The organism is Bacillus sp. 205(2023) (genome assembly GCF_037027485.1).
Lineage (GTDB): Bacteria > Bacillota > Bacilli > Bacillales > Bacillaceae > Bacillus > Bacillus halotolerans.
Genome location: NZ_JAXCHF010000008.1, coordinates 115,343 through 159,363 on the forward strand (window position 1 = coordinate 115,343; position 44,021 = coordinate 159,363).

Consider the following 44,021-nt stretch of genomic DNA (forward strand, 5'->3'; position numbering starts at 1 on the left):
CGTCTTTGGCGCTTGTTTCACTGGACTTGATTCCTCTGAATCTTGTCCAAATGTCGCGGTCTGCATCGTAAATTTGTCCGTTTTTCACCGCTTTTAGATTTTTCCAGAGCGGATTCTTTTTCCACTCATCTACGATTGTTTTACCCTCGTTGGCTGAAATAAACAAAATATCAGGATCGATTTTGCTTAACTGCTCGAGGCTGACCTCTTGATACGCGTTATCTGACTTCACGGCGTGCGTAAAGCCGAGCATGCTGAAGATTTCTCCGTCATAAGAAGATGACGTATGAAGCTGGAAGGAATCGGCTCTTGCCACGCCGAGAACGATGCTGCGGTCTTCATCTTTCGGAAGCTCCGCTTTCAGATCGTCAATGACCTTTGTATGGTCTGCGAGTTTTTCTTTTCCTTCTTTTTCTTTATTTAATGCTTTAGAAATGGTTTTGAAGCTGTCCATTGTTTCATCATAAGTCGCTTCCCGGCTTTTCAATTCAATGGTCGGTGCGATTTGTTTCAGCTGTTTGTAAATGTTTTTATGGCGTTCAGCGTCAGCGATGATTAAATCAGGCTTCAAGGAGCTGATGACCTCAAGATTCGGTTCGCTTCGCGTGCCTACGGATGTATAATCAATCGGGCTGCCGACCAGCTTTTGAATCATGTCTTTTTTGTTGTCATCGGCTATGCCTATCGGCGTGATGCCGAGATTGTAAACAGCATCCAGGAATGATAGCTCAAGCACAACGACTTTTTTAGGCGTGCCGGTCACTGTTGTTTTTCCGTCTTCGTGCTGAATGACTCTTGAATCCTTAGATTTGCTTCCGGCTTTGCTGCCGCTGTTATCCTGACTTGATGAACAGCCGGATATAATGAAACAAGCGATTAATAAAACACTGATGATGGCAATAAACTTGTTAGGATAGGTGCGCATTGTTTTCTTCCTTTTTTCTGAATTTAATAATGAGAATCATTATCACAAATAAACACTATAATAGCATGGCTTCCTATGTCAATATTTTTTAAATAAAGAAATAGAAGTCCGCTGCTTTATGTTTTTTTGATGTATGGGTCATATGGCACAAATAAATCGTACACAGCATCGCCGTGTCTGTGGGATAAAAACGAACTGGCGTTGGCTTTAGAGGCTTCAAGCATATCTCTGCTGACATGGGGAAGAAGAACGCTGAGATAGCCGGACAATTTTCTTTCGATTTCTTCAGAGAGCGCAAATTCAATGTCTCCGATATTCATGACAATAGAGAAAACAAAGTCAATATCGATGTGAAATGTTTCTTCGGCAAAGATGGCAAGCTGGTGAATGCCGGCTGAATAGCCGACACGCTGATGGAAGACCTGTTTTACTAAATCACTCACAACCCACGCATTGTATTGCTGTTCTGGTGAAAAGTATTGCATTGGACATACCTCCTGCTTGTACGGATAAAAATGGCGATTCATGTTCGGACGCTCCGTGCAGCGGTTTTGATTTTGACTATTCTGAAAATACTCTCGTTCTATCACTTTACCATGGTTAGAAATGAAATATCTACTACCATTCTTCCTGTTTTTGTGCCCAATGCTCTGGATGCTGTTTCATAGAAAACGGATCGGGTATGAATATAACATAGACATGATGAAGGAGGAATTGGATATGAAACCAGTTGTAAGAGAGTATACAAACGACGAACAGCTCATGAAGGATGTAGAAGAATTACAGCAAATGGGTGTCGCAAAAGAGGATGTATACGTCTTAGCTCACGACGATGACAGAACGGAACGGCTGGCAGACAACACGAATGCCAACACGATCGGAGCCAAAGAAACAGGTTTCAAACATGCGGTAGGGAACATATTTAATAAAAAAGGAGACGAGCTACGCAATAAAATCCACGAAATCGGTTTTTCAGAAGACGAAGCGGCTCAGTTTGAAAAACGGCTCGATGAAGGGAAAGTGCTTCTCTTTGTGACAGACAACGAAAAAGTAAAATCTTGGGCATAATGCAGGAATGTAACCCCAAAAGGCGATTATCGTCCTTTTGGGGTTTTTTATATTTGCGGTTTTTGCGGTGTTTTTTTGCAGGATGCCGCAATAAAAAGCGGTACATTTTCGGTTATGAATGCCCATGAATTTGCTATTATGTTTTTTGTAGAATATGGAACAAATTCTCACAAAATAGAAAATGGGGGTTCATACTGAATGAAAAAAGTGATGTTAGCCACGGCTTTGTTATTAGGCTTGACTCCGGTTGGGGCGAACGCAGCGGATTTGGGCCATCAGACGTTAGGGTCAAATGATGGCTGGGGAGCATACTCGACCGGCACGACAGGCGGATCAAAAGCCTCATCATCCCACGTGTATACAGTCAGCAACAGAAATCAGCTCGTTTCGGCTTTGGGCAAGGACACCAATACAACGCCAAAAATCATTTATATCAAGGGAACGATTGACATGAATGTCGATGACAATCTGAAGCCGCTTGGTCTGAATGATTATAAAGATCCAGAGTACGATCTGAACAAATATTTGAAAGCCTATGACCCGAGCACATGGGGCAAAAAAGAGCCATCCGGAACACAGGAAGAGGCCAGAGCACGCTCACAGAAAAACCAAAAGGCACGCGTGATGGTGGATATCCCTGCAAATACGACGATCGTCGGTTCAGGGTCAAATGCTATAGTTCTGGGCGGAAACTTCCAGATCAAGAGTGATAACGTCATTATCCGCAATATCGAATTCCAAGACGCATATGACTATTTCCCTCAATGGGACCCGACTGACGGAAGTTCAGGAAACTGGAACTCACAATATGACAACATCACAATAAACGGCGGTACACATGTCTGGATCGATCACTGTACATTTAATGACGGTTCCCGTCCAGACAGCACCTCTCCAAAGTATTTTGGAAGAGAATATCAGCACCATGACGGCCAAACTGATGCCTCTAACGGCGCTAACTACATTACAATGTCTTATAACTTCTATCACGATCATGATAAAAGCTCCATTTTCGGATCAAGCGACAGCAAAACTTCCGATGACGGCAAATTAAAAATCACACTGCATCATAACCGCTACAAAAATATCGTTCAGCGCGCACCGAGAGTCCGTTTTGGACAGGTACACGTTTACAACAACTATTATGAAGGCAATAAAAACTCATCAGATTATGCCTTTAGCTATGCGTGGGGAATCGGAAAATCATCTAAAATTTATGCACAAAACAATGCCATTGACGTTCCGGGATTGACTGCTGCTAAAACGATCAGCGTATTCAGCGGGGGAACGGCTTTATATGATTCCGGCACATTGCTGAACGGTACGCAGATCAACGCATCGGCTGCAAACGGGCTGAGCTCTTCTGTCGGATGGACACCATCTCTGCACGGATCAATTGATGCTTCCGCGAATGTGAAGTCAAGTGTTATATCTCAAGCGGGCGCGGGTAAACTAAATTAAGAAATGAAAAAAACACAAAGGGCTGCTCACCTTTGTGTTTTTTAATTAATTAAAATGTTTATTAACTTAGTTAAGGAGTAGAATGAAAAAGGGGATCGGAAAACAAGTATATAGGAGGAGACCTATTTATGGCTTCAGAAAAAGACGCAGGAAAACAGTCAGCAGTAAAGCTTGTTCCATTGCTTATTACTGTCGCTGTGGGACTAATCATCTGGTTTATTCCCGCTCCGTCCGGACTTGAACCTAAAGCATGGCATTTGTTTGCGATTTTCGTCGCGACAATTATCGGCTTTATCTCCAAGCCCTTGCCAATGGGTGCAATTGCAATTTTTGCATTGGCGGTTACTGCATTAACTGGAACATTATCAATTGAGGATACATTAAGCGGATTCGGGAATAAGACCATCTGGCTTATCGTCATCGCATTCTTTATTTCCCGGGGATTTATCAAAACCGGGCTAGGTGCGAGAATTTCGTATGTATTCGTTCAGAAATTCGGGAAGAAAACCCTTGGACTTTCTTATTCACTGCTGTTCAGTGATTTAATATTATCACCTGCTATTCCAAGTAATACGGCGCGTGCAGGAGGCATTATATTTCCTATTATCAGATCATTATCCGAAACATTCGGATCAAGCCCGGCAGATGGAACAGAAAGAAAAATCGGTGCTTTCTTATTAAAAACCGGTTTTCAGGGAAACTTGATTACATCTGCTATGTTCCTGACGGCGATGGCGGCAAACCCGCTGATTGCCAAGCTGGCCCATGATGTCGCAGGGGTGGACTTAACATGGACAAGCTGGGCAATTGCCGCGATTGTGCCGGGACTTGTGAGCTTAATCATCACACCGCTTGTGATTTACAAGCTGTATCCGCCGGAAATTAAAGAAACACCGGACGCAGCGAAAATCGCAACCGAAAAACTGAAAGAAATGGGACCATTTAAAAAATCAGAGCTTTCCATGGTTATTGTGTTTCTTTTAGTGCTTGCTCTTTGGATTTTTGGCGGCAGCTTCAACATCGACGCAACCACAACCGCACTGATCGGATTGTCAGTTCTTTTATTATCACAGGTTCTGACTTGGGATGATATCAAGAAAGAACAGGGCGCTTGGGATACGCTCACTTGGTTTGCGGCGCTCGTTATGCTGGCCAACTTCCTGAATGAATTAGGCATGGTTTCTTGGTTCAGCAACGCCATGAAATCATCTGTATCAGGATTCTCTTGGATTGTGGCATTTTTAATTTTAATTGTTGTGTATTATTACTCTCACTACTTCTTTGCAAGTGCGACAGCCCATATCAGTGCGATGTATTCAGCATTTTTGGCTGTTATCGTGGCAGCGGGCGCACCGCCGCTTTTAGCAGCGCTGAGCCTCGCATTCTTCAGCAATCTGTTCGGGTCAACAACCCACTACGGTTCTGGAGCGGCTCCGGTCTTTTTCGGAGCAGGCTACATTTCGCAAGGCAAATGGTGGTCTATCGGATTTATCCTGTCGATCGTTCATATTGTCACATGGCTCGTGATCGGCGGATTATGGTGGAAATTATTAGGGATATGGTAGAAAGAAAAAAGGCAGACGCGGTCTGCCTTTTTTATATTCGATCACATTACATCAGGGCGGAATAACAGATGATGAGGTGATTTGATTGGGTGGGTTCCGGCCGCAAGAACAAAACGGAATTATGTCTCTCGTTATAGTAGACGGTCCGCTTATGAAAAGCTGGTATAAGGAAAACAAAGAACTGAGAAGAAAACGGAAAAACATGATCGGCAGTTGATTGCTAAATCTAGTGAGAAAAGTCCCGCGACTAGCAGTATATGCAGTTAGATGCGGCAAATCGCATTTTTCAGGCAACAGGTTATCAAAAGGTGATGCAGGGACAATCACCTTTTTTTATTTTGGTTAGTCATCTTACAGACCGATGATGATTTTCCTGCATATAATAGCTGGAATTAATCAAAGAGGGCGGGGAATGAAGTTGAGTGAATAATGTGATTGTAAATGGAGGTTTTGAAACAGGCAATCTGACGGGCTGGGCTTTTGCAAATACGTCCGTTATTAATACTTTTGCCCATTCTGGAAGATATGCCGCACAGTTTATCAGCAGCCAGCCTTATGCTTTTTTAGGGCAGATCGTGCCTATCGTTTCTGGACAATCTCTTATATTTACTGTTTCGCTTGGGCGAATGGGGAACAATCCAAGTCCTCAAGTAACTATACAAATTCTATTTGTTAACAGTGAAGGAGAACAGATTGAAGGCGGACAGGAAATGATCATTGCGGCCGGGAGTTTGCCAAATGTCTCATTTAACCCATGGAATGAAATATATAGACCAATTGACCCTCCCTCAGAAGCAGTATATGCAGTAGTGGTAATAAGTAAAGCTACTTTTGGGTCTGTTCTAATTGACGATGTTTCTTTAATAGAGTCTGCTGGGGGGATTGGACCAACTGGACCGACCGGGCCGACGGGAGCAACTGGAGTAACCGGAGCGACTGGAGCGACGGGATCAACCGGAGCAACGGGAGTGACGGGAGTAACGGGAGCGACAGGAGCAACAGGATCAACCGGAGCAACGGGAGTCACTGGTGCAACAGGAGTGACGGGATCAACAGGATCAACAGGACCAACAGGAGAAACTGGTGCAACCGGACCAACGGGACCAACGGGAGCAACCGGAGTAACTGGATCAACAGGAGTAACTGGAGAAACCGGAGCAACTGGAGAAACCGGATCAACCGGATCAACCGGAGCGACAGGAGAAACTGGTGCAACCGGACCAACTGGTGTAACAGGTGCAACTGGAGCAACAGGATCAACCGGAGCGACAGGAGAAACTGGAGAAACCGGATCAACTGGTGTAACAGGTGCAACTGGAGCAACTGGAGAAACAGGACCAACAGGAGCAACTGGTGCAACAGGAGTGACGGGAGCAACCGGAGCGACAGGAGAAACTGGATCAACTGGTGTAACAGGAGAAACTGGATCAACTGGTGTAACAGGTGCAACTGGAGCAACGGGATCAACCGGACCAACAGGAGCAACAGGGCCAACGGGAGAAACAGGTGCAACCGGATCAACGGGATCAACCGGAGCGACAGGATCAACAGGAGCAACAGGACCAAATCCGCAGCTGTTTTATAATGAGGTAATCGGCCCGGTTTCAGTCGCTGTTAACGGTACTGAAACGTCAATTGGGACTTTAAGTATGCCAACAGCCGCTGGGCAATTAATAAAATTAGACCTTGCCATTTCTGTGGATGTGACAACGGCAGCTAACTCGAACTTTACGTTCCAAATCAGAATTTATAGAAACGGAATATTGATAGATGCACGCTCTGTCCAAAGAAATACTAGCGTAGCTACGACGTCAAGATTTCCAATTGCTACAACGTATGTAGATACTGCAGCTGCCGCAGGCACGACTTCTTATGAAGTTAGAATAATCTTTACAGCAGCTAGTAATGTGAGCAGCAGCAGTGTAGTGAATATGGATATAAATGCCATCAGATTCCCTTAAATAGGAACACCTATTTCATTTGCTTTTAAATTCAAGTAAATGAAAATCAAGAAACCTACTTTTGAAAAGTAGGTTTTTTGATGTGCCAATTGAAGCCTTAAGCCTTTTCATGTTTTAAAATATTCCGATAAAAATTTGTTAAGGTAGTCAGAATACTGGTCAGAATCAAACTCATTGCCGCAAGCATGTATGACCCATGGCTCTTTTTGATGAGGAATACCGACAAGATATCCCTTTTTCCTGAACTCAAAGCATTGAGAAGTATCGTAAAAATGCCAGCCGTCAAAGATCTCTTTTCGCCACGGGAGATCGTACTGGGTGGCCAGTAATAAACCGTCTAATGCTTCAACTGTTTTCACGGTTCCGTCTATCTCATCAAACGACAAATAGCTATACGTACTGCGGTATTCAATGACTTTTCCCGCTTTTTTAGAAGCCTCCCACCAAATTCCGCTTTGCGGCACTTCTTCAGCTCCTATGACGCCTATCATGCCAAGCACATTGTTCTGCTGAAAGACATGAAGGATATCGTAAATAAATGAACGATTGATGATAAATGTATCCTGATGGACATACACTTTATATTTTGCGTCTGACTGATGCATTGCCGCTTGGTAGCCGGAGGCCATACTGTCAGCCTTTCGTATATCGATTAATTCAACCTCCATATGCGGCGGCACTGATAGAGACTGGATATGTCTCAGGCAGAGGTCATAAAGGGTGTCATCATTAACACATGTAATGAAGCAAATGGAATTTTCATTTAGATGCTGTTTCATCTTTTTTGCGCCTTTATGACATATTGATAGGCTCTGGCTTCCTCCTCGAAATCTGCATGGTGAATTCCCATGTTTGCTTTGACATGTGCCAGTTTGCTGATCATTTTTTCATAATAGTGAGTCGTAAAGGAAATAGGATCGATTTGGCTGACCTTGTAACCTGTTTCATGAAACATCTTCTTCATTTCCTGCAAGGTGAAAAAACGGAAGTGTGTTTTATCGAGCAGCCCAGCCTGTGTATACGTCCATTTGCCGGTTAGCAGACTTTCAAAAATTGAGATATGCCCGATATTCGGAATACTTGCCAAAATGCTCCCTGTTTCTTTTACGTAAGGATTTATGTTAGCTAACACTGCCCAAGGGTCTATTAAGTGCTCCAATACATCGCCGAAGATGACGTGATCAAATGTGTTTTTTTCAAAAGGCAGCTTCAATGTTTCGATGTCTCCTGTTATCACTTCGTCAATGTGATGAACGGCTTTTTCGGCAGCTGGCGGATATGATTCGACCCCAAAATAGGAGCAATTCATTTTTTCCTTAACAGCTGCGCCAAACAGGCCTTCGGCGCATCCGACCTCAAGAATGGTTTTCGCATGGGGTTCTACCAGGTCAAACAGCTGCCAGTTGATGCTTTTGTAATACTCTTTATCTTTTCGCTCATATTCTTTCATAGAATCAGCAAGTGACCTTTTATTGATTTCCATGATGTTCACCTCCGGGGCCAGCCTGCTGCTGCAGGACCTCTTCAAAGTATGTTTTGTTGGTAAGCATTCTTGAATCATGAGGACGGTATTGTAAAGCCGATTCATTATGCTGATAGGCAAGCTGATGCTGGCCAAGCTTATCGTAGCAGACGGCTAATTGTAAGTGAGGCAGCCAGGTGGCGCAGGCGCGGTTTTGAAAAGCCAAGCTTTCTGAGCCTCTATCTTCTATTGCTTTTTCATACCAATAGACAGCGGTTTGGACATCGTATTTTCTAAAAAAGAGAATCCCAATCTGCAGCACGTTTCCGCTCTGGGAGGTCCGTAGACGAGCGTGTGGAGCACCCAGTTTAATTCTTTTTCCTTCAGTCCCAATGAATGATAGCAATCTGCTAATTTATTGCAGGCTCTGATATTATCCTCAACCCATCCCTGCTTTGTTTTCAAAAAACGCAAATAGTATTCTATCGCTTTTTCTATTTTTCCGTGATCACACAGTTCGTTCGCATAGTAAAATAAATCTCTTGGCGAAAAATCCTTTCCTGACGAGGCCATGTTTTCATAAATTCGCAGATTTCGGTCAGCGTCATGGCTAAGAGGCATGTGAGAAACCGCTGTGTCACTATGATGGAGATTTCCGTACACCTCTAAATATTCATGAACCGCGCCGATCCACTTAAAGCCCTTTTCCCGTTTTACGAGCCGGTATCTTCTTAAGCTGGATGTGACGTTGTTTTCTTCATCAAACGCCAGGTGATAGTTCATTGATACCGCGTCAATATGCGGATCAAGCGTTCTTTTTAAATCCAAGAACAGTTCTTGATCCTTCTCGGTAAACACATCATCGGCATCAAGCCATAAAATATAGTCAGCTGTTGCCTGCTGAAACGAAAAATTACGGGCGGCCGCAAAATCGTCTATCCATTCAAAATCAAAGATACGGTCTGTATAACGGGCAGCGATGGCTTTCGTCTGATCAGCTGAGCCGGTATCCACAATGTTCATTTCATCAGCAATCCTGCGCACAGAATCTAAGCAGCGGCCGATAACGGCTTCCTCATTTTTCACAATCATACATAGGCTGATCGAAATCACATCGCCACCTCCGCTTCAGGTTTTTTCCTCATTGCATGGACAAACATGTAATCAATCTGAGCATGTTTTGACAAGTGATCCAAAGGCAAATCAAATTGCCCGGCAAGATATTGAACTTCTTGTAAAAACAGCTGTATGTTCGATTCAGGAACGGCTAAATGGGAGGTTGATTTTATGTCATAAAGGTGTTCGGGAAATAGTGTGTTTACGTTTTGAGGCGTGATGAAATGTGTGTGTGCCGGTGTTCCGCATAATAAAGAAAAAAACGTGTCTGCATAAGCTGCATTCGGAATACTGCAAATTAATGAGCCTGAAGGCTTTAGATAAACGGCAAGAGCCTCAATCGTTCGCCGGGGATGCATCGAGCAGCTCAAAAGGTCTCCTATCAAAATGGCATCGAAAAAAGCCTCAGGGTAAGGAAGGCTGCATGTTTCCGTATCTGCTGACGTGACTTGTTCATAATAGGCGCTTGCCATTGTACGTAGCAGCGCATTTTCTTCAATGCCGTACAATGTACAGGTTTGCCGGTTCAACAGCTCTGCACCCGCAGCACCCGCGCCGCAGCCGATATGCAGGATGGAGCGGGCTTTTGAAGGCACAAGGGCTGTCAGCTCTGGCTGGGGATCAATAAAAGCCGTCACATCGTGCTTCCATTTATCTATAAAGGTTTGGCGGTTGACCTGATATAATCGGCTGATGCTTAAATCCGGATTGCCGGAAAACGTGGCATGCCCGTGATGATGCACAAACGAGTCAAGGGCGATTTTCAGCTGATATCCGGCCTGCAGAGCGCGAAGGCACAAATCATCGTCCTCAAATGAACCGCCTCCAAAACGCTCGTCAAAGCCGCCGATTTTGTCCAGCACCTCTTTTTTGACAAGAAGGCAAAATCCGACCAGCCTTAAAATGCTTCTTGATTTGCTCCGCTGCTGCATGCAATGGCGCCGTGAAAAAGCTTCGATTCCTTCTAAGCTGGTGTAATCAACTGAGATTTGCTGAGGCCCGCTGACATAATTGCTTACAGGCCCGACCATGCCGGTTTTATCATCTTGATAAAGCAGCTTGATCATCGGCTCCAGCCAATGACTTGTCACAACAGTATCATTGTTTAAAAAAAGAACATTGTCCCCCGAAGCGGCCTCAAGGCCCTGATTGCAGGCTTTCGCAAACCCTTCGTTTGTTTCATTAAAAATTGTTTTGATTGAAGGAATCTGTTTGAGGTAGTCCTGTGTCCCGTCATGGGAGCCGTTATCTACAACAATCACTTCTATACAGCCATCATCGGTATGCGTCCATATGCTCTTCAAGCATTGTTTTGTTAACGCCAATTGATTATAAGTCAGCACAATAAGACTCGTTTTCACCATACACTCCCGCCCTTCCCCATATCACTCAGATACTATATGTATATTGAAATGTTCAGATGGAATGATTCCTTCATGAAAAAAGGAAACATCTTGATCTGAATAATAGATCCTGATCACCAAAGAAATGGATTTTGAAAAATAAGAAAATGACCGGGCGAAAAATGGTATGATCTAGGTAGAAAGGACGGCTGGTGCTGTGGTGAAAAAGCGATTCCATTTTTCTCTGCAAACAAAAATAATGGGGTTGATTGCGGCGCTGCTGATCTTTGTGATTGGCGTGCTGACAGTCACGTTTGCCGTTCAGCAAACAAAAGAAGGGCGAAAACAGGCAGAGCAGCTGGCGGTACAAACGGCGAGAACGATTTCCTATATGCCGCCGGCAAAGGAGCTTATCGTGTCGAAAGGCGGGCAAGCTGCCGAGGCGCAGGAGGTCATTGAACAAATGAAAGAACAGACCGGCGCTTATGCGATTTATGTGCTTGATGAAAAAGGAATGGTCCGAACCGCCGCGGACAATAGCGGAAACAAGCATCTGACGAGAAGCAGAGAAATCCTGTTTGGAGGCTCTCACGTCTCAGAGACAAAAGCGGATGGACAAAGGGTGGTCCGTGGGAGCGCACCGATTATCGAGGAACAAAAGGGGCGCAGCCAAGTGATCGGCAGCGTGTCCGTTGATTTTCTGCAAACCAAGACAGAGCAAGGCATCAAGAAACATCTGCGAGACTTAAGCTTCATGGCTGTACTCGTGCTGCTGCTTGGATTTGCCGGTGCCGCCGCGCTTGCCAAAAGCATCAGAAAGGATACGCTTGGCCTTGAACCGCACGAAATAGCCTCTCTCTATCGGGAGCGGAATGCGATGCTGCGGGCGATTAAGGAAGGGATTATCGCCACCAATCGTGATGGCATTGTAACGATGATGAACGTATCGGCGGCTGAGATGCTTAAGCTTCCCGAGCCTGTAATGAACGTGCCTGTTGATGACGTGATGCCGGGAGCAGAACTGATGTCTGTGCTTGAGCAGGAAGAAATGCCGCCGAATCAGGAGGTATGCGTCAACGATCAAGTCTTTATTATCAATACAAAAGTCATGACACAAGGCGGACAGGCGTATGGAATTGTTATCAGCTTCAGAGAAAAAACAGAACTGAAAAAGCTGATTGACACGCTGACAGAGGTGCGAAAATACTCAGAGGACCTGCGCGCCCAGACTCATGAATTTTCTAATAAGCTATACGCGATTTTAGGGCTGCTGGAGCTTGGTGAATATGAGGAAGCGATTGAATTGATTAAAGAGGAATACGCCATCCAAAATGAACAGCATGATATTTTATTCCAAAATATTCATTCGCAGCAGGTGCAGGCGATTTTGTTAGGAAAGATGAGCAAAGCATCGGAAAAAAAGGTGAAGCTGTCGATCGATGACAACAGCACACTTGGGCCTCTTCCTCCTCATGTCGGCTTGTCCCATCTCATTACGATTATCGGCAATTTAATTGATAACGCTTTCGAAGCTGTAGCGGATCAAAGCGTACAGGAGGTTTCATGTTTTATTACAGATATCGGACGGGATATTGTTATCGAAGTATCCGATACGGGACTGGGAGTGCCGCCTGATAAAATGGAGGCGGTGTTTGAAAGGGGCTACTCTTCAAAGGGGATGAAGAGAGGCTACGGACTCGCCAACGTAAAAGAGTCAGTGCGTGAGCTGGGAGGCTGGATCGAGCTGGCAAATCAAAAAAGCGGGGGAGCGGTATTTACTGTTTTTATACCGAAGGAGAAACAGACAAAGGGGGAATCCATTTGATTCACATCGTGATTGCGGAGGATGATTTTCGGGTTGCGCAAATTCATGAGAGATTGATTCAACAGCTTGATGGATTCAGCATTATCGGCAAAGCGGGCAATGCCAAAGAGACAATGTTGCTTTTGGAGACACACAAAACTGATTTGCTGCTATTGGATATTTATATGCCGGACGAGCTCGGAACAGCATTGATTCCAGAGATACGGAGACGGTTTCCGGAAGTGGATATTATGATCATCACAGCCGCAACGGAAACCCGCCACTTACAGGAAGCGCTGCGGGCGGGGATCGCAAACTATTTGATAAAGCCTGTATCGGCTGACAAGTTCAAACAGGTGCTGCTTCAGTATAAAGAAAAAAGGCAGGTGCTGCTATCTCAGCCGGAGGTCAGCCAATCCATGATTGACCATATTTTTGGGGGCAGCTCTAAGGGAGCTGTCACTGCGGAGGATTTGCCGACAGGGATCAATCCGATCACGCTGAAAAAAATTAAAGAGGCGCTGTGTACTGCCGGGAGAGGAATGACAGCGGAAGAACTTGGAGAAGCAATGGGTGCGTCACGAACAACAGCCCGCCGCTATGCCGAGTATCTTGTGTCTAAGGAAGAAGCGCGAGCCGAGCTGGAGTACGGGATTATCGGCAGACCGGAGAGAAAATATTATTTGGCGGCTGAATAGCGATGAAAAAATGTGTGATCCTATTTATTTGTCTATTGGTCTTCATGCAAGGTGACATCCGGAAGGCGGCCGCTCCACGTCTGCCGGACGGTCCGGTTGAGATCGTTGTGCCTGCCGAGCCTTCCGGGGGCTGGGATGTAACGGCGCAGGCGATTCAATCCGTGCTCAGGCAAAAACAGCTGATGAAAGGCGGGATTCATATTGTATATAAGCCTGGGAGCGGAGGCGATAAAGGCTGGAAATATGTCAACCAAAGCGGCAGGAAGACTATCAGTATGATGTCCAGTTTAATCCTGAGCAATTACCTGCTCGGACAAAGTAAATTAAAAACTGATGATTTTACGCCGCTGGCGATTCTCGCTAAGGAATGGCAGACTGTTGCCATTCCGAAAGGGTCGGAGCTGAAAAGCGGAAAGGATGTGCTGAAAGAGATCAAGAAGCATCCTGGCAAAGTCAAAATCGGTTTTTCTCCGGGGCTTGGCAATGACGATCAGCTCTCGTTCGTCAGAGCCGCTGATATGTATGGGATTGACCCTTTTGACATTGAGTTTTTACAGTTTGACAGCAGTGAAGAATTGATCCAGGCGCTTATCAGGCATGAGATAGAAGCAGCTTCCATGACTATTTCAGAAGCCAAGCCGTACGAGCGAAACGGCGAGATTACATTAGCCGCCGTCACGTCAGATAAAAGGCTGCCCGGTTTTCCAAAAGTGCCGACGTGGAAAGAGCAGGGCATTCCGTTTGTCTTCTCTCATTGGAGAGGGGTGCTGGGACCGAAAAACATGTCTGAGGAAGAGATTTCTTACTGGGACCAAGCATTAAAAAAGGTTACATCCTCGCCCGAATGGAAGCAGAAAATAAACGAGCAGGACTGGGAGAGCTTTTATTTGAACAGCAAGGAAACGAAACGGTTTCTTGAAGAACAATCAGCGTTTTATCAAACCATCATGACAGGCAATTAAGCAAAAAGTATTCTGCCGTAGGCGGAATGCTTTTTTTGTGTTTAGAAATGACCAAAAAGAACAAAACGGTTTTAAAAAATTAAAAATACAAAAAAACCAAATTATTTACTTGAGACCATTTTTCTCATACGATGACAAAAAGGCAAAAGGGGAATAGGGGATAAAATGTAAGCGGATTCATTTAAAGGGGGAATGAATGTGTTAGCAATCTTAGGATTTCTTATGATGCTTGTGTTTATGGTACTGATCATGACAAAACGGCTTTCTGTCCTGACGGCATTGGTTTTGACGCCGGTTGTGTTTGCGCTGATAGCCGGTTTCGGGTTCACTGAAGTTGGCGATATGATGATCTCGGGGATTCAGCAGGTGGCGCCGACGGCTGTTATGATTATGTTTGCGATTTTATATTTTGGAATCATGATTGACACTGGGCTTTTTGATCCGATGGTTGCCAAAATATTAAATATGGTCAAAGGCGATCCGTTAAAAATTGTTGTCGGGACAGCGGTTCTTACGATGCTTGTTGCATTGGATGGAGACGGTTCCACAACCTATATGATTACAACAAGCGCGATGCTTCCGCTCTATTTGCTGCTCGGCATCCGGCCAATTATATTGGCGGGAATCGCTGGAGTCGGCATGGGGATAATGAATACGATTCCGTGGGGAGGCGCGACGCCGCGGGCGGCGAGCGCGCTTGGGGTTGATCCGGCTGAGCTGACCGGGCCGATGATCCCTGTGATCGCGAGCGGAATGCTTTGTATGGTCGCAGTTGCGTATGTGCTGGGTAAAGCGGAGCGCAAACGACTTGGCGTGATTGAGCTGAAACAGCCGGCCGATGTCAACGAACCAGCCGCTGCGGTTGAAGATGAGTGGAAGCGGCCGAAGCTTTGGTGGTTTAACTTGTTATTAACGCTTTCATTAATAGGCTTTTTAGTATCAGGCAAAGTCAGTTTAACGGTGCTGTTTGTCATCGCATTCTGTATTGCACTCATTGTGAATTATCCGAACCTCGACCATCAGAGACAGCGTATTTCAGCACATTCAAGCAACGTGCTGGCCATTGGCTCCATGATCTTTGCAGCAGGCGTTTTTACGGGAATTTTAACAGGCACCAAAATGGTTGACGAAATGGCGATTTCGCTTGTGTCGATGATTCCTGAACAAATGGGCGGCTTGATCCCGGCGATTGTAGCCTTAACTAGCGGCATTTTCACATTTCTCATGCCGAATGACGCGTATTTTTACGGAGTGCTGCCGATTTTATCAGAAACGGCTGTCGCATACGGTGTTGATAAAGTCGAAATTGCCAGAGCCTCAATTATCGGGCAGCCGATTCATATGCTGAGCCCGCTTGTGCCATCTACACATTTGCTTGTCGGGCTTGTCGGGGTCTCCATTGACGATCATCAAAAATTCGCTTTGAAATGGGCGGTTCTCGCCGTGATTGTCATGACGGTTACCGCTTTATTGATCGGTGCCATTTCGATTTCTGCATGATAATTCAGGCGGAATGACATACACTAACGGCATACAACGTACCGGAGGTGTCTTCATGAGTGATCCTTATATGCCGCTGACTTCAGTCAGAAGCGGGACTGGGTTCGAGGCCGCAAAGGGTGTACATGGTCTGACCGTGCAAATTGCGAATGTCTATTTTATTCAGTATCCTTCTGAACCTCATTCATTTATTTTAATAGATGCCGGCATGCCTCAATCAGCCGGCATGATTTTAAACGAAGCAAAACAAAGATTCGGTGATGACTATCACTTGAAGGCCATTATTCTGACACACGGGCACTTTGATCATATCGGGGCCATTGAAGAGATTCTTGAGCATTGGGATGTTCCTGTTTATGTTCATTCGCGGGAAATGCCTTTTGTGACTGGAAAAGAGGATTATCCGCCGGCGCGTCCAGACAGCAAAAGCGGGATGGTTGCCAAGCTGTCGCCTCTGTTTCCGCGCCATTCGATCGATATTTCCTCTCATGTTCAAGCGCTGCCTGAAGACGGCACTGTTCCGTTTTTGGACGAGTGGATCTGGATCGCAACACCAGGCCACACACCGGGCCATATTTCATTATTCCGCGAGGACGGCCGTGTGCTTGTCGCCGGCGATGCGGTGATTACAGTTGAACAGGAAAAAATGGCTGACGTCTTCATTCAAAAACAGGAGCTTCACGGCCCGCCGGCTTATTTCACACCTGACACTGAGATGGCCGCCGAGTCCATTCAAAGACTTGCCGAACGAGAACCGGAAGCGCTGCTGACCGGACACGGCATCCCAATGACAGGCAGAAACTTTCGCAGTGATTTAATGGAATTGGCCCATCATTTATCATCCCTTTGACACTCGCAAACGCGGGTGTTTTTTTATTTGTTTTTCCAAGAAGATGCAGAAAAATCATTTGTCTTCCCGCTCAAAAACGATACAATGAGAAGCATGAATGCGATTTGGAGGAGAGAGTTTGTTGGAAGATAAAGAAATACTCTGGAACGAAGCGAAAGCGTTTATTGCCAATTGCTATCAGGAACTCGGAAAGGAGGATGAAGTGCAAGACCGTCTCGATGACATTAAAAGTGAGATTGACCGGACTGGAAGCTATGTACATACAAAGGAAGAGCTGGCGCACGGGGCGAAAATGGCTTGGAGAAACAGCAACCGCTGCATCGGCAGACTGTTCTGGAATTCGCTGAATGTCATTGACAGACGTGACGTCCGGACAAAAGAAGAAGTACGGGACGCTCTGTTTCAACACATTGAAACCGCCACAAATAACGGGAAAATCAGGCCGACCATTACGATTTTCCCTCCGGAAGAGAAGGGCGAAAAGCAAGTCGAGATCTGGAATCATCAGCTGATCCGGTACGCGGGATATGAATCCGACGGAGAAAGAATCGGCGATCCTGCTTCCCGTTCTCTCACCGCAGCCTGTGAGCAGCTCGGCTGGCGCGGAGAGCGGACCGATTTTGATCTTCTTCCCCTTATTTTCCGCATGAAGGGTGACAAGCAGCCGGTCTGGTATGAACTGCCCCGCTCACTGGTGATAGAAGTTCCGCTGACCCACCCGGAATTTGAAGCGTTTTCTGACTTGAAGCTGAAATGGTACGGCGTGCCGATTATTGCGGATATGAGGCTTGAGATCGGGGGCGTTCATTATAATGCCGCACCGTTTAACGGCTGGTATATGGGGACGGAGATCGGAGCAAGAAACCTGGCAGATGTGAAGCGGTACGACATGCTAAAAAAAGTGGCGTCCGTGATCGGCATCGCTGCTGATTACAATACAGATTTATGGAAGGATCAGGCGCTTGTTGAATTGAATAAAGCTGTCTTGCACTCGTATAAAAAGCATGGCGTCAGCATCGTCGATCATCACACGGCTGCAAGCCAGTTTAAACGGTTTGAAGAACAGGAGGAAGAAGCGGGCAGAAAGCTGACGGGTGACTGGACGTGGCTGATACCGCCGATTTCACCCGCCTCCACACATATTTTTCACCGATCTTATGACAATTCAATCGTCAAGCCGAATTACTTTTATCAGGATAAGCCTTACGAATAGACAATTGAAAACCGGTGATGGCCTTCAAGACTGCTGGATTCAGTGACAGAGATGCCGGTAACCTTTGAAAAGGGGCTGCCTTTCTTCACGGCCTCAAGAAATGATTGCAAGGCGTTTTCCGGCCCTTCGGCCAAAATCTCGACACGCCCGTCAGCACGGTTTTTGACCCAGCCGGTGAGTTTATGCTTATCGGCTTCCGCTTGAACAAAGTAGCGGAAACCGACACCTTGAACCCGGCCGTCTGCAACGATTCGATATTGAAGCATGTAAAAAACCACCTTTTCTTTTTATGATAATCAATTATTTTATATCCTGTAAAGGAGATGTGTTCATATGACATCAGCTCATTATTCAGTTCTTTCTCTTAATCTGGGAAAGCCGCAGACGCTTGAATATGACGGAAAGAAAATAGAGACCGGCATTATGAAGCGGCCGGCAGATTCCGCAGTGATGCTGTATCGGGAGAATTTTGAGGGAGACGGACAAGCGGATCTCGTCAATCATGGCGGCCCTGATAAGGCTGTCTGTGTCTATCCGGCGGAGCACTATCCGTTTTGGGAGGAGTTTCTCTCAAGACCGCTCCCGAGCGCCGCGTTTGGTGAAAATCTCACGGTGCAAGGCCTGACAGAGGAGGACGTTTGCATAGGCGATGTCTTTCAGCTCGATGACGCTGTTGTTCAGGTAAGCCAGCCGCGTCAGCCGTGTATAAAGCTTGCCAAAAAGTTCGGTGCAAAGGATATGGTGCTGAAAGTTCAGCAAACCGGATATACGGGGTTTTATTTTCGCGTGCTGGAAGAGGGCAGGGTTGCTCCAGGCGCCAAGCTCGACCTGCTGTCCAGAGGCGAAAAAGGCATATCCGTCCATTTCGCAAACCATATCAAATACCATGACACAAAAAATCTCGCCGCCATTGAACGGATTTTAAGTGAAGAAGCATTGTCGGAAAGCTGGAGATCTTCCTTTATCAAAAAACGGGACAGGCTGCTTCCGATTCAATAAAAAAGCCGCGCATCTAAACGTGCGCGGCTTTACCATGTCAGGATTGTTTTTTCTTTGTTTCAAGCAGGTTGGCAAGAAAATAGGTTTTATAGCTTTGAAGCTTTCTTCCTTCATGGTGCGTGATCCCCTGCTTTTTTAATTCTGCCACATACCAGCCTTTACTGCCGTAATGCATGTCAGAAAACTCCTTTCCCTATCTGATTGACCAAACGATTGGCATTGTAACATCTATCAAAAGATGCTGAAAAGAGATGCGGGAAAAACTGAGTCTTTCGCACTAGTGATGCGAACTTTCTTCCTGTATGTATATGCGGAGCAAACGCTGAATATGCTTTAATGCCCGGTGAGTTTCAGCACGACAATGCCAAGTGTCATGATGCTGAACACAATACCGATATATGTAAGCATCCCGTTTTTTTTCTTCACGCCGAAAACGGTCATGATGATGCCTTCAATGAAAAAGATGATTCCAAAAATAATAAACCACATGCGGACAATGGCTCCTTTCACAGACATTAATCCTAGTGTAGCATATCTGGATGGGCCGGGCTTGTGACAATATAAAGAAGCCGGGCATACGCCCGGCTTAGGTATTTATTGTTTCTCAACCAATTTGACCAACAGCTGTGCCAAATGTTTTTTCTCATCATTATCCGCAACGCGCCAAAGCTCCTGCAGCAGCATTTCTTCACCGTTTTGCGGTTCTTCATGCTTTGCGAGGTAGTCTCCCAGGATCGCAGCGCTTTTGACAAGCTTGCCGTCATCTAATCCTAATTTTTTGCCCCGGTCAACTTGTTTTTTCAGGTAGTCTTTAAATTCTTCAAAGTCTTTTAAAATTTCTTCTTTTGTTGTTCCGTGCATTGCATTCATTTCGTTTTCAATTTGGATTTTTTCTTGATCTCTGTTCATTACAGTGCCTCCTCCTGCAGAATAGTGATGCTTTACCTGTAATAGGAGGAGGCTAAACATACGAAATGTGTTTTTACAGCTTTGTCAGGATAATCGGCTCGTCTTTGGTGATGACGATGGTGTGCTCAACTTGGGCGACCATGCTTTTATCCGGCGTCTTAAAGGTCCAGCCGTCTCCAGCTTCGACGATGGTTTCCGCTTTTGTTGAAATGAATGGTTCAAGTGCGATCACTGTGCCGTTTTTGAAAAGCGCGTTATCAAATGGATCATAATAGTTCATGATGTGGTTCGGCGCTTCGTGAAGGCTTCTGCCGATTCCGTGGCCGGTCAGGGTTTTAATGACGGTAAATCCTTTAGAACGTGCTTCATGATAAACGGCTCTCCCGATTTGGTTTTGGCGCTTGCCGGCTTTTGCCTGCTGCAGCCCTTTTTGGAAGGCATCTTCTGCGCATTGGCATAGCTTGTGAAGGCGTTCTTCTCCTTCACCGAGCACAAACGAGATGCCTGTATCGGAGTAGAAACCGCCGAATTCAGCAGAGATATCAATGTTCACAAGATCTCCGGCTTTTAAAATAGTGGATGTGCTTGGAATACCATGCGCCACTTCATCATTTACGCTGATGCATGTCACACCAGGAAAGTCGTATTCTTTTTGCGGAGCCGAAACAGCGCCATGCTCGTCAAGCACCGCTTTTCCGATAAGGTCAAGGTCTTTTGTACTCATGCCGGGCTCTGCCTTCCGTTTCATTTCTTCACGCGCCAGCGCTACAATTCTGCCGATTTTTTTCAGGCCTTCTAATTCTTGATCGTTTGTTACAATCATCTGTCATTCCCGCTTTCTTTTTAAATAATCTAGTTTAAGCTTACCACAATTGGCTCTAGAATAGGAAACACGCGAACCTGGGAAAAAAGAAATATGCCGGGAAAATTGGTATAGATCACTAGATATCTTGTATGGTATATTTTTAAAAAAGGGTAAGAGGGGGATGGGTATGCTTTCATTTTTACAAAAGCTTGGAAAGTCATTTATGCTCCCGATTGCGGTTTTGCCTGCAGTCGGGATTATCCTTGCACTTGGCAGGGAGGATTTATTCGATATCCCGTTTGTTTATCAAGCGGGAACTGCTGTTTTTGATCACCTGCCGCTTATATTTGCGATTGGGATTGCCATCGGCATTTCAAAGGACAGCAATGGGGCCGCGGGTTTATCAGGGGCGATTTCGTATCTGATGCTCGACGCGGCAACAAAATCGATTAATGAAGCAAACAACATGGCGGTATTTGGGGGAATTATTGCCGGTTTAATTGCAGGTTACACCTATAACCGCTTCAAGGATACAAAACTGCCGGAATATCTCGGGTTCTTCAGCGGCAGACGGCTTGTGCCGATTGTCACCGCTATTTTTACAATCATTTTAGCAGGAATATTCGGTTCGATATGGCCGCCGATTCAATCGGGAATTAACGCGTTTGGGGAGTGGATGCTTGGGCTTGGCGGAATCGGCGCGGGCATATTCGGCTTATTCAACAGGCTGTTAATTCCGCTCGGTCTTCACCACGTGCTGAATAATATTTTCTGGTTCCAATTCGGCGAATATAACGGAGTGACAGGTGATTTGGCGCGCTTTTTCGCTAAAGACCCGACAGCGGGCACATACATGACGGGATTCTTCCCGATTATGATGTTCGGTCTTCCGGCGGCATGTCTGGCAATGATTGTGACTGCCAAGCCGTCAAAACGAAAAGCAACGGCCGGAATGATGATTGGGTTTGCGTTGACTGCGTTTATCACAGGGATAACCGAGCCAATTGAGTTTGCATTTATGTTCTTATCTCCGCTGTTATACGCTGTGCATGCAGTCTTAACCGGACTTTCGCTATTCATCGTTAATTTGCTCGGCATACGCTCTGGATTTTCTTTTTCAGCCGGTGCGATCGATTATCTTTTGAGCTACGGAATTGCAGAAAAGCCGCTGCTGCTGCTTCTGGTAGGTATATGCTATGCGGCTGTATACTTTGTCGTGTTTTACGTCTTAATTAAGACGTTGAATTTGAAAACGCCGGGACGTGAGGATGATGACTTGGATGAAGTGCTGGACGAGAACACAGCACAGTCTGTCAATGAAAACATCATGCTGAAGGGGCTTGGCGGAAAAGAAAACCTGCAGACGATTGATCACTGTGCGACAAGGCTGAGACTGACAGTGAAAGATACATCTTTAGTAAATGAAGCGTTATTAAAGAAAGCAGGCGCAAAAGGAGTCGTCAAATCAGGCGGGCAATCAGTACAAGTCATTATTGGCCCGAATGTAGAGTTTGCGGCAGAGGAATTACGTGCTGCAGTGAAATAAAAAAAGCAGAGAGGCTGGCCTCTCTGCTTTTTTCTTATTTATCTTCGTCTTCTGTTGACGTCTCTGAATCCTCGCCGTGTTTTGTGTAATCATAATCGGAAGGGTTCACCTTTGTAAAACCTTTCGGGTTGTAGAAACGCAGCAGGTCTCCGTTTATGATTTTATCGGACATTTCGAGTTCCTTCTTGACGAGTGAGTCTTCTGACTTGTCGATCTCAGATTCATCAAGCTGTTTCCCGGTTTTTGTGTCATAGTACTTGCCGGATATTTTCGTGTACTTCGGTGATATAAAGTCTCCGTTGCGGAACGGAATTACTTCACGGTGTTCTTTAGATAAAATATCAGAACCGGACATCAAGTAGTCTTTCGTATCCACTCCGAGCAAATGCAGAAGGGTTGGAGCCACATCGACGTCTCCGGCATATTTATGAACTTTTTCGCCCTTCACGCCGGCAGCGTGGATAAAGAGCGGCACCCGCTGAAGCTGGGCGTTGTCATAATCGGTAATTTCATCTTTGCCAAGCACTTTGGCCATCGCGTTATTGTGGTTTTCAGAGATGCCGTAGTGGTCTCCGTACATCACGATAACCGATTTATCATATAACCCGTCTTTTTTCAGGTCATTGAAAAATTGTTCAATGGACTGATCAAGGTAATGGGCTGACTGGAAGTAGTTGTTGACGACAGAGTCGCCAAAGTCTCCAGCCGGGAAGTCAGTATCCCCCTCATCCATTCCGAATGGGAAGTGGTTAGACAGGGTAATGAACTTCGTATAGAACGGCTGCGGCAAGCTTTCTAACAGCGGCATTGATTCTTTAAAGAACGGTTTATCTTTCATGCCGTAGTTTTTCGTGTTTTCTTCGTTCATGTCATAGTAAGCAGAGTCGAAGAACTTATCTATGCCTTCCGCTTTGTACATTTCGTTTCGGTTCCAGAACGTCTGCGTATTCCCGTGGAACGTAGCAGATGTGTAATCTTTAGACTTCAAAATCGCCGGAACGGATTGAAGCGTGTTTTGCGCTTTGTTCACGAAAACGGAACCCTGAGCCAGCGGGTACAGAGAGTTTTCCATCATAAATTCTGCATCCGATGTTTTACCTTGTCCTGTTTGGTGGAAAAAGTTATCAAAGTAGAACGTTTCGTTATCGTGCGCCAGTTTATTTAAGAACGGTGTCACTTCTTTACCATCAATTTTATAGTCGATGATAAAGGACTGCAAAGATTCAAGTGAAACGTAAATGACGTTTTTTCCTTCCGCTTTGCCGAAATACACATTGTTCGGCACATCGTAATTGGCTTTCATGTAGTTCTCAACTTCCGTTACGTCGCTTGAATCGGCAAGTGCGCGCTGGCTGTTGGATTTGACATTCTGCACAGCGTCATAAATCGTAAAATTGTATGTTCCTAAATATTTGACAAGATAGTTTCGGTCAAATGATCTCGTCAGCAATTCAGGACGGTCTGACTCCGCAACTGCCAGGTTGATTAAGAAAACGAGAATCGAAGACGCAAGAACGATTCGGAATGATTTTTTGTTAGACGTATCGGCAGGCTTGTTCACTTTAATCGCTAAGATAATCAGAATGATCGTATCGATAAAGTAAAAGGCGTCAGTCGGTCTCATCAGCGAAAATGCGCTGTCACCGAGTTGGCCGCCGTTTGTTTTAGCCTGCATAATGACCGGAATCGTAATAAAATCATTGAAGAATCGGTAATACACAATGTTTGCGTACAGTAAAAAAGACATTAAAAAATGAATCACTATGATGGCTGTCTGCTGTAATTTTTTCTTGAACAAAAGTCCAAATCCAAGAAAGAATAAGCTTGAGCTGAGCGGATTCACAAAAAGCAATATTTTCTGGATCGTGTTGTCTATTCCTAAATTGAAGTTCAGGACATAACCGACATACGTCTTTACCCATAACAGGACGACCGCAATTAAGAAGAAGGCCAGTCCTCTTTCTTTTATAAATGTTTTCATTGTTACACTCCTTTTTCCGATCACAGTTCGAGCGAAACGATAGAAAAAACGAACGTATCCAATATAACACGAATCAGCGGATTAGAAAAGTGAAAATCGTCCGATGGAAAAAGTGGCGAAAAACGCCGTCGAATCAACGTTTTCTTAGGAATTTGCCAGATGTAAAAGCAGGTTTATTACTGTAAATAAAGGAATAATATGGTTTGTGACAGCTGTATGATAAAATATGTTCATTAATGAAAAGAGGTGGGACGATGGATTTTTCTCATATTGTGTCTGAAGATAAGATTAAACGCGCCATCAAAGACGGAGAATTTGACAACCTGCCGGGAATGGGAAAACCGCTGCCAAAGGATGATGCGGCCCACTTGCCGGAATCCCTGCGGATGGGCTACCGAATGTTAAAAAATGCAGGGATGGCTGAGGATGAGGGTGCACTGAAAAAAGAGCTTATGACCCTCAACCATTTAATCTCCAAGTGCTATGACGAAAAGGAACGTGAGCAATTAGTAAGAAAAAAATCAGAAAAGCAGCTGATGCTCGATAAGCTTGCCGACAAAAAAGGCATGTTTTCCAAACCAGCGTCATCGTTTTATAAGAATCAAGTATATGAGCGGCTGGGGCGAAACAGACCTTCTTCTACTTAGTTTTCCTTGTCAGGCGATGTTTTTTAGCCGTCCAGCTTCCTTTCTTCCTCAATTTGACTTAGTTATGTCTGCCCTAAAAGGTTTATGTTTTTCCATCTGTGGGGAATTGACCCATAAACGGGAAAGGGTGATGGGATGGAACAACGATTAGAATGGGTAGAGCGTATATCTGATTGGCTGTGGGGGCCGCCGCTAATTATCTTACTGACGGGGACGGGATTGTACTTCACCATTTTGCTGAAGTTTTTTCAATTTCGCTATCCTTTATATATTTTGAAGCAGACGATCGGCAGCGTAGGAAAAAAGCCGAAGGGAGAGGGGACAGTTACGCCGCTTCAAGCATTGACATCAGCCCTCAGTTCGACGATTGGGGCGGCGAACATTGTCGGAGTGCCTGCGGCTATCATGTTTGGCGGTCCCGGGGCTGTTTTTTGGATGTGGCTGGTGGCCTTATTTGCTATGGCAATTAAGTTTTCAGAAAGTGTGCTTGCGGTTCATTACAGAGAAAAAAATGAGCAGGGTGAATTTGTCGGGGGACCGATGTATTACATAACAAAAGGGCTGCGCATGAAATGGCTCGGCGTGTTTTTTTCTGTTGCACTGATCGTAGAGCTGATTCCAAGCATAATGGTTCAGGGGAATTCAGTTTCAGTCTCTCTTGCCGAAACGTTTTCTTTCAATAAAATATACGCCGGAATCGGCATCGCGTTTTTGATTGGTTTAGTTGTAATTGGCGGGGTAAAGCGGATCGGAAAAGTAACAGAGTTTGTCGTGCCTCTCATGGCAGGTGCATACGCGGGAGCCGGTCTCCTGATTGTTCTTATGAATCTTTCATCTGTTCCGGCGTTTTTCTCTCTCATATTTTCGAATGCGTTTACTTCTTCTTCGGCAGCAGGAGGATTTGCAGGCGCTGCCTTGGCTGAAACCATCCGCTGGGGGTTTGCCCGCGGCTTGTATTCTAATGAAGCCGGGATGGGAACCGCGCCGATTGCACATGCGGCGGCAATGACTGACCACCCCGTAAGACAAGGCTTCTGGTCTGTGATCGGCATTGTCATTGACACCTTGATCATCTGCACCACCACGGCATTTGTCGTCCTTGCATCCGGTGTCTGGACAGGGAAGAACGCCTCAAGTGACCCAGCAGCACTGACTACGGCTGCATTTCAGCATTATTTCGGATCTGGCGGAGGGTACTTCGTTTCGATTTCTCTCGTCTTTTTTGTTGTCTCGACCATTATGGTTGTCATATTTTACGGCGTAAAACAAGCTGAATTTCTATTCGGACGGCTGTCGGGACATGTCATTAAATTCGTCTATTTAGCGGCTATTATCATAGGTGCCGCCGGCGGAGCAAAAGCCATCTGGGGTTTTCTGGACTTAGCGTTAGTTTTCATTCTCGTTCCGAATGTGATTGCGCTGTTATTATTGAGCAAGAAGGTAAAAGCGCTGTATACCGAATTTTTCACATCTGAACAGTATTACCTGAAAGATAGAAGAAAAACGAAACAGAGTGCTGTTTACCAGACAAACGAAGCTGAAAACTCTTAGGGTTATTGGAACCAACATCGTCTTACTCTTGATGATCAATTAGATGAACAAAGGCAGCAAGATCGCATCACCACATTAGTTAGGCTTTCTGTAAAGCCTTCTGACTCGGTGATCGGTTCTTCAATGACTCTCCTTTGGCCGCCTTTTATTTTTACAATCAGGCATTTTGCCGTTCACAAAATAATAGATCTAAACTCGTCTCTGCCAATACACTGGAAATAGACAGCTTATTGGCAGAGATTCCTCGTCTTCTCTATTTCATCCTTCAGATGCCGCAAAAAGGAAGGAGGGCGTGATCCTGAATAGATTCAGATTTTACGATTCCTTCGATATATACAACAAATCCGCATAGTCTATTTCCGAAGTCAAACCCTCTAAACATGATATCTCTGAGCAGCTTTCTGTTAATAGTGTTTTCCCTGAGATAGGAGAAATCGGCCCTTCCTTGTTGGCCTCGAGCTCACGGAGGAACTTGCAGGGCATTCTCGTGTTTATTCATAGGGTTCACCTCTCAAAACATTTGCTAGCTTTTTAGAGTAACCTTTCTGTTAAGCCATTCTATGACTTTACGAATAGTATGAAAGCGCTATAAAAAGTTGTTGACTACATGTATATACAGGAATACAATATAAACATAAGTTGTATATACAAGTTATCAAACGGAGGGGTTGGCATGGGGGAACTGAACAGATCAGCACGGCGAATTGTTGAAGCAGTCGGCGGTGCTGAAAATATTGCAGCGGTAACTCATTGTGTAACACGTTTACGCTTCGCGTTAATAGATGAAAGCAAGGTTGACCAAGAGGTGCTGGATCAAATCGATGTTGTAAAGGGATCGTTTTCGACAAACGGGCAGTTTCAGGTTGTGATCGGCCAGGGAACAGTCAACAAAGTATATGCGGAACTGGTCAAGGAAACGGGGATTGGCGAGTCAACAAAGGATGACGTGAAGAAGGCCTCAGAAAAAAATATGAATCCTTTGCAGCGTGCTGTGAAAACGCTTGCAGATATCTTTATTCCGATTTTGCCGGCGATTGTCACGGCGGGTCTCTTAATGGGGATCAACAATATCTTAACGGCGCAGGGGATTTTCTTCAGTACAAAATCGATTGTGCAGGTGTACCCGCAGTGGGCGGATCTCGCCAATATGATCAATTTAATCGCAGGCACGGCCTTTACGTTCCTGCCAGCGCTGATCGGCTGGTCGGCGGTGAAGCGGTTTGGCGGCAATCCGCTCCTCGGCATTGTGCTCGGCGTTATGCTTGTGCATCCTGATTTACTGAATGCGTGGGGGTATGGCGCCGCGGAACAAAGCGGAGAGATCCCTGTATGGAATCTTTTCGGCCTTGAGGTGCAGAAGGTCGGCTATCAGGGGCAGGTGCTCCCGATTTTGCTCGCTTCGTATTTGCTCGCCAAGATTGAATTGTTTTTGACGAAACGGACACCCGAGGGGATACAGCTTTTAGTCGTCGCGCCGATTACGCTGCTCGTGACAGGCTTTGCATCCTTTATCATTATCGGACCGGTCACATTTGCGATCGGGAATGTGTTAACTTCGGGGCTTATCTCGGTGTTCGGCTCATTTGCCGCGCTGGGCGGGCTGCTGTACGGCGGCTTATACTCGGCGCTGGTGATTACCGGAATGCATCATACGTTTTTGGCAGTTGATCTGCAGCTGATCGGCTCTAAGCTTGGAGGCACTTTTTTATGGCCGATGCTGGCGCTGTCAAATATCGCTCAAGGGTCAGCGGCGCTGGCGATGATGTTTATCGTAAAGGATGAGAAACAAAAAGGCCTTTCCTTAACATCAGGCATTTCCGCTTATCTGGGCATTACAGAGCCTGCCATATTCGGGGTGAACCTTCGCTACAGATTTCCGTTTATCATTGCGATGATCAGCTCAGGGCTGGCCGGGATGTATATCTCATCTCAAGGCGTTTTGGCTAGCTCCGTCGGTGTTGGCGGCGTGCCCGGCATTTTCTCGATTATGAGCCAGTACTGGGGTGCATTCGCAATCGGGATGGCGATTGTCTTGATTGTTCCGTTTGCCGGAACATACGCTTATGCGCGACTGAAACGTAAATAACAAAGGGGAGCGGGACGTGTTTTTGACGGTCCCTTTTTCCCATTTTCATTAAAAAAGACGGTGGTGGAGACAGATGAAAACAGAACAAACACCATGGTGGAAAAAAGCCGTGGTTTATCAAATTTATCCGAAAAGCTTTAAAGATACGACGGGAAACGGCATTGGCGATTTGAATGGAATTATTGAAAAGCTTGATTACTTAAAAACGCTTCAGATTGATGTTCTTTGGCTAACGCCGATTTACGACTCGCCGCAGCATGATAATGGGTATGATATTCGGGATTACTACACGATTTATCAAGAGTACGGCACAATGGAAGATTTTGAACGCTTATTAGCTGAAGCGCACAAAAGAGGCTTAAAAGTCGTCATGGATCTTGTGGTCAATCATACGTCAACTGAGCACAAATGGTTTAGAGAGGCGATTTCTTCAAAAGACAGCCCATACCGTGATTTTTATATATGGAAAAACCAGAACGAAGACGGCACAGCCCCGACAAACTGGGAATCGAAATTCGGCGGCTCGGCATGGAAGCTTGACGAAGCCTCAGGCCAATATTATCTGCACCTGTTTGATGTCACACAGGCTGATTTGAATTGGGAAAATGAAGAGGTCAGAAAGCATGTCTATGAGATGATGCATTTTTGGTTTGAAAAAGGAATTGATGGCTTCAGGCTTGATGTCATTAATCTGATTTCAAAAGACCAGCGCTTTCCGAATGCGGAAGACGGCGACGATGGCCGTACCTTTTACACTGACGGGCCGCGGGTGCATGAATTTCTGCATGAAATGAACGAAAAGGTGTTTTCACATTATGACAGCATGACGGTCGGTGAGATGTCTTCTACATCGATTGACCATTGCATCCGATATACAAATCCCGGCAATGAAGAGCTTGATATGACGTTTAACTTCCATCATCTCAAGGTCGATTATCCAAACGGAGAAAAATGGGCCTTGGCTCCGTTCGATTTTCTGAAGCTGAAGGAGATCTTATCCGTTTGGCAGACGGAGATGCAGGCGGGAGGGGGCTGGAACGCTTTGTTCTGGTGCAATCACGATCAGCCGCGCATTGTATCGAGATATGGAAATGACGGTCCATATCGGGTGAAATCGGCAAAAATGCTTGCGACGGCCATTCATATGATGCAGGGCACGCCTTATATTTATCAGGGTGAAGAGCTCGGCATGACGAATCCGAGGTTTACGGGCATCAGCTCCTATCGGGATGTTGAGTCGCTGAACATGTATCACGCCTTCAAGAAAAAAGGCATGGCGGAGAAAGAGATTTTAGCCATTTTACAGGAAAAATCCCGTGACAATTCCAGAACACCCGTCCAGTGGGATGATACGCAGAATGCCGGATTTACAACAGGCACGCCATGGATACCGGCCGCCGGCAATTACCGGGAGATCAATGCCGAGGCGGCGCTGAAGGACAAACACTCGGTCTTTTATCACTACCGGAAGCTGATCCAGATCCGAAAAACCTATGACATTGTCACAGAGGGAACGTATGAACTGATCGCAAAGGATGATCCGAACGTTTTTGCGTATATGAGACATGGCGAAAATGAGAAGCTGCTCGTCATCAATAATTTTTACGGGACGGAGGCAGCCTTTACACTGCCGGACACACTGAAGCCCGGCGAGTGGAAGGCAGAGGTGCTTCTGACAAACGATGAAGAGAGAGAAGAACTGAAGGATATGACGCTCCGCCCGTATGAGTCCATTGTTTATCATTTAACAAAACCGTGCTAAACTAAGCTGGGTGGTCATAAATGAAGGTGAATAAATTTATCACAATCTATAAAGACATCGCACAGCAAATTGAAGACGGCCGATGGAAGGCGGAGGAGATTCTTCCGTCTGAACATGAATTGACCGCACAGTACGGCACATCAAGAGAAACGGTTCGAAAGGCGCTTCACATGCTGGCTCAAAATGGATATATCCAGAAAATCAGGGGGAAAGGCTCCGTGATTCTCAACCGTGAAAAAATGCAGTTTCCGGTCTCTGGGCTTGTCAGCTTCAAGGAACTGGCGCAAACTTTGGGGAAAGAAACGAAAACAGCCGTTCACAAATTCGGGCTGGTGCCCCCGTCAGATCTGATCCAAAAACAGCTTCGGGCACAGCCGGATGATGACATATGGGAAGTGATCAGGTCAAGAAAGATTGACGGGGAGCATGTCATTTTGGACAAGGACTACTTTTTCAGAAAGCATGTGCCTCACCTGACGAAAGAAATTTGCGAAAACTCCATTTATGAATATATTGAAGGAGAGCTTGGTCTTTCGATTAGTTACGCGCAGAAAGAAATTGTGGCCGAGCCGTGTACGGATGAGGACAGGGAATTGCTTGATTTACGAGGCTATGACCATATGGTGGTTGTGAGAAACTATGTCTTTTTAGAGGATACAAGTCTCTTTCAATATACGGAAAGCAGACACCGTCTGGACAAATTCAGGTTTGTCGATTTTGCGCGACGGGGAAAATAAAGAGCGCCTGCCTGCGGCAGAGCGCTTTTTTCTCTTGGTATCAAAATTGATACTATCATACAAAAATGTGCGTACTTTTACTTTTTATGAGAATGGCTACAATAGAAGTGAGAGTAACCAAAAGGAGAGGTGCTTAACATGGCAGATGTAAAGAAACAAATTCTGGACGCATACAATTTCAGACATGCGACAAAGGAATTTGACCCGAATAAAAAAGTATCAGACAGCGATTTTGAATTTATTTTAGAAACAGGAAGACTGTCTCCAAGTTCACTCGGCCTTGAGCCTTGGAAATTCGTTGTTGTCCAAAATCCCGAATTCCGTGAAAAGCTTCGCGAATACACATGGGGAGCGCAAAAGCAGCTTCCGACAGCAAGCCATTTCGTCCTGATTCTGGCGCGTACAGCGAAGGATATCAAATATAATGCGGACTACATCAAACGTCATTTAAAAGAAGTAAAACAAATGCCGCAAGACGTGTATGAAGGCTATCTCAGCAAAACAGAGGAGTTCCAGAAACACGATTTGCATTTGCTTGAAAGCGACAGAACCCTGTTTGACTGGGCATCCAAACAAACCTATATTGCGCTTGGCAACATGATGACAGCCGCTGCGCAAATCGGCGTTGATTCCTGCCCTGTGGAAGGCTTCCAATATGATGAAATTCATCGCATTCTTGAAGAAGAAGGCCTTCTGGAAAACGGAAGCTTTGATATTTCTGTTATGGTGGCGTTCGGCTACCGTGTGCGAGACCCTCGTCCGAAAACAAGATCTGCAGTTGAAGATGTTGTGAAGTGGGTATAAAAACGAAAGCTGCTCGATAACGAGCAGCTTTCTTTTTATGCTTGATTCGCTCTGTTCTGTTTTCTTCGCTGATGCAAATATAATGCTGTTCCGAGTGCGCTGATCAGAAATCCTGCCAGCAGGATGGAATACATGGAGGTGGCTGTGTCAGGAAGCAAGCCGCCAGCCGGTCCATCGGTTCCCGATCCGCCCGATCCATTTGTTGGTTCAGTGCCGGGAGGTGTTTGATCGCCGCCTTTGCCGTCATTCGGCTGCTTTCCGCCTGGATTGTCGGACCCTCCGCCATTCTTGCCGTCGTCACCGCCGCCTGTCGGCTGATCGGACGGGAACGCCGGCGGTTTATCGTGAGCACCGGAATTTAAGATCGTGTATTCGCTGAAGTGGTTTGTGTATCCTGTTACAATATCATCGTCAACTGATCCCTTTTCTGTCTTTGTAAAAGTTTTCTTTTTCCAGTCGACATGGTAAATGGCAGGGTTGTGAGCTTCTTCAATATCAAACATCCGAAGCGATAGCTCAACCGGTTCCTTGAATGATTTCACTTCTTTTCCTTTTTGCTTCACTGTAAAGTCATATACATTTGATAGGGAGACGTTTAATTCTCCCTTAGATTTGATTCCGATTTCAGTGTTCGCGGTTTTGATATTCGCCATTGGAAGCTTCATGCTGTACCAGTAGTTGAACACCGTCAGGGAAGGATCTAATTCTCTATCCTTCAATAGCTTGACCTGGTCTTTTTTCATTTTTAGATTGATTGGTTTCTCTTGTGATCCTTCAGACGTTTCATAATAGACAAACGGCTTGTTGGCGTTTTTGGCATAAATCGCAAATTTGTCTTCATCGAGTGTCCAGCTGCCATCCTTCTGCTTTGTCGGCAGGAATACTTCTTTGATCCGTCCTTCCATTTTAGGAGAGACCTTGTCACCAAGCTTTTTCAGCTGCTCGGTGAAAATCTCATAATCGACGTAGCCGAGGTCTTCACCATGAGAAGCTTCCGTAAAGACAGAGTATCCGTCTCCACCGCCGCCGACAAAATGATTTGTTGCGACGCGGTAGGTATCATCTGTATTCAGATCAACTTTGTCTCCGTTAGGCGATTCGATTTTCACGTCTAAAACACGGTGTCCAGGTTCGTTGTTTAATGTAAAGGTATATTCAATTCCAGCCACCTGAGGGAAGGCCCCGCCTCCGTTCTCCACATTGCTTAATCCTTGTTCAAGAGCTTCTTTGATTTGTTTTCCGGTCAAATCAGCCACGTAAAGCGTGTTGCCGAACGGCATCACGTTCAGTACTTCGCCGAGAGTGATATCGCCTTTATCAATGCCTGCTCTGATGCCGCCGCCATTTGTTATCGCTATTCTGGCGCCGGCTGCTTCTTTCGCTTTTGCAAGCATGCCGTCCGCGATGAAGTTCCCGAGATTGGTTTCCTTCGTGCGCACATGCTCACGCTGGCCGTCAAGGGCTACATCCGTGTAGCCGACTTTTTCATTTTTGACGTCCTCTAATTCTTTTTTGAACTTGTTGAGCTCTTTTTTTGCTCCCGCGTTTTCTTCAGTATTCTCATCAATCGGCAGTACGCTTAGATTTGATTTGTCAGTTTGAACGACGCCGTCATCATCAAACGCGACATCGACACGCCCTAAGAATTGGCCGTATTCTTTTGCCTGTGCCACGATAGTCGGTTCGTCGTTTTCCACGACCTCCATTTTGTCCACGAGAGTGTGGGTGTGTCCGCCGATGATCAAGTCAATGCCTTTCACTTTTTTGGCTAGCTCAAGATCGCGGTTATGCCCAATGTGGGTGAGCGCGATAATTTTGTTTGCTTTTTCTTCTTCCTGAATCGTTTTCACGGTGTTCTGCGCAGTTTTAAATGCGTCGTTAAATACAATGCTTTTGCCCGGGCTTGATGTTGTGGCTGTGTCTTCTGTTGTCAGTCCGAACACGGCCACTTTCTCGCCGTCAACGTCTAACAGAATGTACGGATGGATGCCCGGCTCTTTCTTTTCTCCCGCAGTAAAGGTCTGCGGCTTTTTGACAAATGATTTCAGCTTAGGTTCATTGGATACATCCACATTCGCGCTGACGATTGGGAAATCAGGCGCTTCAAAGTGATAGCGATTCGCCGGATCGACAGTTGTGCTGTTCCCGCTGAGAAAATCAGAAAGCACAGACGGACCTTTATCAAATTCGTGGTTTCCGAAGGTCATGGCGTCATAGCCCATCATGTTCATCAGTTTCAGGTCGGCTAAACCGTTCCATTTCGTGAAATACAGGTCGCCGGAAAACACATCTCCCGCGTCAAGCAGGATGTTGTGGTCTGTTTCGCTTCTTACTTCGCTGATTTTCGTCATTCGTCTGGCTGCGTCATCAAGGTGCGCGTGCGTATCATTTGTATGCATGACGGTAAGATCCCATAATCCGCCTTCAGGAGGATCGGTATCTGAATCGTCGTCAAATTGAAGCTTGTACACGCCATAGCCTTCATTTGAAGAATGTCTCACATAAGCCACATCATCGGCTTTGTCCGCAAAAGGCTTAGCTAAAAGCGAAGATTCAAACGTCAAATTCGTGCCGGAAACCGGTGCAATCGACCAGTTGTTATCGGCTTTTGGATTTAATGTTTTCTGTTCAATAATGTAATCCATCAGTACCTGTCTGTTTTCAACTGCGGAGCCGTGGACAATCTTATCACTCGTCAGATGAGGGAAACCGCCGCCGCCGGAGGCGCGGTAATTGTTCGTGACTACGAGAAATTCCTGGCTCGGGCTGATCGGTTTGCCTTCATAGGAAAGGTTGATGATCCGGCTTGAATCCGCGTTAATCACTTTTCCGTTTTCGTTGTATTTAGCAGGTTTTGTGACATCGACCTGATAGGTGACGCCGTCAATCACGTCAAAGTTGTAGGAGCGGAAATTCTCATTCAGCAAGGCCTGATCGCCGCCTTTTGACGGATCGATATGATTAAATTGGCCAGCTGACATGTCGAGCCAGTCCTTCACCTCGCTGCCGGTCAGCTTCACGATCTGGAGGGTATTATCATACAGATACAAGTCTCCGACGTTTTTAATCGCAAGATCCCCGGCCGGAATGTTTGTATAGTAATTGGCTCCGTTTCTGCCGCCGGCTTTAAACGGCGCGCCTGCTGACAAAATCGGAAGATCCTTATACTCGGTATCCTTCATTTCGTTTTCCGCGTACCATTTTTGCGCATCTGTCACAATTTGAATAGAAGGGTCGTCCTTGACTTGTGCAAAGAAGCTGTTAATGTCGGCTTCTGTTTTTCCGACAGGCTTTCTGACATATTCCAGCGTGTTTTGATGTGTTTGCTGAATGGCTTTTGTGACGGCTTCGTTTCTGGATGTGACGCTGCCGGAAATTGATTCGATGCTGCCCTTGGAATCTGCGACCTTCCACGAGCCGTCTGTTTTTTCAAGCTTGAGGTCAATGACGCCTAAGTATTTGCCCCAGCTGCTTGGCATGACGGCCGGAATGCCGTTAATGGTTCCTTTTTCAACATCGAACTGAGCGGCACCCGCATATTCTGCGGAAGGGAAGAGTCCGTGCTGATGGCCCGAGACAATCGCATCAATGCCCTTTGTTTTCGTGGCCAGGTCAAAAACGGCGTTTTCTGCACCTGACGATTGCGCCTGCTTTTCAATACCGGTATGGGCAAGGGCAATAATGACATCCGCGCCTTCTGCCTTCATTTTCGGAATCGTTTCATTGGCAGATTCGACGATATCCTGCACCTGAATCTGTCCTTCGAGATTCTTTTTGTCCCAGGTCATGATTTGCGGCGGGACAAAGCCTATGTAGCCTACTTTGACCTTCTGTTCGTTTCCGTTTTCATCTGTGACTGTTTTCTCGTTAATAACATACGGCGTATAACGGTGTTCGCCGCCAGTTGTTTTAACATTGGCGTTTACAATCGGGAAATCGGCTCCTTTGATCGTGCCGTCAAGAAAGTCGAGCCCGTAATTGAATTCATGATTGCCAAGTGTTCCTGCGTCATACTTCAGCGCGTTCATGACGCTGATAATCGGGTGGGTTTTTGCACCGGAGATAATGTTGTCTTTTTCGTATTTCACTGCGTATTCGCCCAGCGGATTTCCTTGAATCAAGTCACCATTATCCACGAGAAGGGTGTTTGGGTTCTCCTCGCGGTGCTTTTGGATCAGCTGTGCCGTTCTGGCAAGCCCGAATTCTGTCGTTTCTTTGTCGCTGTAGTAATCGTAATCCATCATGTTGGCATGAATATCAGTTGTAGCCAAAATACTGAGATTCACTTGAGGAGCCGTGTTTTCTTCTGCATGAACGGGCGGTGTTGGGAGGATTAGGCTAAGTATCATAATTGGGGGCAGCAGAATACGGAGAATGTTACTGACGTCTTTTCGTCTTTTCTGTATTCTCACCAGTTCTCCACCTTTCAACGAAATTTGTGTTACTGGTTCTATTGTAAGAATATTTTGTAAGCATTTGTAGATGTTTCTTTATGATTATTGTAAAAGGGAGAAAAATAAGTATTATGTATCATCTTTGGGTGATGTGAATTGGGTCATTATGCTTATCGTATGTCAGCTCTGCAAAATGTTTATTATATTGTGGCTGGGGTAGAGTGTTTTATGTAGACATATTAAGGGGGAGGTTATCAATCATGGGTAAAAAAATCGCAGTTGTGCTGACAGATTATTTCGAAGACAGCGAGTATACTGAACCAGCAAAAGCATTTAAAGAAGCGGGGCATGAGCTGACCGTTATTGAAAATGAAAAAGGGAAAACCGTAAAAGGCAAGCAGGGAAATGCGCAAGTCACAGTCGATGCGTCCATTGATGACGTAAACCCTTCCGACTTTGACGCGCTATTAATTCCGGGAGGTTTTTCACCTGACCAGCTTCGTGCCGATGAGCGTTTCGTCCAGTTTACAAAAGCGTTTATGACGGACAAAAAGCCGGTATTTGCGATTTGTCACGGTCCGCAGCTGCTGATTACTGCTAAAGCGCTGGAAGGCAGAAAAGCGACAGGCTATACGTCCATTCGTGTAGATATGGAATACGCGGGGGCCGATGTCGTTGACCAGGAAGTCGTGGTTTGCCAAAATCAATTGGTCACCAGCCGCACGCCGGATGACATTCCTGCATTTAACCGCGAATCTTTGGCACTGCTTGAAAAATAACAAAAACGGACGCCCTGCGGGGACGTCCGTTTTTTCATGATAGCTTGGAACCTGCGGTCAGTTTATTGTATCTGTAATACAAAAAGGCAGCAGAGGCTGTTCCGATGACGGCAATGCCGAAGTCGAACATAAAGATATGGGCTATGCCTCCCGCTTTTGCGATGAGCCCGGTGGCAATCGGCAGCAGAATCGACGCAATACTTGAAGCTGTCGCAACAATTCCGGTGACAGTGCCTTTGCGGTTCCAGAAAAGCTCTGTCATTAATGTAACGGTAATTTGAAACACACCCGCGGTTGAAAATCCTAAGAAAAAGGCTGTGATGTCCAGTACCGCTGGGACGTGAACTGTCAGCATAACGGCAAGCGTACATAATGTAATAATCGGATACAGCAGTGTAATCATCACCGGTTTTACCCATCTGTTCAGCAGAAGGGCTAATAATAAAACAGATACCAAAGCGCCTATGCTATAGTAGCTCAGCAATTGTACGGAAGCTGATTCAGCTAACCCTGCAGCCTTTTGGGCGAAGCTTGGAAGCCAGATTTGAGAGACTGTGAATAAAGCCGTTGATGTAAAACCAATGATAATCAGCGCGGCGCCTTCTTTCTTCATGTCGGGTTCAGATAAGAAAGCAGGAGATCCCTGTTGCCCGGTGTTGATGGGTTGTTTCTGTTTTTTTGGCAGCGAAACAGCTGATAAGCAGAGGATGTTCAGCACATAGACAGCTGCCGGCAGATAAAATGCATATCCGTAGAATAGGCTATGGTCTGCCAAAACTGTAATCAGGAGCGGCAAAAGAGCGGCCCCGAGAGACATAAAAGCTTTTACCAAGACATTCGCCGAGCTGGGAGCAGTTGGGAAGAGCTCCGTTAAAGCCGGATATGTTCCTGCGTCCATGGCCGAATTTGCGACTCCGGCTAATAAAGCAAACACAAACGCAAGTTCATAACTCGGTGATAATGGAATACCGATTAAAAAGACAGCCATCATTCCGGCGGAAGCCACAATGAGCGGTTTTCTGCCTATTTTATCTGATAAAACGCCAGATATTCCGTATGTCAGCAGCTTGCCGAATCCGATAGCCGCAATCACATAACTGATGCCTGTCGGGTCGGTATTCCACTGCTTCGTTAAGGAGGACATGTTGGATGCGAGAATGATATTGACCATTCCGAGCAAGAAGTAGTTGATGTACATTCCGGATGCTGTTTTGACGTATTTCGTTTTCATTCTAGTACTCCTTCAAAATCTTATTCGGCCATTTGCTGTATTCGCCGGCCTCAGGAAGCCCGGCGCCTTGCTGCCGCGTCTTTCCGGCTCCCTAATAAACGAAAGCAAAAAGAATCATCTTCATCAATAAGAAAAAAGACTTGCCGGATGCCGGCAAGCCCCTTTATTTTCGAAGTGATGCAAGTTCTTGAGCGATCGCCTGCATTTCGCTCGGGCTGAATGCTTCTTTTTTCATCACCATTTTATGAAGGTAGGTGAGGTCCTCTATTTTTTCGTCGCTGAAGTCTTCCGCTTTGATAACCCCGACATTCAGCATGTTCAGTTTTTGTGAAATCTCTTCAATCATTTGAGTTAATGTTTCTGTATTTTGGCTGGACAAATGATTCCATCCTTTCTTTCGCGTCATTTGGTATGTTTTATTCTAACAGAATTCCATCAGAAAAAAACCCTATTCTCATTTCGGCCATTTATTTCAAAAAAGTGGTGACATCAGTTGAAAAGTGATTGAACATCCTAATAAGATAGCGGTAAAGGTTTCTTTTTAGAGAAATATGGGCAAAGAATAGGGAGGTTGCACAACATGATCAGCGTGTTATTTGTTTGCTTGGGGAACATTTGCCGGTCTCCGATGGCGGAAGCGATATTTCGGGACTTGGCAGCGAAAAAAGGATTAGAGGGGAAAATCAGAACAGACTCAGCCGGCATCGGCGGCTGGCACGTCGGCAATCCTCCGCATGAAGGAACGCAGGAGATATTGCACAGAGAAGGAATCAGCTTTGAAGGCATGCTGGCGCGCCAGGTGCGCGAACAGGATTTAACCGATTTTGATTACATCATTGCGATGGATACAGAAAATATCGGAAGCCTGAGAAGCATGGCGGGTTTTAAAAAAGCCGCAAAGATCAAGAGGCTGCTTGACTTCGTTGATGATTCAGATCTTGCGGACGTTCCCGACCCTTACTACACTGGGAACTTTGACGAGGTCTATCAATTGATCAGATCAGGCTGTGAGCATCTGCTTGCAGCCATTCAAGAAGAAAAACAATTGTGAGGGAAAGGAGAGTTCATCATGAACAATGAACGCTGGTTGCTGAAAGGTGTCATTCTCGGAGCTGCGGCAGGCGCGGCGCTATCCTTGCTCCATAAGCCGACGAGACAGGCCTGCGGCATGAGATGGATGACGTGCAAGCATAAAATGTCTCTGTACAAAAACAATCCTGAACTATTGAAAAATAATGTCATTACAAAAATTGATGAAGCAAAACAGCTGGCCCAGACGCTGTCAGATGAAGTCGGCTTTGTTAATCAGCAAGTCAAAGAGCTGAAGAAAACAACGCCGAAAGTGATGGAGCTGGTACAGGAAACAAAGGAACATTTTACAAAAGATAAATGATCAAACATTCGAGGTGAGACGACATGAACTTTCTGAAAGAGCTGTTCGGCAGATACACCCTTCATGAGGGGCAAAGCAAATCTGCGGAGCTGGCGTATTTTTTTCTGTTATCGCTGTTTCCGTTTTTGATTTTTATGCTGACGCTCACCGCGTATCTTCCGATTTCTACAGATGACGTGCTGGGGGTTGTAAAACAATACGCTCCCGGAAGTGCGATGTCCCTCGTTGAATCCATTACCCACCAAACATTAAATGACCGAAACGGCGGATTGTTGTCATTCGGGATCATCGCGGCGTTATGGTCTGCGTCTAATGGAATGAATGCCATCGTCAGATCGTTAAACCACGCGTATGAAGTGGAGGAAAACCGCTCTTTTATCATTGTACGTCTAACCTCAATTTTTCTGACGATCGCCATGGTGTTTACCATTTTAGTTGCCTTGCTTCTGCCGGTATTCGGCCGGCAGATCGGAATGCTTGCTGCGGACTTTGTCGGCGCTTCGGACCTGTTTTTATCCATCTGGACAGCGATTCGCTGGGGAGTCAGCCCGCTTGTGCTGCTGATTGTTTTTTCCGCTTTGTACGTCATCGCGCCTAACAAAAAGCTGTCGCTTCGCTTTGTCATGCCGGGTGCGCTGTTTGCGGCCATCGGCTGGATTGTCGTCAGCACCCTGTTTTCGTTTTACGTCAGTACATTTGCGAACTATAGCGCCACATACGGAAGCATTGGGGGGATCATCGTCCTGATGATCTGGTTTTACTTAAGCGGGATTTTAATTATTTTAGGGGGAGAAATCAACGCGCTTTTACATAAACGTAAAAAGCTTCCTGATGAAAATCCCTACAATTAGCGCACCCTATAAAGGAACTTCAGTTCAAAAATGATCCGGGGGGCAAAACGTGATGACAAAGCATACGAAAAAAGGCGGAAGCCATAACAAACAGAATTCAAAGAGCAAATCGAGTCATAAAACAAGCGGAAGTGCCAACGGACAAAACGGCTATCATTAGAACAAAAGCCTCCTGACTTTGTGTCAGGAGGCTTTTTCTTATGAAGAGGAAGAATAGGTCTCAGCAGCTGGCCAGCTTTTTGGTTTGCCTAAAGCGATAGCGAGCCAGACAGCGGCCAGAATGAGGGTAATCAAATAAAACAAGTTAGCGCTTTCGAAGGTTTGCATATACCAGCCGCCTGCAATCGGCCCGAAAATGCTGCCGAGACTGAATGAAATGCCGCAAAGCAAATTCCCCGCCGGAAGCAGGTGGGACGGAAGAAGGTCTGTCATAAAGCTGATGCCGAGTGTAAAGGTTGACCCGACTGCCATGCCCGCAATAAAGAAGCAGCAGCCAATCACGTAAGGAAAAGGGAACACGCCAGCAATGAGAAAGCAGAAGGCCCCCGTCAGCAAAATCACAAGCAGCACATTCCGTCTTCCGTATTTATCGCTGAGAATGCCGAGCGGGAATTGAAAAATAATGCTTCCGATCGCAAATGCAGGAAGAATCAAAGCGACGGCGTCCACAGATAAACCAAGACGCAGCGCATACACAGGAAAGCTGCCGTTTAATGCAGTCTCCAGAAATCCGTAACCGAACGTAGGCATAAACGCCACCCATGCAAACAGCATAGCCTGGTAAAAGCGTCTGAAACTATTGTCAGATTTGGTTTCGTGAGGGCTGGTTTCCGGGTATGCATTTTGTAGCAAGAAAACAAAGAGCCACGCAAGCAAACTGATGCAGCCTGACACGATAAAAGGCAGTGACGGACTCAGCTTAACAAACGGGACCATAAACGGGCCCGCAGCAAAACCAAGGCCAAAGGAGAGTCCGTAAATGGAAAGATTTCTCCCGCGGTTTTCCTTTGACGACATGGAGGTCACCCACGTTTGCGTAGAAAAGTGAAGCATATGGTCGCCGATCCCGATGAAAAGACGAAGCAGGAACCACATCCAAACCGACTGAAGCCAAAGGAACCCGAACAAGCTTAAAATGACGATGCTTCCGCCAATGACGATCAGCGGTTTGAAGCCCAGTTTTCTAAGCGGGGCCTCCATAAACGGAGAAGCCAATAGCACTCCGATGTAGAGTCCAGTCGCATGCAGGCCGTTAATCGCCGCTGATTCACCATTTGTTTCAAAGATAATCGAGATGACGGGCAGCAGCATGCCTTGTGAAAACCCGGATATGGAAACGAGCAAAACCAGGATAAAAAAATGCATTCGTGACATCGTGTCTGTTCTCCTTTGTGAGATCTATGTTGATCGTACACCGATTTCCAAAAGCCGGCAACCTGAAAAAAGCCTATATCGCGCGCAAACATTTGACCTCGTGTAATCATGATGATTTTTGTGAAGAATAAAAATAAAACAAGTCATACAAAAGGAGTCAATTCACTATGAATCGTATCTTTTTTATATTAGTGGCGGCTGGTGTTCCGCTTTCTGTTATCGGCAGTTTGATGCATTGGCCTTCTGCCATTCTCTTTGCAGTCTATTGTGTAACAATTATTGCTCTGGCAAGCTATATGGGAAGAGCGACAGAATCGCTGTCCATTATTGCCGGGCCGCGGATCGGCGGTCTGTTGAACGCCACCTTCGGGAATGCGGTTGAGCTGATTATTTCGCTATTTGCATTAAAGGAAGGCCTTACAGGAATCGTGCTTGCCTCTTTAACAGGTTCAGTGCTGGGAAATCTCCTGCTGGTTGCGGGCTTATCGTTTTTTGTCGGCGGTTTAAAATACAAGCGGCAGGAGTTTAATATCCATGATGCACGCCATAATTCAGGGCTTTTGATTTTCGCCATTATTGTGGCTTTCGTAATTCCTGAGGTGTTTTCGGTTGGAATGGGGGATACAAGCAAGCTTAATTTAAGCATCGGGATCAGCATCATTTTGATTCTGTTATATGTGGCGGCTCTGTACTTTAAGCTTGTCACGCACCGCGGTGTATATCAGCCGAACAATGCTGTCCAGCCTGAGGAAGAGGAGCAGCCGGAATGGTCAGGGAAGGTTGCCACGATTGTTTTGTTTGCAGCAACAATTGTCGTGGCGTACATATCCGAAAACCTGGTGCACACATTCCACTCGGTTGCTGAACAGTTCGGCTGGAGCGAGCTGTTTATCGGGGTCATCATCGTTGCGATTGTCGGTAATGCGGCGGAACACGCGTCAGCCATCATTATGGCCTATAAAAATAAAATGGATATTGCGGTGGAGATCGCAGTCGGTTCGACGCTGCAGATTGCTATGTTTGTCGCGCCTGTTCTTGTGATCTGTTCCATCTTTTTCCCGGTAAGCATGCCGCTTGTGTTTACACTGCCGGAGCTTGTCGCGATGGTATCTTCCGTTCTCTTGATGATTGCCATTTCGAATGATGGTGATTCCAACTGGTTTGAAGGTGCCACGCTGCTAGCGGCTTATGTCATTATGGCGATCGGTTTTTTCCTTCTTTAACCTGAAAAAATGATGGATAACAACAAAGCGGGATGAAAAGACTAAGGGAAAATGCGATAGAAAGAGTGATATGATGAAAAAGCTATTTCATTCCACACTTATTGTGTTGTTATTCTTTAGTTTTTTCGGCGTTCAGCCCATCCACGCGAAGAAGCAGTTTAAGGTGCCGAATTCTGTAGCAAGCATTTCGAAGGAAAACACGTATCCGAATGCTTCACAGGATCAGCCGATGCTTCAGCCGAGCAAGCTGGCTAAGGAGCTGCTGAGTTCATCAGAGGTACAGATCGAAAATCCGCACCTCATCAAAATGCTGAACGAGTCTACGGTCTCTGGCACACCGCTTGCGGTCGGCTACCGGGCCACAATATTTCTCGGGAAATGGGCGCTTGGATATGAATCGAATGAAACAGTCGCCAACTGGGAATATAAAAAAATCAATACAAACCGCGCGGATAACCGCGGCGGAAAACAAACGGCTGAAATGCATTATGACCAAGAGCAGCAATATAGAGTAACGGGCGGCCTGACAGCAAAAGTTCCAAACACGGAAGATGTCAAAAGCATGATGATGCTGAAGGCGATGAAAAAAACAAATCTTCCGCTTGCATTTGAAACGGTCATCGGAGCGGGAACAAAACGAGATCAAATTTATAAAGTCGCTCCGAAAAAACTCGGTTATTTAAACGCATATGCTCCGGCTGTGAATGAAAAAGGGAAAGTGACTTACGGAGAAGTCTATTTAGTGCTCAAAGGCAATAAACGAAAACTTGTTGTGAAAAATGTCACGTCACAGGGAATCGGCGCGTGGATTCCGGTTCAAGACCATGTCACGTTTAGCTTCCAGCTTTCCTCACAGCCAAGATAAACAAAAAACTGATTCCATTATGGAATCAGTCAGCTTGTAGAGAAAACGATGTTTTTTCTACAAGCTTTTTTGTTTCTTTAGATGCTTATTGTATTTTAGATACAGAAAAAGGCTCCCACATATCTATCCCTGCTTGGATAGGTATGTGGCAATCTT

At 45.8% G+C, this 44,021-nt stretch carries 39 protein-coding genes and 2 pseudogenes (1 of these 41 cut by a window edge); 25 read left to right on the forward strand and 16 right to left on the reverse strand.

Translation table 11 applies throughout. From position 1 onward, the window contains the following. Together WA325_RS17630 and WA325_RS17635 are read right to left on the reverse strand one after the other, a co-directional pair. A protein-coding gene (locus WA325_RS17630) for an ABC transporter substrate-binding protein (protein ID WP_336184019.1) crosses the window boundary here: on the reverse strand, window positions 1-925 show its 5' portion. Its footprint begins 26 nt before the window's first position; 925 of the gene's 951 nt are visible here — the first part of the coding sequence; its start codon is at window positions 923-925; its stop codon lies beyond the left edge, outside the window. Between the two features lie 116 nt (window positions 926-1,041). Next, window positions 1,042-1,410, reverse strand: coding sequence for a DUF3212 family protein (locus tag WA325_RS17635; protein WP_024120548.1), 369 nt, complete (start codon window positions 1,408-1,410; stop codon window positions 1,042-1,044). Between the two features lie 235 nt (window positions 1,411-1,645). Here WA325_RS17635 and WA325_RS17640 point away from each other — a divergent pair, with 235 nt between their 5' ends. The 5 genes from WA325_RS17640 (at window position 1,646) to WA325_RS17660 (ending at window position 6,980) form a co-directional block, all read left to right on the forward strand. Beyond that, the gene (locus WA325_RS17640) at window positions 1,646-1,993 is read left to right on the forward strand and encodes a general stress protein (protein WP_024120550.1); all 348 of its coding nucleotides are present in this window, start codon (window positions 1,646-1,648) and stop codon (window positions 1,991-1,993) included. A 198-nt stretch (window positions 1,994-2,191) separates the two neighbouring features. Then, on the forward strand, window positions 2,192-3,454 hold the full coding sequence (locus WA325_RS17645) for a pectate lyase (RefSeq protein ID WP_336184020.1): 1,263 nt from the start codon (window positions 2,192-2,194) through the stop codon (window positions 3,452-3,454). Window positions 3,455-3,582: 128 nt separating this feature from the next. Further along, complete coding sequence (locus tag WA325_RS17650; RefSeq protein WP_024120552.1) at window positions 3,583-5,019, forward strand: anion permease; 1,437 nt, start codon at window positions 3,583-3,585, stop codon at window positions 5,017-5,019. Window positions 5,020-5,104: 85 nt separating this feature from the next. Continuing rightward, complete coding sequence (locus WA325_RS17655) at window positions 5,105-5,236, forward strand: hypothetical protein (RefSeq protein ID WP_336184021.1); 132 nt, start codon at window positions 5,105-5,107, stop codon at window positions 5,234-5,236. 205 nt (window positions 5,237-5,441) lie between these two features. Then, window positions 5,442-6,980 carry an NTTRR-F1 domain gene (locus tag WA325_RS17660; RefSeq protein ID WP_336184022.1) on the forward strand — a complete coding sequence of 513 codons (1,539 nt, stop codon included), beginning with the start codon at window positions 5,442-5,444 and terminating at the stop codon, window positions 6,978-6,980. A 107-nt stretch (window positions 6,981-7,087) separates the two neighbouring features. On the opposite strand, the gene WA325_RS17665 is transcribed toward WA325_RS17660, so the two are convergent. The 4 genes and pseudogenes from WA325_RS17665 to WA325_RS17680 all read right to left on the reverse strand — a co-directional run bounded on the left by WA325_RS17665 (window position 7,088) and on the right by WA325_RS17680 (window position 10,922). Beyond that, window positions 7,088-7,759, reverse strand: coding sequence for a glycosyltransferase family protein (locus WA325_RS17665; protein ID WP_326325575.1), 672 nt, complete (start codon window positions 7,757-7,759; stop codon window positions 7,088-7,090). Then, window positions 7,756-8,463, reverse strand: a complete 708-nt coding sequence (locus WA325_RS17670) for a class I SAM-dependent methyltransferase (protein ID WP_105954810.1) — start codon at window positions 8,461-8,463, stop codon at window positions 7,756-7,758. The genes WA325_RS17665 and WA325_RS17670 overlap by 4 nt, the downstream gene beginning before the upstream one ends. After that, window positions 8,450-9,555, reverse strand: a pseudogene (locus tag WA325_RS17675) (tetratricopeptide repeat-containing glycosyltransferase family 2 protein). The gene WA325_RS17670 and the pseudogene WA325_RS17675 overlap by 14 nt, the downstream one beginning before the upstream one ends. Continuing rightward, complete coding sequence (locus WA325_RS17680; protein ID WP_336184023.1) at window positions 9,552-10,922, reverse strand: glycosyltransferase; 1,371 nt, start codon at window positions 10,920-10,922, stop codon at window positions 9,552-9,554. Before WA325_RS17680 ends, WA325_RS17675 begins: the two are co-directional and overlap by 4 nt. 196 nt (window positions 10,923-11,118) lie before the next feature. Here WA325_RS17680 and WA325_RS17685 point away from each other — a divergent pair. The 6 genes and pseudogenes from WA325_RS17685 to nosA all read left to right on the forward strand — a co-directional run bounded on the left by WA325_RS17685 (window position 11,119) and on the right by nosA (window position 17,928). Further along, window positions 11,119-12,751, forward strand: a pseudogene (locus WA325_RS17685) (ATP-binding protein). Further along, complete coding sequence (locus WA325_RS17690) at window positions 12,723-13,403, forward strand: response regulator (protein WP_106021448.1); 681 nt, start codon at window positions 12,723-12,725, stop codon at window positions 13,401-13,403. The pseudogene WA325_RS17685 and the gene WA325_RS17690 overlap by 29 nt, the downstream one beginning before the upstream one ends. 2 nt (window positions 13,404-13,405) lie before the next feature. Next, window positions 13,406-14,365 (forward strand): tripartite tricarboxylate transporter substrate binding protein, encoded by a 960-nt coding sequence (locus tag WA325_RS17695; RefSeq protein ID WP_336184024.1) that lies wholly within the window; start codon window positions 13,406-13,408, stop codon window positions 14,363-14,365. 198 nt (window positions 14,366-14,563) lie between these two features. Next, window positions 14,564-15,865 (forward strand): citrate transporter CitM, encoded by a 1,302-nt coding sequence (gene citM, locus WA325_RS17700; RefSeq protein ID WP_336184025.1) that lies wholly within the window; start codon window positions 14,564-14,566, stop codon window positions 15,863-15,865. A 55-nt stretch (window positions 15,866-15,920) separates the two neighbouring features. Further along, window positions 15,921-16,715: an MBL fold metallo-hydrolase gene (locus tag WA325_RS17705; protein ID WP_105991352.1), complete on the forward strand. Its 795-nt coding sequence runs from the start codon at window positions 15,921-15,923 to the stop codon at window positions 16,713-16,715. A gap of 121 nt (window positions 16,716-16,836) precedes the next feature. After that, the gene (nosA, locus tag WA325_RS17710) at window positions 16,837-17,928 is read left to right on the forward strand and encodes a nitric oxide synthase (protein WP_336184026.1); all 1,092 of its coding nucleotides are present in this window, start codon (window positions 16,837-16,839) and stop codon (window positions 17,926-17,928) included. Here the strand turns inward: nosA and WA325_RS17715 are convergent. Beyond that, on the reverse strand, window positions 17,919-18,194 hold the full coding sequence (locus WA325_RS17715; protein WP_059293845.1) for an acylphosphatase: 276 nt from the start codon (window positions 18,192-18,194) through the stop codon (window positions 17,919-17,921). The two genes, nosA and WA325_RS17715, sit on opposite strands and share 10 nt — an antisense overlap. Window positions 18,195-18,261: 67 nt before the next feature. On the opposite strand from WA325_RS17715, the gene WA325_RS17720 reads away from it, so the two are divergent. After that, window positions 18,262-18,927, forward strand: a complete 666-nt coding sequence (locus WA325_RS17720; protein WP_105991353.1) for an MOSC domain-containing protein — start codon at window positions 18,262-18,264, stop codon at window positions 18,925-18,927. A 37-nt stretch (window positions 18,928-18,964) separates the two neighbouring features. Here WA325_RS17720 and WA325_RS17725 read toward each other — a convergent pair whose 3' ends face one another. The 4 genes from WA325_RS17725 to map all read right to left on the reverse strand — a co-directional run bounded on the left by WA325_RS17725 (window position 18,965) and on the right by map (window position 20,659). Then, window positions 18,965-19,102 (reverse strand): YflJ family protein, encoded by a 138-nt coding sequence (locus tag WA325_RS17725; RefSeq protein ID WP_003239885.1) that lies wholly within the window; start codon window positions 19,100-19,102, stop codon window positions 18,965-18,967. A gap of 158 nt (window positions 19,103-19,260) precedes the next feature. Continuing rightward, complete coding sequence (locus tag WA325_RS17730; protein WP_069684687.1) at window positions 19,261-19,416, reverse strand: hypothetical protein; 156 nt, start codon at window positions 19,414-19,416, stop codon at window positions 19,261-19,263. A gap of 105 nt (window positions 19,417-19,521) precedes the next feature. Next, complete coding sequence (locus tag WA325_RS17735) at window positions 19,522-19,836, reverse strand: DUF3243 domain-containing protein (RefSeq protein ID WP_059293843.1); 315 nt, start codon at window positions 19,834-19,836, stop codon at window positions 19,522-19,524. Window positions 19,837-19,909: 73 nt separating this feature from the next. Beyond that, window positions 19,910-20,659 (reverse strand): type I methionyl aminopeptidase, encoded by a 750-nt coding sequence (gene map / locus WA325_RS17740; protein WP_024120572.1) that lies wholly within the window; start codon window positions 20,657-20,659, stop codon window positions 19,910-19,912. Between the two features lie 169 nt (window positions 20,660-20,828). Between map and nagE the strand changes: the two genes are divergently transcribed. After that, window positions 20,829-22,187: an N-acetylglucosamine-specific PTS transporter subunit IIBC gene (gene nagE / locus WA325_RS17745; RefSeq protein ID WP_024120573.1), complete on the forward strand. Its 1,359-nt coding sequence runs from the start codon at window positions 20,829-20,831 to the stop codon at window positions 22,185-22,187. Between the two features lie 34 nt (window positions 22,188-22,221). Here nagE and ltaS read toward each other — a convergent pair whose 3' ends face one another. Further along, complete coding sequence (gene ltaS, locus WA325_RS17750; protein ID WP_024120574.1) at window positions 22,222-24,168, reverse strand: lipoteichoic acid synthase; 1,947 nt, start codon at window positions 24,166-24,168, stop codon at window positions 22,222-22,224. Window positions 24,169-24,422: 254 nt separating this feature from the next. Here ltaS and WA325_RS17755 point away from each other — a divergent pair, with 254 nt between their 5' ends. The 6 genes from WA325_RS17755 (at window position 24,423) to WA325_RS17780 (ending at window position 31,755) form a co-directional block, all read left to right on the forward strand. Next, on the forward strand, window positions 24,423-24,815 hold the full coding sequence (locus WA325_RS17755; RefSeq protein WP_044163616.1) for a J-domain-containing protein: 393 nt from the start codon (window positions 24,423-24,425) through the stop codon (window positions 24,813-24,815). A 135-nt stretch (window positions 24,816-24,950) separates the two neighbouring features. Then, window positions 24,951-26,366, forward strand: coding sequence for an alanine/glycine:cation symporter family protein (locus WA325_RS17760; protein WP_202853216.1), 1,416 nt, complete (start codon window positions 24,951-24,953; stop codon window positions 26,364-26,366). 673 nt (window positions 26,367-27,039) lie between these two features. After that, window positions 27,040-28,452: a PTS system trehalose-specific EIIBC component gene (gene treP / locus WA325_RS17765; protein WP_336184027.1), complete on the forward strand. Its 1,413-nt coding sequence runs from the start codon at window positions 27,040-27,042 to the stop codon at window positions 28,450-28,452. Between the two features lie 73 nt (window positions 28,453-28,525). Continuing rightward, a complete protein-coding gene (gene treC / locus WA325_RS17770; RefSeq protein WP_336184028.1) occupies window positions 28,526-30,214 on the forward strand; it encodes an alpha,alpha-phosphotrehalase in 1,689 nt (562 codons plus the stop codon). Between the two features lie 20 nt (window positions 30,215-30,234). Further along, the gene (treR, locus tag WA325_RS17775) at window positions 30,235-30,951 is read left to right on the forward strand and encodes a trehalose operon repressor (RefSeq protein ID WP_024120578.1); all 717 of its coding nucleotides are present in this window, start codon (window positions 30,235-30,237) and stop codon (window positions 30,949-30,951) included. Window positions 30,952-31,089: 138 nt separating this feature from the next. Continuing rightward, entirely contained in the window at window positions 31,090-31,755 is a 666-nt protein-coding gene (locus WA325_RS17780; protein ID WP_044163631.1) for an NAD(P)H-dependent oxidoreductase, read from the forward strand. 35 nt (window positions 31,756-31,790) lie between these two features. Here the strand turns inward: WA325_RS17780 and WA325_RS17785 are convergent, their stop codons facing one another. Beyond that, window positions 31,791-36,167, reverse strand: coding sequence for a multifunctional 2',3'-cyclic-nucleotide 2'-phosphodiesterase/3'-nucleotidase/5'-nucleotidase (locus WA325_RS17785; protein ID WP_336184029.1), 4,377 nt, complete (start codon window positions 36,165-36,167; stop codon window positions 31,791-31,793). A gap of 242 nt (window positions 36,168-36,409) precedes the next feature. Here WA325_RS17785 and WA325_RS17790 point away from each other — a divergent pair, with 242 nt between their 5' ends. Next, window positions 36,410-36,928, forward strand: a complete 519-nt coding sequence (locus tag WA325_RS17790; RefSeq protein ID WP_059336024.1) for a type 1 glutamine amidotransferase domain-containing protein — start codon at window positions 36,410-36,412, stop codon at window positions 36,926-36,928. A gap of 34 nt (window positions 36,929-36,962) precedes the next feature. Here WA325_RS17790 and WA325_RS17795 read toward each other — a convergent pair whose 3' ends face one another. Beyond that, window positions 36,963-38,159, reverse strand: a complete 1,197-nt coding sequence (locus tag WA325_RS17795; protein WP_326325596.1) for an MFS transporter — start codon at window positions 38,157-38,159, stop codon at window positions 36,963-36,965. 163 nt (window positions 38,160-38,322) lie between these two features. Beyond that, window positions 38,323-38,538: a DUF1128 domain-containing protein gene (locus WA325_RS17800; protein WP_010333391.1), complete on the reverse strand. Its 216-nt coding sequence runs from the start codon at window positions 38,536-38,538 to the stop codon at window positions 38,323-38,325. 201 nt (window positions 38,539-38,739) lie between these two features. On the opposite strand from WA325_RS17800, the gene WA325_RS17805 reads away from it, so the two are divergent. From WA325_RS17805 to WA325_RS17815, 3 genes are read left to right on the forward strand one after another with little or no spacing between them, the layout of a single operon-like run. After that, window positions 38,740-39,210, forward strand: coding sequence for a low molecular weight protein-tyrosine-phosphatase (locus tag WA325_RS17805; protein ID WP_326325598.1), 471 nt, complete (start codon window positions 38,740-38,742; stop codon window positions 39,208-39,210). Window positions 39,211-39,228: 18 nt separating this feature from the next. Beyond that, complete coding sequence (locus WA325_RS17810; RefSeq protein ID WP_024120585.1) at window positions 39,229-39,552, forward strand: hypothetical protein; 324 nt, start codon at window positions 39,229-39,231, stop codon at window positions 39,550-39,552. Window positions 39,553-39,575: 23 nt separating this feature from the next. Continuing rightward, window positions 39,576-40,403, forward strand: coding sequence for a YihY family inner membrane protein (locus WA325_RS17815; protein ID WP_024120586.1), 828 nt, complete (start codon window positions 39,576-39,578; stop codon window positions 40,401-40,403). A gap of 198 nt (window positions 40,404-40,601) precedes the next feature. Here WA325_RS17815 and WA325_RS17820 read toward each other — a convergent pair whose 3' ends face one another. Further along, complete coding sequence (locus WA325_RS17820) at window positions 40,602-41,777, reverse strand: MFS transporter (RefSeq protein ID WP_322013100.1); 1,176 nt, start codon at window positions 41,775-41,777, stop codon at window positions 40,602-40,604. A gap of 167 nt (window positions 41,778-41,944) precedes the next feature. Here WA325_RS17820 and cax point away from each other — a divergent pair, with 167 nt between their 5' ends. Together cax and WA325_RS17830 are read left to right on the forward strand one after the other, a co-directional pair. Further along, a complete protein-coding gene (cax, locus tag WA325_RS17825) occupies window positions 41,945-43,000 on the forward strand; it encodes a calcium/proton exchanger (RefSeq protein ID WP_024120588.1) in 1,056 nt (351 codons plus the stop codon). 70 nt (window positions 43,001-43,070) lie between these two features. Then, window positions 43,071-43,865, forward strand: a complete 795-nt coding sequence (locus tag WA325_RS17830) for a YfkD famly protein (RefSeq protein ID WP_082687919.1) — start codon at window positions 43,071-43,073, stop codon at window positions 43,863-43,865. The last annotated feature ends 156 nt before the right edge of the window (window positions 43,866-44,021 follow it).

What these genes read in the sequence shown, in the direction of transcription:
- WA325_RS17635 (WP_024120548.1), bottom strand. Translation starts at nt 1,410, where the DNA reads ATGCAATACTTTTCACCAGAACAGCAATACAATGCGTGGGTTGTGAGT.
- WA325_RS17640 (WP_024120550.1), top strand. Translation starts at nt 1,646, where the DNA reads ATGAAACCAGTTGTAAGAGAGTATACAAACGACGAACAGCTCATGAAG.
- WA325_RS17645 (WP_336184020.1), top strand. Translation starts at nt 2,192, where the DNA reads ATGAAAAAAGTGATGTTAGCCACGGCTTTGTTATTAGGCTTGACTCCG.
- WA325_RS17650 (WP_024120552.1), top strand. Translation starts at nt 3,583, where the DNA reads ATGGCTTCAGAAAAAGACGCAGGAAAACAGTCAGCAGTAAAGCTTGTT.
- WA325_RS17665 (WP_326325575.1), bottom strand. Translation starts at nt 7,759, where the DNA reads ATGAAACAGCATCTAAATGAAAATTCCATTTGCTTCATTACATGTGTT.
- WA325_RS17670 (WP_105954810.1), bottom strand. Translation starts at nt 8,463, where the DNA reads ATGGAAATCAATAAAAGGTCACTTGCTGATTCTATGAAAGAATATGAG.
- WA325_RS17680 (WP_336184023.1), bottom strand. Translation starts at nt 10,922, where the DNA reads ATGGTGAAAACGAGTCTTATTGTGCTGACTTATAATCAATTGGCGTTA.
- WA325_RS17695 (WP_336184024.1), top strand. Translation starts at nt 13,406, where the DNA reads ATGAAAAAATGTGTGATCCTATTTATTTGTCTATTGGTCTTCATGCAA.
- WA325_RS17705 (WP_105991352.1), top strand. Translation starts at nt 15,921, where the DNA reads ATGAGTGATCCTTATATGCCGCTGACTTCAGTCAGAAGCGGGACTGGG.
- WA325_RS17715 (WP_059293845.1), bottom strand. Translation starts at nt 18,194, where the DNA reads ATGCTTCAATATCGAATCGTTGCAGACGGCCGGGTTCAAGGTGTCGGT.
- WA325_RS17720 (WP_105991353.1), top strand. Translation starts at nt 18,262, where the DNA reads ATGACATCAGCTCATTATTCAGTTCTTTCTCTTAATCTGGGAAAGCCG.
- WA325_RS17725 (WP_003239885.1), bottom strand. Translation starts at nt 19,102, where the DNA reads ATGCATTACGGCAGTAAAGGCTGGTATGTGGCAGAATTAAAAAAGCAG.
- WA325_RS17730 (WP_069684687.1), bottom strand. Translation starts at nt 19,416, where the DNA reads ATGTGGTTTATTATTTTTGGAATCATCTTTTTCATTGAAGGCATCATC.
- WA325_RS17735 (WP_059293843.1), bottom strand. Translation starts at nt 19,836, where the DNA reads ATGAACAGAGATCAAGAAAAAATCCAAATTGAAAACGAAATGAATGCA.
- map (WP_024120572.1), bottom strand. Translation starts at nt 20,659, where the DNA reads ATGATTGTAACAAACGATCAAGAATTAGAAGGCCTGAAAAAAATCGGC.
- nagE (WP_024120573.1), top strand. Translation starts at nt 20,829, where the DNA reads ATGCTTTCATTTTTACAAAAGCTTGGAAAGTCATTTATGCTCCCGATT.
- ltaS (WP_024120574.1), bottom strand. Translation starts at nt 24,168, where the DNA reads ATGAAAACATTTATAAAAGAAAGAGGACTGGCCTTCTTCTTAATTGCG.
- WA325_RS17755 (WP_044163616.1), top strand. Translation starts at nt 24,423, where the DNA reads ATGGATTTTTCTCATATTGTGTCTGAAGATAAGATTAAACGCGCCATC.
- WA325_RS17760 (WP_202853216.1), top strand. Translation starts at nt 24,951, where the DNA reads ATGGAACAACGATTAGAATGGGTAGAGCGTATATCTGATTGGCTGTGG.
- treP (WP_336184027.1), top strand. Translation starts at nt 27,040, where the DNA reads ATGGGGGAACTGAACAGATCAGCACGGCGAATTGTTGAAGCAGTCGGC.
- treC (WP_336184028.1), top strand. Translation starts at nt 28,526, where the DNA reads ATGAAAACAGAACAAACACCATGGTGGAAAAAAGCCGTGGTTTATCAA.
- treR (WP_024120578.1), top strand. Translation starts at nt 30,235, where the DNA reads ATGAAGGTGAATAAATTTATCACAATCTATAAAGACATCGCACAGCAA.
- WA325_RS17780 (WP_044163631.1), top strand. Translation starts at nt 31,090, where the DNA reads ATGGCAGATGTAAAGAAACAAATTCTGGACGCATACAATTTCAGACAT.
- WA325_RS17790 (WP_059336024.1), top strand. Translation starts at nt 36,410, where the DNA reads ATGGGTAAAAAAATCGCAGTTGTGCTGACAGATTATTTCGAAGACAGC.
- WA325_RS17795 (WP_326325596.1), bottom strand. Translation starts at nt 38,159, where the DNA reads ATGAAAACGAAATACGTCAAAACAGCATCCGGAATGTACATCAACTAC.
- WA325_RS17805 (WP_326325598.1), top strand. Translation starts at nt 38,740, where the DNA reads ATGATCAGCGTGTTATTTGTTTGCTTGGGGAACATTTGCCGGTCTCCG.
- WA325_RS17810 (WP_024120585.1), top strand. Translation starts at nt 39,229, where the DNA reads ATGAACAATGAACGCTGGTTGCTGAAAGGTGTCATTCTCGGAGCTGCG.
- WA325_RS17815 (WP_024120586.1), top strand. Translation starts at nt 39,576, where the DNA reads ATGAACTTTCTGAAAGAGCTGTTCGGCAGATACACCCTTCATGAGGGG.
- WA325_RS17820 (WP_322013100.1), bottom strand. Translation starts at nt 41,777, where the DNA reads ATGTCACGAATGCATTTTTTTATCCTGGTTTTGCTCGTTTCCATATCC.
- cax (WP_024120588.1), top strand. Translation starts at nt 41,945, where the DNA reads ATGAATCGTATCTTTTTTATATTAGTGGCGGCTGGTGTTCCGCTTTCT.
- WA325_RS17830 (WP_082687919.1), top strand. Translation starts at nt 43,071, where the DNA reads ATGATGAAAAAGCTATTTCATTCCACACTTATTGTGTTGTTATTCTTT.